This is a genomic window from Paraburkholderia sp. BL6665CI2N2 (assembly GCF_004366535.1).
Classification (GTDB): Bacteria; Pseudomonadota; Gammaproteobacteria; order Burkholderiales; family Burkholderiaceae; genus Paraburkholderia.
Genome location: NZ_SORC01000001.1, coordinates 6,716,678 through 6,773,477 on the forward strand (window position 1 = coordinate 6,716,678; position 56,800 = coordinate 6,773,477).

A 56,800-nucleotide genomic window follows, 5' to 3' on the forward strand; every position below is an offset into this window, starting at 1 on the left:
CGCGTCGATCGAATGCATCAATAAGGGATGCTGATTTAGTGCTGGACTCCGACATGGCGATGCTCCTCAAATGGTTCGCTGCCGATACCGCGGACTTGCGGCGCACACGCGGGGACAGCCGTTGCTCTCGCGCTGCAAAGACGCAAAATCGCGGACGCAAAGAGGCCTCCGTTCTTCTGAGAAGAACTAAATGATCAAGGGAGAAGAGCGAGCCCTCATTCGCCTTTACGGGGCGAATACTCGGCTAGATGCAAACGCCGCAAAAGATTTATGTTTGCGTGTGCAGCATGAAGTGCGCGGCATGTGAGGAGCCGGTCGAGCATGCCGCCCGACATCGCCGCGGATCGTTCCGTCCGGCAAGTTTGGCGCGGCTCGCGGAGGATCGGCGGCGATCCTCTGTACAATTGGCCGATCGATTGAACATCGACCTTCCATTCGACCCATATCGACCGAATTCATGGCTATTACCTACAAGACTCCCGACGACATCGCCAGGCTGCGCATTTCCGGCCGCCTCGCGGCCGATGTGCTGGCGATGATCGGCGAGCACGTCAAGGCCGGCGTCTCCACCGACGAGCTGGACGCACTGTGCAACGACTACATTGTCAATACGCAAAAGTCGATTCCGGCAAATGTCGGCTATCTGGGTTTTCCGAAGACGGTCTGCACCTCGGTCAACTCGGTGGTGTGCCACGGCATCCCGAATCGCGCCGAGATCCTGAAAGACGGCGACATCATCAATATCGACGTCGCGATCATCAAGGACGGCTACTTCGGCGATACGAGCCGCATGTATTGCGTCGGCCAGCCGAGCACGGTGGCGCGCGAGCTGGTCGACACGACCTATGAAGCGATGCTCGCCGGCATCCGCGAAGTAAAGCCGGGCGCCACGCTCGGCGACGTGGGCCATGCGATTCAGAAGGTGGCGCAGCGCGACGGCTTCTCGATCGTGCGCGACTATTGCGGCCACGGCATCGGCAAGGTCTACCACGAAGATCCTCAAGTCCTGCACTATGGCCAGCCGGGGCAGGGCGTGCGTCTGAAGCCGGGCATGGTCTTCACGATCGAGCCGATGATCAACGCCGGCCGCGCCGGCACCGCGGTGCAGCGCGACGGCTGGACCGTGGTCACCAAGGACCGTTCGCTGTCGGCGCAATGGGAACACATGATCGCCGTCACCGACGACGGCTATGAACTCCTGACACCGTGGCCGGACGGCACCGGTAGCTACGAAGCGCCATGACCCCGCGTGGCGCGTACCGCGTCCGGCCACTTGCGCCGGAGCTGGGCGCGCAACGTGCTGCTGAGTCGGGATACGCTCCGTATGTCGCTTCCCGAGGGGAGTTCCTGCGGCGCATACCCTGTTCCGGTAAAGAATGATTTGACTCTCGCGCCGGTTCGGTTAAAGCTACGCCTTAGGGTTTCAAGGGGTTTTCGTCTGCATGAGTCCGTCATTGACCGTTCGCCGTATCGCCGCTGATCAGGGCGCTGTTTTCCGCGAACTCCGTACTGCGTCGCTGCGGGAGGCACCGTATGCCTTCGGCGCCACGCTTGAGGACGCGTTGTCGGCCGACGCCGCCAGTTTCGACGCCACCGCCGCGGATCATGCGGTTTCCTTCACCTCCACCACCTTCATTCTCTACACCGAGGGCCATCCGGCGGGACTGATCGAAGCGTACTTCGACGATACCGCGGCGCGCCGCGCATTCGTTTGCGAACTGTGGGTGGCGCCGGCCGTGCGTCATCTGCGCGGCGGCGAGCTGCTGGTCGACTCGGCCGCCGCCTGGCTCGCGAACGAAGGCGCCACGGAAATCTACGCGTGGGTCGCCGACGCCAACCGCAATGCCATGCGCTTTTACGAGGCGCTCGGCTTCGGCCCGACCGGCGAGCACCGTCGCGTCACGCGTGCGCCGGACCAGGCGGAAAGCCTGCTGGTGCGCCACGTGCCGACCACGTCCCAGGTGTTTCAGCAGTGATCTCGCGAGCGGCGCGACAGTCTGCCGCTCGATTCCCTTCCGCGTCTCTTCAGCGTCGGTCGCCAGCTTATCGGCGCGATGCGCGGCCTGAACGTCCGCTGCGAGGCCGTCGCGTTGCCGGTGCGGGAGCGCGTCGTGATGGCGGCGGCCCGTTCTCCCGGCGAAAAAGCTGGCCGCGCGCGTCGACGCCTGTAAAATACGCAAAATTTTTTGCCGAACGCTATGTCGCCCAAGAAATCGCCCTTTTTCGAACTTCGCAGCGGCTCTGTCGACACGCTCCTGTTCGTGGTCAAGACAACCGACCTCGACGCCATGCGTGCCGAACTGACCCGGCGCTTCGAGGCGACCCCCGAATTTTTCGCTAACGACGTCGTCGCGATCGACGTGCGCCGTCTCGCCGAGAACGAACGTGTGCCGCTCGCCGACATCGCGCAACTGCTCGACAGCGTACGCATGCGCCCCGTTGGCGTGGTCGCCAACGCGCAGCAGGCGTGGGCGGCGGAGTCGCAGCTGCCGCTGCTCGAAGCGCGCGACCGCCGCGGCGCCGCTACCGCTCCCAAATCCGCAGACGAAGACAGCGCTGCCGCAGCCGCGCCGGCTGTCACCGCCGCGACGGCCACGCCGCCTTCCGATCTGTTCGAACTCGCCGCCGCCGCGCCGGAGAACGGCACGCCGGCCACGGCCGCTGCCGTTGAGCCTGCTCCCGCCGCGGAGCCGGTGCGTCTCGCCACGTCGTCGCAAACCATGGTGGTCGACAAGCCGCTGCGCTCCGGTCAGCGCATTTACGCCAAGGGCGACCTGGTCGTGCTCGGCCTCGTGAGCTACGGCGCGGAAGTGATCGCGGAAGGCAACATCCATATTTACGCGCCGCTGCGCGGCCGGGCTTTGGCCGGCGTGCAGGGCAATCACGACGCGCGCATTTTCTGCACGTGTCTCGAGCCGGAACTCATCTCGATCGCAGGCATCTATCGAACGACTGAGAACCCTTTACCGGCTGACGTACTCGGCAAGCCGGTGCAGATCTGGCTCGAAGAAGAAAAGTTGATGATCGAACCGCTGCGGCTCACCTAGAAGACGTGAAGCGCGCTGCGTCGGTCAAGCTGATGCACGCGGCGTTTCACGGCAAATATGGCCGCACATAATTGACGAATTTGACGAACACAAGGTAAGGGTAATGGCAAAAATCATTGTGGTGACTTCGGGCAAGGGTGGCGTGGGCAAGACGACCACGAGCGCGAGTTTTGCATCAGCCCTCGCTCTGCGTGGCAGCAAAACCGCCGTGATCGACTTCGACGTCGGCCTGCGTAACCTCGACCTCATCATGGGTTGTGAACGCCGCGTGGTGTACGACCTGATCAACGTGATCCAGGGCGAAGCCAATCTGAACCAGGCGCTCATCAAGGACAAGAAGTGCGAGAACCTGTTCATCCTGCCGGCCTCGCAAACGCGTGACAAAGACGCGCTGACCATGGAAGGCGTCGAGAAGGTCATCAACGACCTGATCGCGATGGACTTCGAATTCATCGTGTGCGATTCGCCGGCCGGTATCGAATCGGGTGCGCTGCTCGCCATGCATTTCGCCGACGAAGCACTGATCGTGACGAATCCGGAAGTCTCGTCGGTGCGCGACTCGGACCGCATCCTCGGCATTCTGTCGTCGAAGACCAAGCGCGCGATCGAAGGCAAGGAGCCGATCAAGGAACACCTGCTGATCACCCGCTACAACCCGAAGCGCGTCAGCGAAGGCGAAATGCTGTCGCTGACCGATATCCAGGAAATTCTGCGCATCGACCTGATCGGCGTGATTCCGGAATCGGAAGCGGTGCTGCACGCATCGAACCAGGGCTTGCCTGCAGTGCATCTGGACGGTACGGATGTAGCCGAAGCCTATAAAGACGTCGTGTCGCGTTTCCTCGGCGAGCAGAAGTCGCTTCGCTTTACCGATTACCAGAAGCCCGGGCTGCTGCAGCGCCTCTTCGGCACCAAGTAAGGGGAGCGCACGTAATGTCGATTCTTTCGTTTTTGCTGGGCGAGAAGAAGAAGTCCGCGTCGGTAGCGAAGGAACGCCTGCAGTTGATCATCGCGCATGAGCGCGCCGGCGGCCATGCGCCTGCCGATTACCTGCCTGCGTTGCAACGCGAACTGGTGGCCGTGATCTCGAAGTACGTGAAGATTTCCCATGACGATATTCGCGTGAGCCTCGAACGTCAGGACGATCTCGAAGTGCTCGAGGTCAAGATCGAAATACCGCAGGCTTGATCGTTTAAAAGGTCTGTTTCGTCTCGCGGCCGGTTTCTTATGACGTGCTGCGCGCTTCGCTGCGTTGCGTCGAGATGACGTGATGCAGGGCGGCGCGCGAGTGCGCCGCTCCGTTGTGCCTCTTCGTTTTTTCGTTGCTCCCACTTTCTTCTGTGTTCGCGCGCATGGGCATGCATGGGCGTTCTCGCGCGCGTCAGCGGTGCGTCGAAATAATCCGTTGCACTTCGGCGTGTGGCGTTACACGCCCACGGTCAGCCGCTGCGTGCCCTCGCGCATTAAATGGATAACGCCGCCTTCGGCGCCTATCTACAGAGGGATAACATGAACAAGACCTTTCGTTTGCTGCTTGCCAACACCGTATTGATCGCCGCCGGCGCAGCCGCCGTGGCATCGGCTTCGGCCGCGGAAGTCGTCGTGATCGCACCGTCCGCGCCGCCGCCGGTGCGCTACGAAGCAGTGCCCGCGTCGCGGGTCGGCTATGTGTGGGATCACGGTCATTGGCGTTGGGATCACGGCCGCTATGTGTGGATCGGCGGTCACTGGCAAGCCGAGCGTGTCGGCTATCACTGGGTGCCGGGCCACTGGGTCGCGCACGGCCCGAATTATCACTGGGTTGAAGGCCACTGGGCGTAACGCCATGTGCTTCGGCATGCACGGCGCGGCGAGTGCCGCGCATGCCGTCCCTTCCGTTTCGACAAGCACGGACAAATGCATGCACCGCGCCGCGCGTTCGGCGTAGCGCTCGCCAGCGCGCGCTTCAGGAAACCCTGTGATGAAAAAGAATCTGCTTCTGATCGCCGTGCTGGCGGTCATGCCGGCCGGCTGCGTCGTCGTGCCGGCGCGGCCGATGTATCTGCGCGCCCCGGCCGTCGTCGTCTACTGACGCGGTGCGCCGCCGTTGGCGTCGTCAACCGGCGGCTCACCGTCGACTTGCGCAACGGGCCGGCCGGGCGCTTCGACCTCGGGCACTTCCGGCGTCGGCGCGGGCACGGGTTGCGGCAACGGCGTCATATAGCGCGCGGCCAGCGACTCATACAGAGGCGGCGCAAAGAGACGCGACACGCGGCTCGAAATCAACGCGGTGGCCATCAGCGAGATCACCAAAGCGTGGCCGTTGATCATCTCCATCACAATCACGAACGACGTAATCGGCGACTGCGTGACGGCGGCCAGGTAGCCGACCATGCCGAGCGCGATCAGCATCGGCAGATCCATCGAGTCGAACACCCGGTGCAGCAGATCGCCGAAGCCCGCGCCGATCGACAGCGACGGCGCGAAGATGCCGCCTGGAATGCCCGGCAAATAGGAGCCGACCATCGAAATCATCTTCATGAACGGATAAAACACCGACAACTGCGCGTGGCCGTCGAGCAAACCGCGCGCTTCGGCGTAGCCGCTGCCGAAAGTCGTGCCGCCCGAAATCAGGCCGACCACCGCGATCACGAAACCGCACACCGCGGCGAACGCGACCGGCCGCTCGCTGTGCAACTGCCGCAGCGGCGCCGGAATCCAGCGCGCGGTATTCAGCAGGAGCCAGCCGAACAAACCGCCCGCAAGGCCCGTGACGATCGCCGTAAGCAACACCGCGAGCGCCAGCACATTGGGAAAGTGCGCGCCGATCTGGATGGTGCCGAAATAAGTGTAGTTGCCATTCAAGCCGAGCGCGATCACGCCGGCGATGATGATCGCGGTAATCAGCACGCCGCTCGCGCGCGCCTCGAAACTGCGCGTCAATTCCTCGATCGCGAACACGATACCGGCGAGCGGCGTGTTGAACGCCGCGGACAAGCCCGCCGCCGCGCCGGCCAGCACGAGTTGCCGTTCGATCAGCGCATTCGAGCGGGGATACAGCCGCCGCAGATTGAACATCAAGGCGGCGCCGACCTGCACGGTCGGCCCCTCGCGGCCGATCGTGAGGCCGCCGAGAATCGCCAGAAACGACACGACGATCTTGCCGAACAGAATCCGGAAGGTCAGCAGCCGCGACCCGTATTCGCTCGTCCGGGAGTGAAGGGTGGCGATGACCTGCGGAATGCCGCTGCCTTCGGCGCCGCGGAAGAACTTGCGCGTGAGCCAGACGGCCAGCGCCGCGACCGCGGGAGTGATGATCAGCGGCGCCCACACATGCCGTTGCTGCACGGAGCGAAACTCGTTGTAGCCCCAGTCGATCAGCCTTGCGTACAGCACCGCGGTCAGCCCGACTGCGATCGCACCGAGCCAGAAGACGCCGTATTGGCGCCACAGTCGTCTCGCGCGTCGAACGATGGCGGAAGATCGGATCGGGATGGGCCGGGACATGAGCGTGTGTGGCGCAAAAGGGTGCAGTATAAGTCGCGCCGCGCCCATCACCTGTGTGAAAGTATTCTGAAATGATGTAAAAGGGCAGCGTGTCAGCCGCTGAACGTAACCCCGCTGTAGCAATGACCGAAAGGCGCGATGCCTGATTCGGCAAAGGTTATCGGATTCGTCGGCTAAAATACTGTGATGTCCGAACAACTCACAGGTCCTCAATGAAGCGCGTTCTTATCGTCAAGGTCACTTCGCTCGGCGATATCGTGCAAGCCTTGCCCGTGGTCGCCGATATCAAGCGCGCGTTTCCCGGCGTTCAGGTGGATTGGGCCGCGGACGAAGCATTCGCCGAAGTCGTGCACTGGAGCGAGAATGTAGACCGCGTGTTGTGCGCGCCCTTGCGCCGCTTCAAGAAAGCGCGCCGCTGGGCCGATTTCAAATCGATCTGGGCGTCCATCGCCGAGTTGCGCGCCTATCGCTACGATTTCATCCTCGACATTCAGGGCGTGTACAAGAGCGCGATCATTGCGTTTCTGGCGCGCTCGTCGCGACGCATCGGCTACCGGGCGCCGGATCTCGGCGAGCAGGGCGCGGCGTTCGCTTATACCGGCCGATTCGGCCCGCGTCCGAAATGCAATGCGTGGCATGGCATGCGCATCAGCGCGGGCGAGGCACTGGGCTACGAGATAGAAGGCCCGGCGGTCTTCAATCTGCGCTTGCCGGAACCGGCCACGCTTCCGTTCGAGGCGAACGGCGCGCCGGTCGCGGCGTTCTTTCACGCCACCTCGAAAGACGACAAAAAATGGCCGGTGAGCCATTGGGTGGCGATCGGCCGCGAACTCGCGCAGCGCGGTTTTCAACTGGTGCTGCCGTGGGGCTCAGAAGGCGAGCGGCTCGAAGCGGAGCAGATCGCATCGCAACTGCCGGGCGCGACCGTCCTGCCGAAAATGAGCGTGACGGAAATCGCGCAGATGATCGACGCGTGCTCGCTCGTGATCGGCACCGACACGGGCTTCGTCCACCTTGCGCACGCGCTGCAGAAGCGCACGGTGATGATCTTCGTGGCGACACCGCCGTCGCATTACGGCATTGAATCGCCATATCGCTCCGTCTCCATCGGCGACGGCCAGTCGGTGCCGCCCATCAGCGCCGCGCTCGAGGCGATCGACTACGTTCACACCGAGGCGCACGACGTGACGGTGCAGCACGGGTCCGCAGCCGTCTGAACGCGGCGTCCCGACGTCTTGCGCAATCGTTTGCTCGAAAAGAAAAGAGGCGCGACGCGCAGTCCGCTCAAACAACCGAGCGCCGCCTCGTAACGCCTCCGAAAACGCCCGTGTCGGGGAACAGCGGGCGGAGAGGAATCGCTGCAATCAATACATTCGGCTACGCATTGAACGGTGCCATCGCGTACGCGCCTGGTGTCGACGCGATGACCGCCGCCTGGCGACCGGCCGGGATGCATCTCCGGTTCATCTGCGGTATAGGGTGCGAATGTCCACACGGTTTCGTGCAGCACCTCGACTTCCCGCAGCCGCGAATTCAAAAGGCGCCGCGCATTACACGCCTGTTAAATCTGTCGCTTTTCGTTGAGCGCCGACTTGGCCATTGACGCATTATTCGCGTGACCAAAGGCGACGGCGCGCTGCATGCCTTCGTGGGCACCTTGTCCGGCAGATTCACCTTGCGCCGCGTATGCGCCGCCAGCAAGGCACGCGCCGTACCGGCACATTCAAACCAGTATAGGCGGTGATTTCCTCCGATGTGAATTCGACGTGATCGCGCCTCGAGCGCAGTGCGTTACGCGCGTCGATCATGTAACACCTTGGTGATTTTCCCTTACAAATCGCAACGCTCGCGCAGCGCGCCGTCGTGTTCAATCGAGTCATTCGGGGTTTCGGCTCGAATGACTCTGACACGATGGAGAACAACAATGAAACGCTTGATCCTCAGCCTGATCGCAGGCACGTTGCTCGCAACGGCACTTGGTGGTTGCATCGTCGCACCCGCGCCGGGCTACTACGGCGGCGGTGGCTACTATCATCACGGCGGCTATTACTACCGGTGATCCAACTGGCCGAGGCCGCGGCGCCTGCGATGGCGCCGCGGCACCCGTCCGCGTCAGGCCAGCAGCATTTCGAACGCAATGACCGCGGCGATGGCCGCAGCATTCGCAGCCAGCGCTTCCACCACGATGCCTTTCCATGTCGCCGGACGAAAGCGCAATGCAAGCAATAGCGAACATAGCAACGCCAGTGCAATGATCATCACGACGTCCGCGTTGTGAAGGTGAACGTTCATCCCTGCCTCCCTGCTGCCTGAAGGGTTATTGGAGTCGAGTATAGGCATGTCAAAAAGACGCGCAAGGCAGGGAATTTACTCAGCAAATGCTCGGCTAGCGAAGGGCGCTCCTCGCGTTACATCAGCCGTGTGTCGCGTGTTTCGCGCATGCACAGCACGCCGATCATGCTGACGGCCGCGGCGATCGACACATACGCGCCCACCCATGGCAACCCGCCGCGCGCGGCGAGCATCTGCGCGATATACGGCGCGACGGACGCGCCGAGAATCCCACCGAGGTTGTACGACACACCGGCGCCGGTATAGCGCACATTGGTGGGAAACAACTCCGGCAGGAGCGCACCCATCGGCGCGAACGTCACGCCCATCAAAAACAGTTCGATCACGAGAAACAGCAGCACCAGCGACGTCTGTCCGCTGCCAAGCAACGGCGCCATCGTGAAGCCAGACAGAATCGCTGCGATGATGCCGACGATCAGCACCGGCTTGCGTCCATAGCGGTCGGCGGCCCAGGCCGACAGCGGCGTGGCGAGCGCCATGAACACCACCGCGATGCACAGCAGACCGAGGAACGTCGGCCGCGGAATATGCAACACGGAGACGCCGTACGACAGCGAAAACGTGGTGGCGTTGTAGAACAACGTGTAGCAGACCACCATCGCGAGCGCGCCGAGCAGGGTCGGCACCCAGTGTTGCGACAGCAGCGTGGCGATCGGCACCTTCACGCGTTCTTGACGTTCGATCGCCGCCTGGAACGCCGGCGTCTCGGCGATTTTCAGGCGCACGTATAAACCGAGCGCGACCAGCACCGCGCTCACAAGGAACGGCACGCGCCAGCCCCAGCTGCGGAACTGTTCGTCGCTCAGGGACAGCGCCAGCGCGAAGAACAGTCCATTGGACGCCAGAAAGCCGATCGACGGCCCGAGTTGCGGGAACATGCCGAACCAGCCGCGTTTGCCGGGCGGCGCATTCTCCGTGGCGAGCAATGCCGCGCCGCCCCATTCGCCGCCGAGGCCGATGCCCTGGCCGAAGCGCAAGATGCACAACAGGATCGGCGCGAGGCTGCCGATCGAGTCGTAGCCGGGTACGAAACCGATCAGCGTGGTGGACACGCCCATCACCAGCAGCGACGCCACCAGCGTCGATTTACGGCCGATCCGGTCGCCGAAATGGCCGAACAGGAACGAGCCGATCGGCCGCGCCACGAAGGCGATGCCGAACGTGACGAAGGCCGACAAGGCCTGCGCCGTCGCCGAGCCATGCGGAAAAAACACCGGTCCGATGACGAGCGCCGCGGCGGTCGCATAGACGTAGAAATCGTAGAACTCGATCGCGGTGCCGATAAAGCTCGCGAAGATGATCCGCGAACTCTTGTTTTGCCCGGCCGCATTGGGCTGGGCCGCGGAAATCGGCGAAGTGGACATGCAGGGTCTCCCTATGTCGTGATGCCGCCGGACGCCCGGTTCGTGAGCCGGTGGCGCGTGTGGAGACGGCATCTTTGTTCAAATTCGTGGGCCTCGCTTTGTCCGCGGGCCGATGGGCGGATCGTGTAACGCAGGCGACGCAAACAACGAAGCAACAGCTTACAACGGCAGCCGGCGAAGTTCGCCCGCGAAAGCGGCCATACCAGGGCAATAACCAGGCGGGAGGCGTGCGGCGGGCGAGGTAAGGCGGGGCGGCCGGTGCGGCGCGAAACCGGGATGTTTTGGGGTCCGGGCAACGGCGGGCCGCATCGTGCATCAAGCAGGCGGCGCTCGCGGATGGCGCGGCGGCGCTGCAATCGGGCTCACGCCGCGCCGGCGGGTGAGCGGGCGGGGTGAGCCATGCCGGAAGGCTCCGGCGCGGGGAATCGGAAAATTATAGCGAGCGCGGCCGCGCCGCAGCAAGGCAGCGCCGGTTTTGCCGCACGCTTTGCACGACACGAACCGTGTTCAATCGATGGTCTGCGCTTGCGGCGAGGCGAGCTCGCGGAGCTGGAATTTGCCGTTGTCGTTGAACAGCCAGTCTTCGAATAGCTCGAGCTGGCCTCGACCGTTCAGCAATTTGCCGGGCGGTTGCGGCAGCGGCGCGGCGCGCCGCAAGCTGGCGAGCGCGGTGCTCTCGGCTTCGTCGTCGCCGTTGGTGCGATACACCGCCGACTCCAGCACATGGCCATTGCCATCCACTGTGAACGACACGACCACCAGCGAGCGCAGCATCGCTTGCGGCGTGCCGCGCAGCACGTAAGACGGATTGCGTTCGATGATGCGTCTGGCCACGGCCTCGCGGTACTGGTCGAGCGTCGCACTGTTGATAGCGGCCGCGGGCGTCGGCACACTGGCGCGCGGCGGTGGTGTGATGGTGCAGCCCGCCATGCCGATAACCAGGCCGGCGACGAGGAGCATGCCGCGCACATGCGCGGGCCGTACGCCGACGCTGCAAACGCAGCGTCCGTTGCAATGGCGAAGATGACGCGTGCGAGTGAACATGATCAGGGAACCACAAAGACAGAGCCTGATTTGATGGTAGTCAAAATCCGCCAGGAAGCAATTGGCGTTCGCCCGCTCTATGTGGTCCAACCGACTGTAATAGGTGGAAATATGAGCGAATTGGTTGGCGGCGAAAACACGCCTACACTTCGATGGCCTCTTTCGAGAGGCATCGGTGGAAGTCTTTCATTTAGCCCGCTTCGCGCGGGCTCTTTCTTTTTTGCGGCGCGGTTCGCGGGAGCGCGTGCGGCGCGAAAACAAAAGGCGAACCCGATAGCGAGTTCGCCTTTCTATCCGCAAGCTGCGTGCAGGAGCCAAATAGGAACCAAGCAGAACCCAAGCACGAGACGAGCGCAGAATGCACGCTCACCGCATGCCGCGCGTCCGCTTACTTCAGCGCTTCACGTGCAGCCTTCACCGCCGCGAGCACCTGTTCCGGCGCCGTGCCGCCCGGATGATTGCGGCTCGCCACCGAGCCTTCCAGCGTCAGATACGAGAACACGTCTTCGCCGATCAGATGCGCGACGTTCGGCAGTTCCTTGCGCATTTCTTCGAGCGTCAGATCCGCCAGATCGCAGCCGCGATCCGCGCAGACGCGCACGGCCAGCGCCACCGCTTCGTGTGCGTCGCGGAACGGCAGGCCGCGCTTGACCAGATAGTCGGCCAGATCGGTTGCCGTGGAGAAGCCTTGCAGCGCGGCGTCGCGCATGGCTTGCGGCTTCACCGAAATACCGGCGACCATTTCAGCGAAGATGCGCAGCGTATCCGCGACCGTATCGACGGTGTCGAACAGCGGCTCCTTGTCTTCCTGATTGTCCTTGTTGTATGCGAGCGGCTGGCCTTTCATCAGCGTGAGCAGCGCGATCAGATGGCCGTTCACGCGGCCGGTCTTGCCGCGCGCGAGTTCGGGCACGTCTGGGTTCTTCTTCTGCGGCATGATCGACGAGCCGGTGCAGAACCGATCCGCCAGATCGATGAAGCCGACGCGCGGGCTCATCCACAGCACGAGCTCTTCGGAGAAGCGCGAGACGTGCGTCATGACGAGCGCCGACGCCGCCGTGAATTCGATCGCGAAGTCGCGGTCCGACACCGCGTCCAGCGAGTTCGCGCAGATGCCGTCGAAGCCCAAAGTCTTCGCCACCGCATGACGATCGATCGGATAGCTGGTGCCGGCGAGCGCGGCCGCGCCCAGCGGCAGGCGGTTCACGCGCTTGCGGCAGTCGATCATACGTTCGGCGTCGCGCGAAAACATTTCGACGTAAGCGAGCAGGTGGTGGCCGAACGTGACCGGCTGCGCCACTTGCAAGTGCGTGAAGCCCGGCATGATGGTCGAGGCGTTCTTCTCCGCCATGTCGAGCAGCGCGGTGCGCAACTCCGTCAGCAAACCGCCGATCCGGTCGATCTCGCCGCGCAGCCACAAGCGGATATCCGTCGCCACCTGGTCGTTGCGCGAGCGGCCGGTGTGCAGGCGCTTGCCGGCGTCGCCGATCAGCGCGGTCAGGCGCGCTTCGATATTCAGATGGACGTCTTCCAGATCGAGTTGCCACTCGAACTCGCCGCGCTCGATTTCGCCCTTGATCTGCGCCATGCCGCGTTGGATCGCGGCGAGGTCGTCGGCGGCGATGATCTTTTGCGCGGCCAGCATCGAGGCGTGCGCGAGCGACCCTTCGATGTCGACGAGCGCCAGACGCTTGTCGAAGAAAACCGACGACGTGTAGCGTTTGACGAGTTCCGACATCGGCTCCGAGAAGCGAGCCGACCAGGCTTCGCCTTTTTTGTGCAGTTGGGACGTCATGGTGTTGGGCAGTTAAGCGGCAGTTGAGCGAGCGGTGAAGAGGCTGGCGACGCGAATGCACATGCCGTGCAAAGTGACGCCGAAGCGAGGAAAGACAGGGATTTTAACACTCGCCGGGAGGCTTAAAGACGCCGTGCGCCGCGGCTGTGTCCCATCACCTATTCGCGCACCAGCACTACCAGCTTCAGATCTTCGCGATGCGCGGGTTTGAACGTGATCTGGTCGTAGACGATACGGCCGTCGCGCGGATGGTTGAACTCGCGCCGTCCGCCTTCGCGGCCGCCCACGTCCTGCGAGGCCCAGAAGCGCGCGAACGCATCGCTCGCGGCGGTGAGCGAGTCGATCAGCGCGCGGGTGGGCGCGTCGTTCAGATGGCGGATCGAATCGGCGCGGAATTCGGCGGCGAGCCGCCGCGCGCGCGTTTCCCAATCGACGATCAACTCACGCGCGGCCGCTTCCGTGAAGGTATAGCGCAGCAGATTGCGGTCGTGCGCGCCGTCCAGCCAGCCGACGAACAGGTCCGTGGCGCGCTCGTTCCACGCGAGCGCATTCCACTGGCGGTCGAGCACATAGGCCGGCGCACTGACAAGCTGCACGGTTTGCAGCAAGGTGGCTGGCGCGTCGGCGGCGGCCGGATCGGGCTCAGCCGGGTCGCGCTGGGCGGCCAGTTCGAACAGATACGCCCGTTCGGCCCGCGACAGTTGCAACGCGACGGCGATGCGCGCGAGCGCGTCGGCGGACGCGGAGACCGGGCGCCCCTGTTCGATCCATGTGTACCAGGTCGGACTCACGCCGCACAGTTGCGCGACTTCCTCGCGCCGCAATCCGGGTGTGCGGCGGCGCGGCCCAGGCGGCAGGCCGACCGCTTGCGGCGAGAGCCGCTCACGGTGAGCGCGGATGAAGTCGCCGAGCGCGCGGGCCGGGGTGGCGTCGAGCGGCGGCGGGTTGTCGGCGGAAGACGGCGTGGTCATGCTGAGCGGGCGATAGGGCGACGAAGGCAGGGAGGTAATGGCGATACCAGAATAATCGCTTAACTTGTACCGGTACACAGCGGGCTCTATTGTAACGGCTGGAATCGCACAACGCGCTTCCAGCGCTGCCCCAAATACCTAACCGGAGCCTCCCATGAAGCATCACGATCAGGTCGCCGACGCCTTTGGCTCGACCGCCGCCGCCTATTTGACGAGCCCGACCCATGCCACCGGCGCCGATCTGCGGACGCTGGCCGAATCGATCGCGGCGACGCCGGATGCGACGGTGCTCGACATGGGTTGCGGCGCGGGCCATGCGAGCTTCGCGGTCGCGCCGCACGCGCGAGCCGTGGTCGCCTACGACATCGCGCCGCAAATGCTGGCGACCGTGGAAGGCGCCGCGAAGGAGCGCGGTCTCGCCAATATCCGCACGCAGCAGGGCGCGGCCGAAGTGCTGCCGTTCGCCGATCATTCGTTCGACTGGGTGATCAGCCGGATGAGCGCGCATCACTGGCACGACGTGCCGCTCGCACTCGCCGAAGTACGGCGCGTGTTGAAGCCGGGCGGCAAGGTGCTGTTCATCGATATCGCCGGCAGCGATCATCCGCTGCTCGACACGCATATCCAGGCCATCGAGTTGTTGCGCGACGGCTCGCATATTCGCGATTACCGCGCCGACGAGTGGCTCGCGTTATTTGCCACGGCCGGGTTCAGGGCGTCGATTCGCGAGCGCTGGCGCATCGACATCGAGTTCAGCTCGTGGGTGGCGCGCATGCGCACGCCGGAAGCGCGTGTGGTGGCGATTCGTTCCCTGTGGGCGAATTCGCCGGACGAAGTCCGCCAATATTTCGACGTGCAGGAAGACGGCTCTTTCAAGCTCGACGCGTTGATGATCGAGGCACAATAAAAAGCCGGGCGCGACGAACAGCGTCGCGCCCGGCTTGTGTGCTCAAAGGCGTGCAATCAACCGCGTGCGTGCTTAGCCCGTGTTGCGCAAGCCCGCCGCAATCCCGTTGATGCTCAAATGAATTCCGCGCCGCACGCGCGCGTTGGTGTCGCCGGCGCGGTGACGCTTGAGCAACTCCACCTGCAAGTGATTCAGCGGGTCCAGATACGGGAAGCGATTCTTGATGGAACGCGCGAGCAGCGGGTTCTCCGCGAGCCGTTCGCTCTTGCCCGTGATCTCCGACAACACCTTCGACGTGCGCTCCCATTCCGCGACGATCCGCTCGAACACGTGCTTGCGCAGCTTCTTGTCGGACACCAGCGCGGCGTAGCGCGAGGCGACCGCGAGGTCGGTCTTTGCCAGCACCATGTCCATGTTCGACAACAGGTTGGCGAAGAACGGCCACGTCTTGTGCATTTTCTTCAGCAGCGCGAGACGGGTCTTGCGCTCAGCGTCGGTCGGCGCGCTGTCCAGATGCGCGGCCACCGCGCTGCCGAAACCGTACCAGCCGGTCAGCAGCAACCGGCATTGGCCCCATGAGAAACCCCACGGAATCGCGCGCAAATCTTCGATCTTGCGTTGCTTCGGATCTTGCAGTTTGCGCGAGGCCGGCCGGCTGCCAATGTTCAACTCGGCGATCTCCGCGATCGGCGTGGACTCGAAGAAATACTCCTTGAAGCCCGGCGTTTCGTAGACCAGCGCGCGGTAGGACGCCATCGCCGCGTCGGACAACTGCTGCATCGTTTCCTCGAACGCGGGCAGTTGCGCCGGTGCAATGCCGTGCGGCAGCAACGACGCTTCGAGCGTGGCGGCGACCACCGTTTCCAGGTTGCGCCGGCCGATTTCCGGATTGCCGAACTTGCTGGCGATCACTTCGCCTTGCTCGGTCAAACGGATCTGGCCGTCGACGGTGCCCGGCGGCTGCGACAGAATCGCCTGATAGGTCGGACCACCGCCACGGCCCACGGTGCCTCCGCGTCCATGGAACAGACGCAGCGTCACGCCGCGTTCGTTGAAGAGCGACACCAGCGCGAGTTCGGCGCGGTACAACTCCCAGTTCGACGTGAGGAAGCCGCCGTCCTTGTTGCTGTCCGAATAGCCGAGCATCACTTCCTGCTCGTTGCCCTGATGTTCGATCAGCGCGTCGACGCCCGGCAGCGCGATCAGGTCGCGCATGATGTGCGGCGCGTTGCGCAAGTCGGGGATCGTCTCGAACAACGGGATCACCATCAGGCCCGCTTGCGCCGGATCGTTCGCGTCGCCCAGACGGCCGTGCAGCAGGCCGGTTTCCTTTTGCAGCAACATCACTTCCACCAGATCGCTCACGGTTTCCGTGTGCGAGATGATGTAGTTGCGCACCGCGCGCGCGCCGAATTTCTCGCGTGTGATGCGCGCTTCCTCGAGCACGCCGAGCTCGCTCTTCACGAGGTCGGAGTAGTCCGCGTACGGCAGGCGCAACGGACGCGGCTGCGCCAGTTCGGCGAGCAGCACCTTGAGCTTGTCTTCTTCCGTGAGCGCCGCGTAGTCGTCCTCGACGCCGGCGCGCTTGAGCAGTTCGGCGATCACCGCTTCGTGAATGTCGGAGCTCTGGCGCAAGTCGATGCTCGCCAGATGGAAGCCGAACACTTCGGCGGCGCGCGCGAGCGGCGACAGACGCGGTGCGGCGAGCGGCGCGCCATGATGCTCGGCGAGGGAATCGATCAGCACGTGCAGGTCGCGCACGAATTCGGCCGAGTCGCCGTACGGCGTGGCGCGGATCGGCGCTGCGCCGCGGCCCGCGCTGCGCACCGGCACGCTGCCTTCGCCGAGGCGCACGCGCGCGCTCGCGGCGAGCCGCGTGTACATGCCGATCAAGGCCCGGCGATACGGCTCGTCGGTACGATGCGGCGACTGGTCGGGCGAGGCGGCGGCGAGTTCCTTCAGGGCGTCGCTGGCGCCGGCCAGCAGGTTCGATACCGACAACTCCGCGCCGAGCTTGTGCACCTGCTCCATGTAGTGCTCGAAGATCACCGCGGCCTGGCGGGTGATCGCGTTTTCGAGCGTTTCGGCCGTGACGTTCGGATTGCCGTCGCGGTCGCCGCCGATCCAGCTGCCCATCTGGAAGAACGGCGGCAGGCGCGCGTCGATGCCGTGCTCGACGAGCGCTTCTTCGATATCGGCGTAGAGCGCCGGGATTTCAGAGAGGAAAGTGGCGCGGTAGTAGGACAGCGCGTTCTCGATTTCGTCGGCCACGGAGAGGCGCGAATCGCGCAACATGCGCGTTTGCCATAGCGACGTGACGCGGGCGCGCAGCATCGCTTCGTTGTGCGCGCGCTCGCGGTCGGTCAACTGCTGATCGCGTTCGGCGAGCAGGCGCGCGACGTCGTGCTGCGCGTCGAGAATGCTCTTGCGCTGCACTTCGGTCGGGTGCGCGGTGAGCACCGGCACGATCAGCGCGTCGTTGAAGAACTGTTGCAGGACCGGCGTGGCGGCCGCGTTGGCTTCGACCAGCCGTTCGAGCGCATGGGCAATCGTGCCCGGTTGCGAGGTCGAACCGGCCAGTTCGTGAATCCGGTGACGGCGATTGCGGTGGCGGTCTTCAGCAATGTTCGCGAGATGCGAAAAGTAGCTGAACGCGCGCACCACGCTGACCGTTTGCTCCGGGCTCAGCGAGCGCAGTTTCTTGTCGAGCGTTTGCGCGGCGGCGCTGTCGTCTTCGCGGCGAAAGCGCACGGCGGTCTGGCGGATCGTTTCGACGACATCGAACACCGCGTCGCCTTCCTGTTCGCGCAGCACGTCGCCGAGCAGGCGTCCGAGATAGCGGATGTCCTGGAACAGCGGATGGTCTTTGTCCTCGCGCGTGCGGCCATTGTTCTTCGGCGCGGAAGCGGAAGCCGGCGAAGACGATTCCTCCGGCACGGCCTGCAGCGCGGGCACTTGCGGCGCCTCGGCAACGACCTTGATCTTCACGGAGCCGCCCTTGGCGGCTTTTTGCGCCTTGGCGGCGGACGCGGCTTGCGTCGTCTTATCCGTTTTGACTGCCTTCACGGGCTTGTCCGTCTTGAGGGGCGCGGAGGTCTTGGCGGCCTTGCCGGCTTTGGCGGCGTGAGCAGCCTGAGCGGGTTTGCCGGCGCGTTTGGCCGATGTGGACTCAGCAGTGGTTGTGGCCGAGGCGGCGGCAGAAGCGGCGGGCTGGGCGGCGTCGGCCGCGCGAGCGTTGGGCGATGCAGTGTTGCGGCGGGCAGGGCGCGCCGATCCGGAAGACGTCACGATGGGTTTCCTCAGGGAAGCCAGGGTCTGTTGAGTGATGAACTGCTACTGCGGAACTGCACTATGAACTGCAACGTGAACTGCAAAGGGAACTGCGCGAAACGGTATGCGCCGATGGCGATACGCCTGAGAGGAGACTGTGCGCCAGAACGGTGCCGCGCGTTTGCACGACACTCGTTCGAGGCACCTGCGGCACCTGAGCGATGTCAGGCCGCATCGCATCATCCCGCATGCGGCGGCCCGGTGCGCGAACGACCGTGCGTGAACATGCCGGGATGGGGCAGGCGCGCACCGCGCGAAGCCCGTCTCCTCTATCGATACCGCTTCAGCACGGCGCCTGGCTGCGTCTTGGGACGCAAGGCCGCGTGCTAACATTGTTTGTTATTACATCCCGTCATTCGATCAGCAAGCTAATGAACACCGAGACGTTTTCCACGCCACCCCACACGCTTGTGATTGCGTCGCGAGAAAGCCGCCTGGCCATGTGGCAAGCGGAGCATGTGCGATGTGCGCTGCACAAATTATATCCATCTTGTGACGTAAAAATCCTCGGAATGACAACACGTGGCGATCAAATTCTCGATCGCACTTTGTCGAAGGTTGGTGGTAAGGGCCTCTTCGTGAAGGAACTGGAAGCCGCGCTCGCCGACGGCCGCGCCGACCTCGCCGTGCACTCGCTCAAAGACGTGCCGATGGAATTGCCCGCAGGCTTTGCGCTGTCCACCATCATGGAGCGCGAAGATCCGCGCGACGCGCTGGTCTCCAATGATTACGACTCGCTCGCGGCGCTGCCGGCCGGCGCCGTGGTCGGCACCTCCAGCCTGCGCCGCGAGGCCATGCTGCGCATGCGTTACCCGCATCTCGAAGTGCGGCCGTTGCGCGGCAATCTGGACACGCGTCTGTCGAAACTCGATCGCGGCGATTACGCGGCGATCATTCTGGCCGCAGCCGGTTTGAAGCGTCTGGGTCTGGGCGAGCGCATCCGCGCGCTGCTCGATCCTGAAGACAGCCTGCCCGCAGCGGGCCAGGGCGCGCTCGGCATCGAGATTCGCGCCGATCGCGCCGACCTTGCTGCATGGCTCGCACCGTTGCATCACGACCACACGGCAGCGGCCGTCGAAGCGGAGCGCATGGTCTCGCGCGCGCTCGGCGGCAGTTGCGAAGTGCCGCTCGCCGCGTATGCCATGTGGCGCGACGGCGCGCTGCATCTGCGCGGCATCGTCGCCACGCCGGACGGGCAACGCGTGCTGAGCGCGCAGGCGTCGGCGCCGGCGCCCAGCGTCGAACGCGCCATTGCGCTCGGCCAGGAAGTGGCGAACGCGCTTGAACAGCAGGGCGCAATGGACATCGTGCGCGCGCTCAGCACCGCCAGCGGTCCCGCCGCGGCGAAGCAGGGCGCGGCGGACAGCGCGGCGACCGGCGAGTGATGGCGGCCGATATCCCAGGCAACACTCCTTCACCCGTCGGCAAGGCGGCGTTCACGGTCGTGATTACGCGACCGGCCGGTCAGTCGAACGAATTGATCGCGCGGCTCGCCGCCGCAGGCATCCTCACGCTCGACTTTCCGCTGATCGACATCGCGCCCGTCACCGACGACGCGCCCTTGCGCGCCGCCTTGGCGTCGCTCGAACGCTATGCGCTCGTCGTGTTCGTGTCGCCGAATGCCGTCGATCAGGCGTTCGCCCACAGCGACGCGATCTGGCCGCATGCGCTGCCGATCGGCGTCGTCGGGCCGGGCAGCGTGCACGCGCTCGCGCGCCATGGCGTCGCGGCGCCGGCGTACAACGTGATCAGCCCGCCGTCCGGTTCGGATGAAGACACCGCGCGGTTCGATTCCGAAGGTCTGTTCGCCGCGATCGATACGGCGCTTGGCGCAGCCAGTCTCGAAGGCAAACGCGTGCTGATCGTGCGCGGCGACGGCGGCCGCGAATGGCTCGCCGAACGGCTGCGCGAAGCCGGCGCCGAAGTGGACACGGTCGCGGCATACCGGCGCCTCGTGCCGGAACCGTCGATCGGCGCCTGGGCGCGCGTGCACGAGTTGCTCGCAGGCGAGCCGCACGCGTGGCTGCTCACCAGCTCCGAAGGCGTGCGCAATCTGCACGAACTGGCGCAAGACCACCTCACCGCCGACGAGATCGCGCAACTCAAACGCGCCGCGCTTGTCACGCCACATCCCCGTATCGCGCAGACCGCGCGGGCATTGGGTTTTGATAGCATGACGGTGTCCGGCGCGGGAGATGACCGCATTGCCCGCGCCTTGATTGCCGCCGTCCCGCCCGTCGTCCAACCGGTATCGTCCAATCCGGCTCATTCACCGGCTAAATCACGCATGACTGAAACGAACGCATCCACGAACGCTTCACCCCAGCCGGCCGCGACCACTGCGTTGCCGCCGAATCAACCCTTCACGCCCTACGAAGCGCAAAAGCGCCATAGCGCGAGCGGACCGCTGCTGTGGTTTGTCGTCGTGATCATGGCTTGCGCCGCGGGCGTGGGCGGCTATGCGCTCAATCGCAAGGTCGAGCGCACGGAGCAGCAGATCGTGCAGCGCCAGCAAGCCAACGACACGCAGACCAACGAACTGCGCATCAAGACCGAGCAGGCGCTCGCCACGGTGCATCAGTCGGAGTCGCAGGTTGCGCAACTCGAAGGCAAGCTCGCCGATGCGCAAACCTCGCAGCAGGCGCTGCAACAGCAATACGCGGACCTCGCGCGCAATCGCGACGACTGGACCCTCGCCGAAGTCGGCCAGATGCTCTCCGCCGCCAGCCAGCAGTTGCAGCTCACCGGCAACACGCAGCTCGCGCTGTTCGCGCTGCAAAGCGCCGACACGCGTCTCGCCGCATCGGACAGTCCGCAAGCGGTCGCCGTGCGCAAGGCCATCGCGCAGGACATCGACAAGCTGAAGGCCGCGCCTTCCACCGATCTCACGGGCATGGCCATCAAGCTCGACAACGCGATCGACCAGGTCGACAACCTGCCGCTTTCGGGCGAAGCGCCGATCGCGCACGCCACGCCGCGAGCCGCGACATGGGCCGACACGGCCAAGGTGGCCGCGGCCACCGGCGAGCCGCGCTGGAAGGTGTGGTGGCGTGAAGTGAGCACCGGCATCGGCCAGCAGTTGACTAGCCTCGTGCAGGTGCGCCGGATCGACAACGCCGACGCGATGCTGGTCACGCCCGATCAGGGCTACTTCGTGCGCGAAAATCTCAAGCTGCGTCTGCTGTCGGCGCGTCTCGCCTTGCTGTCGCGCAATGAAACCACGCTGAAGTCCGATCTGCAGGCGGCGCAGAATGCGCTCACGCGTTACTTCGACAACTCGTCGAAGAAAACGCAGACCGTGACCGATCTCGTCAAGCAGGTGGAAGCGGGCTCGGCCGCCGTTGAATTGCCGAATCTGAACACGAGTCTGCAGGCCGTCAATCAATACCGGAGCCGAGGTTAATCATGGCAATCCGGGGACTTCTATGGCTGGCATTGCTGTTCGTTGTCGCGGTGGTGCTGGCGGTGGTCGGGCGCTTCGACATGGGCCAGGTGCTGCTGATCTATCCGCCGTACCGCGTCGATATATCGTTGAATCTGTTCGTGGTCGGGCTGGTGGTGCTGTTCATCCTGATCTATGCACTGCTGCGCATCTTCCGCAATATCTGGCGCATGCCACAGCGCGTGGCCGCTTATCGCGCGCGCTCGCGTGTCGCGAAAGCGCATGCCGCGTTGCGTGACGCGATCGGCAATCTGTATGCCGGGCGCTTTTCGCGTGCGGAGAAAGCCGCCAAAGACGCGCTCGCGAATGGCGATAACAAGGGCGCGGCCGGGTTGATCGCGGCCACCGCGGCGCATCGCATGCATGAATATGCGCGGCGCGACGAGTGGCTCGCGCAGATCAACGAGGCCGACTGGCAGGATGCACGCCTCATGGCCACCGCCGACATGCGCGCCGACGGCCGTGACGCGGACGGCGCATTGACCGCGCTGACGCAAATGCAATCACAGGGCGGGCGGCGCATCCACGCGCAGCAGATCATGTTGCGCGCGCAGCAGCAATTGAAGAACTGGGGCGAAGTGCTCAAGCTCGTCAAGACGCTGGAAAAGCGTGAGGCGATTCATCCGGCGGTGGCGGTGCGTTTGCGCCAGCTCGCGGCGGAAAACCTGCTGCGTGACCGGCGTCACAATGCCGATGCGCTGCTGGAGTTGTGGAATTCGTTGTCGGCTACTGAGCGTCATTCGCCGCGTCTCGCGGATCTTGCTGCCGAACTGCTGGTGGCGCTGAATCGTCCGCAGGAAGCACGCAAGATCGTCGAGGAAGCGCTCGCGCAAAACTGGGATGCGCGCCTGCTGCGCCGCTATCCGGATACGGCGGGCGGCGACGCGTTACCGCTGATTCAGAAGGCCGAAGCGTGGCAGAAGGACCGTCCGGAAGATGCGGACTTGATGTTCGCGCTGGGGCGCTTGTGTCTGCATCAGCAGTTGTGGGGTAAGGCGCAATCGTTCCTTGAACGCGCGCTGAAACTCGCGGACAACGAGACGCTGAAGATTCGCTCGCATCGTGCGTTGGCGCGTTTGCACGAGCAACTCGGCGATGCGGATAAGGCGAGCCAGCATTATCGTGAAAGTGCGCTGGCGATGAATATCGTTTGAGGTTTTTTGAGCGGCGCGTCTGTTCCTGGTGCGTGGCTTTGAAAGCGTGAAATTGCGGGTTGATGAGTGGATGGCCGCAGCGGATGCTGCGGCCATTTTCATTGATGCTCAGCCGCCCTTGTCCTGGCCAACTCACGCGATACTAACTTTTACTCGAAAACAAATCGGCCACAACGGACCGCAACCAGCGATTGCCGGCCTCGTGATGGTACTTCGCGTGCCAATGCTGCCGCACCGCGAATTTATCGACCGGAAAAGGACAGGAATGAACCGCGAGGCCGTTCACTCTTGCCAGCGTTTCCCCGATGTTCCGCGGCAACGTGGCAATAAGATCCGTCGACTTTATGATTGACCCCAACCCGAGCATGCCCGGAAGTTCGAGCACCACATCGCGTTCTATGTTCTCGCGCAACAGCGCCTGCTCCAGCAATTGCGCGCCTGTGCCAGCGGCGATGATCACGTGTCCCTCGCTGCAGTAGTGCTTCATGCTCAGTCTCGAGCGCACGCGCGGGTGATTCGGATTGGCGAGGCACACCCAATCCTGCATATAAAGCTGTTGCTGATACATCCCGCTGCCAAGCCACGGTACATGCCCGATCGCCAGATCGGCCTCGCCGGATTCCAGCGCGCGCTCCGTATTTCCATCGATTCTCGCGGCTTCCAGCCGAATGCCCGGTGCATGCGCGCGCACGTGCGCCAGCATGCGCGGAAGCAGGGTGATGTGGCTCGCATCGGTCATGCAAATGCGAAAGCGGCGCTTTGCCGTTGTCGGATCGAATGAGATTTCCCACGCGGAAAATCGGCGAAGCGACTCCAGGATCTCCCTGCACGGTCCGATCAGCGCGTCCGCCTGAGGCGTCGGAGTCATGCCGCCCGGCGTCCGGACGAACAGCGGGTCCTGCAGATGTTCGCGCAAACGCCCCAACCAGATACTGACCGTGGGCTGACTCTGTCCGAGTTGATCCGCGGCCCGCGTGACACTGCGCACGTCGTACAGCAGGTCGAATAGCTGGAGCAGCTTGAGATCGGGTAGCTCGGATGTGCTCATGGCAGTATTGTCCAACGCAATGCCGTCATTGTATCCATTGCATTGCGCCGGCGGATGCATCCCAGTATCTTGATTTTGGGCACGAATGCGCGCCGTCGCGTGCGACTGGCCACATTCCAGCCGCCAGAGAAGCAGCCGACGATGCTGCTCCAGTCAACTCAGAATCAGGAGACGTTCATGGACAAAGGAATGCTGCGGCAAGGCGGCGCAATAGACGGGCACCAGGATGAAAGAGCGCGCAAACAGGCACGGAAAGCGAGAGCGAGCGGCTGGATAGGTTCCGCGCTCGAGTACTACGACTTCTTTATATACGCGCAAGCTGCGGCGTTGATTTTTCCTCAGATCTTCTTTCCCAAAGGCGATCCAAAAATCGCGATCGTGGCCTCGCTGGCGACGTATGGCGTGGGCTATGTGGCGCGGCCCATCGGCGCGTTCGTGCTCGGACATTGGGGCGACACCCACGGGCGCAAGACCGTGCTCCTGATTTGCATGTTCCTGATGGGCTTTTCCACGATGGCCGTCGGCTTGTTGCCCACGTATCAATCGGTCGGCATGCTGGCGCCGGCGCTGCTGGTGATTTTGCGCCTGGTTCAAGGCTTTGCCGTCGCGGGCGAGATCTCAGGCGCCAGTTCGATGATCATGGAACAGGCTCCGTTTGGCCGGCGCGGCTACTTCGCGAGCTTCACGTTGCAAGGTGTGCAAGCCGGTCAGATTCTGGCCGCCGCCGTCTTCCTGCCGCTTGCGTACTACATGCCGGAAGATGCCTTCGTCGCATGGGGCTGGCGCATTCCGTTCCTGCTCAGCGCCGTCGTCCTGATTGCCGGCTTTATCATTCGACGTGAAGTCGACGAAACGGCCGCGTTCGCCAAGGAAGATGCGAGCGGCCGGGTCGCGCGCGCGCCGATCCTCGAAGCGTTCAAGTACAGCTGGCCTGACATGTTTCGCGTCCTGTGCATGGCGTTCATGAACGTGATACCGGTCGTCACCACGATCTTCGGCGCTGCGTATGCGGTGCAGCCCTCCTACGGCATCAACTTCCATGCGAGCGTGTATTTGTGGATTCCGGTGGTCGGCAATATCGTGGCGGTGCTCGTCATTCCGTATGTCGGCAATCTCTCGGACCGCATCGGACGGCGGACGCCGATGATCTTCGGCGCGCTCTCTTCCGGTCTTCTTTCGTACGCGTATCTGTATGCGATCAGCGTTCACAACCTGCCGGTCGCCTTTGTGATGTCGATACTGATGTGGGGCGTGGTGTACCAAGGTTATAACGCGGTCTTCCCCGGTTACTATCCGGAACTGTTCCCGACGCGCTTTCGCGTCTCCGCTATGGCGATTGCCCAAAACATCGGAACGACCATTACCGCGCTGCTTCCCGCGCTGTTCGCGGCTGTCGCGCCGCCGGGATCGCACAATGTGCCGCTGATGATCGGCTCGATCACGCTGGGCGCCACGATTATCTCGGCGCTGGCCGCATGGAGCGCGCGAGAGACATACCGCGTGCGTCTCAGCGACCTTGGTATGAAAGACGCCGCGCCGATGCCTAAAGAACAATACGACGAGCTTCGCGAGGAAGCATTGGGCGAAGCAAGACTCGCGAAAGCGGCCATGCAGACGCGTTGATTCGAAATGAACGGGCGCATCTGCGATGTGCCCGTTCTTGCCCTGTCGATATTCGCCGTGCTTCTGCGCCGCGCATGGGCCGACGCATGAAATGTCAGGCGGCTGCCGACACCGCTGCGCGCAGTCCGAGCGAATAGCTGTCGATACCGAAGCCGCAGATTTGCCCCTTCACGATTTCGGCGAACACCGAATGATGGCGGAAGGCTTCCCGCGCGTGGATGTTCGACATATGAATCTCGACGATGGGCACCGTCAGTATGGCGAGCGCGTCGCGGATGCCATAGCTATAGTGCGTCCACGCGCCGGCATTGATGAGCACGCCATCCACATTATCGACGAAGGCTTGATGGATTCGCGAACACATGTCGCCTTCGCTGTTGGTCTGATAGCTCTCGACCGTCACGCCAAGCTCCTTGGCTAGCGCCTGGAGCTGAGCATCGATGTCGGCGAGCGTGGCCGTGCCGTATTGCGCGGGATCGCGCTTGCCGAACATGTTGTGGTTGATGCCGTGCAGCATGAGGAAAGATTTCATCAGTTATCGGTATCGAGGTTTAGAGGGGCGTTGTCTCGACGACCGCGCCGGTTTTCGCGGCTTTGCCGATGACGACCGCGAGCTTGTAAGCCACGGCCGAGCCGCGACAACGGAATGCCGTCGGAAAAGCCTCGGCGGAATAGGCGGGCTGTCGTCAATCGAGCGGCACGGTGAGACGGTCGATGATCGCGCGCGTGCACGGACGCGCGCCCCGCCACCATGCGAATGCTTCGGCGGCCTGTTCGACCAGCATGCCGACGCCATCGGCAATACCTTGCGCACCCGCGTTGCGCGCGAGCCGCAGGAACGGCGTGAGGCCCTTGCCGTACGCGAGTTCATAGGCGGTGCCGCCCCCGCTGAAGACGCTCGGTGGAACAGGCGGCAGTTGCCCGGTCAGGCTTGCAGACGTTGCGTTGACAACGAGGTCGAACTGTTCCATCGATTCGAGTTCCGCGTAGCCGCACGCGGTGAGCGTTGCGTCCGCCGCGACCTGTTCGACTAGCGCCTGCGCTTTCTCCACATGCCGGTTAGCGATGACCAGTCGCGCGGGCCGCGCCGCAATGAAGGGGAGCAACGCGCCGCGCACCGCACCGCCCGCGCCCAGCACGAGCACGCGCTTGCCCGCAATCGGCTGATGCAGGTTGATTTCGATGTCACGCACAAGGCCCACGCCGTCGAAGTTCTCCGCCACGATGCGGCCGTTCTCGAACTTCATCGCATTGACGGCGCCCGCGAGCGTAGCCCTTTCGCTGCGCTCGTCTGCTATGGCGAACGCCTGCAGCTTGAACGGCGCAGTGACGTTCATGCCCTTGCCGCCCGCGGCGATGAAGGTTCTCACCGTCTCTTCGAAGGCGTTGGCCGGTTCCAGCGGCGCTTCGATGGCGCCGTACGTCATGTCCTGTCCGGTCTCCTCTGCGAAAAGACCATGGATCAGGGGCGATTTCGTATGCCCGATCGGATTGCCGATTACCGCGTATCGATCGCTCATCACGCCCCCGGTTTCGAAAACAGCACGCCATCGGTCTGCATTGCGTCGATTTCCGCTGCGCTAAAGCCCAGCGATTGCGCGACCTCCGCGTTGTGCTGACCGAGATCGGGGCCGACCTCGTGGATGGACGTGTCGCAGTCAGAGAAGCGGAACGGCAGGTTCGGAAGCCGCAGTTTTCCGAAGCGCGGATGCTCCTGCTCGATCACCATGCCGCGCGCGACGATCTGGGGATCGGCGACGACCTCGTCGATGCGCTGAACCTTCGCGCTCGGGACATCGACGCTGTCGAGCAGCGCCAGCACCTCCGCAACGGCGCGCGCGGCCACCCACGCTTTCACGACCGTGAGAATCTCCTCGCGATTGGCGTTGCGGCCGTTCAGGCTATGAAACCGCGCATCGGCGCCAAACCCGGCCGGACCGCCGTGCTGTTCGACGACCGTTGCGAATCGCTTCCAGGAATCATCCACCTGGGCGGCGATGACGAGATCGCCGTCGGCCGCGCGAAACACGCCGTACAGCGTCGATGTCGGCATGTCGTGGCCGGTTTGCTCCGGCACCACGCCTTGCATCGTGTAGCACTGGACCGCATATTCATGCATCGAGAAGAGTGTGTCATACAGCGCCATGTCGATATGCTGACCGCGTCCGCTCTTCACGCGGCCGAGCAGCGCGGCGTTGATGGCGGCGACCGCGTGAATGCCGGTGTACATGTCGCCGAGCGAAATGCGCATGAGCGGCGGCGGCTCGCCGGGATTGCCGATCATCTGCATGATGCCGCTCTTCGCCTCGGCGATGAGACCAAAGCCCGCGCGATGCGCGTCCGGTCCGGTGTGTCCGTAAGCCGAGATTGAGCAGTAGACGAGGCCCGGATTGCGCCCGGACAATGCGGCATAACCGAGGCCGAGCTTATCGAGCGCACCCGGCCGATAGTTCTCGATGAACACATCCGCTGAATCGCACAGACGCTCCATGAACGCCTTGCCGCGTGGATCTTTCATGTTGACGCTGACGCCGCGCTTGCCCATGTTGAGCTGCAGGAAATAGGCGCTTTGCTGATCGTCGAGAATCGTGGCGTGCTGACGGCCGGCGTCGCCGCTGCCGGGACGCTCGACCTTGATGACTTCCGCGCCGAGTGCCGCGAGGCAGCGTCCGACATAAGGGCCGGCAAGAAAGTGGCTGTAATCGACGACGCGAATACCTTCGAGGGGACGGGCTTGCATCAGTTCGCTCCCGGACGGCGCGGGATCATCAGCCGATGCTCGCCACGTTGAACGACTTCGCCGTTCTGATTGATCAACTCGGAGGGCAACACGACGATGCCCCAATCCGGCTTGCTCTTGCTCGCACGCATGGAGCCGACGCGGAACTTCACATGCAGCACGTCGTTGACCTTGATCGGCAGCAGAAAGTCCCAGGTCCAGCCGAGCGACATGCCGGGCAGAAAGCGATAAGCGCTCTGCGTCTTCAGACCATCGGCGATCGACAAGCCAAACAAACCGTGCGCGACGATGCAGCCGAAATGGCTCGCGTTCGCGTATTCCTCATCGACGTGGACAGGCGTGTGATCGCCCGTCAGATCCGCGTACGCGAGGATGCGTTCTTTCGTGACGGTGTAGGGGGGGCTTACGCACTCGTCGCCTTCGCGCGCATCGTCCCAGTATTTTTCGGTGATGTTGATGGTGCTCATGCTTACGCCTCCGCGCGTGGGTTAATCGCCAGCGCCTGCGTGACGCATACGGCAGGTTTGGCCTGAATGAGCTCGACGGCGAGGCCATCGGGCAGACGCAGCCAGTTGCGACCCTGCGGCATTTCGGTAACGCCGAACGCTTGCGCGGCGGCCAGTGCGGCCTCCAGGTCCTCACACATCACGCCGAGATGCGCGAGCCGGCCTTCGGGGCCTTCATGCTGCGGCGCGCTGACCAACTGCAGACCGCCCAGCGTCCAGTACTGACGCGGCTCCTCGCGCGTGCCGTCGACTTCTCGCATCGTCATGCCGAGCACGTGTTCGAAGAAGCGGATATGCCAGTGGATGTCCTTCACCCGGATGGCGACGTGCTCGAGATAGGCTTTCGTTGCGCTCATGCTGCGGCTCCTTCGTTCTGGCGGTCCGTCATCGCGCGTTCGATACCCTTGATGCAGGCGACGAGCGTCGAATTCACCGGCGTCGGCACGCCAAGGCGTTCGCCACAACGCACAACCGCGCCGTTGATGAAGTCGATTTCGGTAATCGAGGACTTCTCGAGGCTTTGCAGCATCGAAGTCTTGAATGCGGGCGAAAGGCCTTCGGCGGCCATATTCCAGGCGTCTTCGGCATTGGAAATGGAAAGCGTGACGCCGGCGGCTTTAGCGGCAGCCATCGCTTCTTCGATCGCCGCGAGCGACGTCGCTTTCAGAACGGGCTCGTCGTAGAGCTGTCCGTAGGTGAGACGCGTGATACCCGTGATCGCGCCCGTCGCGACGTTTATGAGCAGCTTGTCCCACATGGTGCCGAGAATGTTGTCGCTGACCGTCGTGGTCAGGCCGGCGCGGTTGAATGCCTCCGCGATCGCTTGCGCGCGCGGCGTGATGCGGCCGTCGAGTTCGCCGATGATCGTGAGCTTGCCCGTCACGCCGGACTGGATATGGCCCGGCGCGCGCAGCACGCCGCCGACATACGTCTTGCCTGCGAGCACGCGCTCACGTCCGACGATTTCGCTCAGGACGTCTTCGTGACCGAGGCCGTTCTGCAGCGACAGCACGAGCGTTTCGGGACCGACGAGATCGAGCGCGCCGCGCATTGCCTGATCGGTATGAAAGGACTTGACCAGCACGATCACGAGGTCGACGGGGCCGACTTCCGCCGGATTCATCGTGGCGCGAACCTTGACGCGCCGCGTGCCGCGCTCGTCGTCGACCTGGAGGCCGTCGCGGGACATCGCTTCGACATGTGCGGCGAACCGGTCGACGAGCCATGTCTCATGGCCGCCTTCGGTCAGCGCGGCACCGATGGCGCAGCCTAGCGCGCCGGCGCCCAGAAATGCGATCTTCATATGCGTCTCCTTGAATGGAAACGAAGATACGGCTCCGCGGTACATGTTGGCAATGCAATGGGTTTAATAGCGGCATTGCATTTCGCAATATCGCGCAGAGTCCGGAGCCTGACATCGCTGGACTGAACATTGAGCTTTTGCGGCTAGGGATCGGTTAAAAAACAGAACTGTTTCGAGTCCTCGCCCGTGCGTGCGCTGCCTGTCTGCGTGTCCGGTAGCGGCACGCGTTACGCCCTGCGTTACGCACGGATTGCACGAGCGCATTGAATGGCGCCAATGCGCCGCGATTCTCGATGAGGTGATCTGTGTCGATGGAACGGTCGGCGCCGTGTGCGGCGAATCTTTGCGGCACGCATGGCCAAAAGTCGGGAGCCGGGCTCTGAGCGACCCGTGATGGGCAGCCGGCCAACACGCGTTAACAGCCTATTCAGCAGTGGATTAGTTGCTCCTTCGCACACCAAGGCAAAGCCTCAGCGGTCAATCACCGCCAAGGCCCGAAACTCAATCCCTCACTTATTCACCATCTTCGCCGGCACGCTGATCGCCAGCAAACCGCCGAGCACCATGAACGCCGCCAGCATATACATGCCGGAGTCGTTCGCGGCCGTGGCCTGCTTGAGCCAGCCCACCGCATAAGGGCTAAGAAACCCAGCCAGATTCCCGATCGAATTGATCATGGCGATGCCGGCAGCCGCTCCCGTCCCCGCCAGAATCGCCGTAGGCAAACTCCAAAACAGCGGCAAGGTAGTAAGAATGCCCATCGTCGCAAGCGTCAGCGACGCCATCGCCAGCACGGTGTTATGCGCCCAAACCACGGAAAGCACGAGCCCGATCGCCCCCGCAAACGCAGGCAGCGCAATGTGCCAGCGCCGTTCGCGCTTACGGTCGGCGCTACGCGACACGAACACCATCGCAACCACAGCACCCGCGAACGGAATCGCCGAAAGCAATCCGATCATGAACGCATCCGTCACACCGGTCGCCTTAATGATGGTAGGCAACCAGAAGCTCACGCCGTACAAGCCCATCACAAACGAAAAGTACGTAAGACTGAGCATCAACACACGCCCACTCGTGAACACCTGGCGAATCGGCATGTCATGTTTGGTCGCTTCCTCCGCGGAAACGTGCCGCTCAAGCAACTGCTGCTCTTCCTTGGTTAGCCACTTCGCCTTGGAGATGCGATCGTCCAGCATGACGAACACCATGATCCCGACGATCACCGAAGGAATCCCTTCGAGCAGAAACAGCCACTGCCAGCCATGCCAGCCGTTCAAGCCGTTGAAAGTCTTCAGGATATAACCCGACACCGGCCCGCCGATCACACCCGACAACGCGATTGCCGTCATGAACCACGTTGTCATGCGGCCGCGCCTATGCGCCGGATACCAGTAGGTGAGATACAGAATGATGCCAGGGAAGAACCCCGCCTCGGCAAGACCAAGCAAAAACCGCATCACATAGAACATGGTCGGCGTAGTAACGAACATGGTCAGCATGGAGATCACGCCCCACGACACCATGATCCGCGCAATCCACACTCGCGCGCCGACCTTATGCAAAATCACGTTGCTCGGAATCTCGAAGATGAAATAGCCGACAAAGAAAATCCCCGCGCCGAAACCGTACACCGCATCGCTCAGCCCGAGGTCGCTGGTCATTTGCAGTTTGGCGAAGCCGACGTTGACGCGATCCAGATACGCGACCACGTAACAGAGCATGAGAAGCGGCGCGAGCCGCCAACTGACCTTGCGGTAGGTGGCCTCTTCGAAAGTCGAAGGCGGCGCACCCGCGCCGGGATGGTGGAGCGGATTTGCGGGACTAGCCATGGTGTCTCCTCTTTTCTTGTGGAATTGAAGTACCGCCGTCGATCGATTCTATCCGCGCTGCGTGGTCTGCATGACGAATCGATACCCGGGGAAAACACTGACTGCGGCGAGGGCCGCTGCACACGAAACCCTCGCGGGCCAGATGCGGCCCGGCGCTACACGCAGCGCCCGCCGTCCACTTCCAGACACACGCCCGTGATGAACTCCGCCTCGTCCGAAGCCAGGTAAAGTGCGGCGTTGGCAATGTCCTGCGGCGTCGAGAAACGCCCGAGCGGAATGCCGGCGAGAAAGCGCTGGCGGTTTTCCGGCGTATCTTCGACGCCCATGAATTCGGACAGCAGCGCCGTTTCTCCGATCACTGGGTTCACGCAGTTCACGCGTATCCGGTCCGGACCGAGTTCGACCGCCAGCGACTTGCTCGCGATAATCACCGCGCCTTTGCTGCCGTTGTACCAGACGAGCCCAGGCCGCGGCCGCACACCCGCCGTGGACGCAATATTGATGAAGCAGCCGCCGCCTTGCTCGCGGAAATACGGCACGAATTCCTGCACGCTCCAGTAGATACTTTTGACGTTCACCGCATAGACGCGGTCGAATTCGGCTTCCGTCACATCCATCACCGGCTTGTTGCGGTGCGTGGTGCCGGCGTTGTTGACGACGATCTGCACGCTGCCGAAGTCTTCGAGCGCGGCTTCGCGCAGCTTTTGCCAGTCCTCACGCTGGGCGACGTTGCCCGCCACCGCGATCGCCTTGCCGCCGGCCAACGCGATTTCGCTCGCCACGCGCTCGGCGGCCGGGCCGTTCAGATCGTTGACCACCACGTTCGCGCCTTCGCGCGCGTAGGTCTTCGCAATGCCTTCGCCGAAACCCGAGCCGCCACCCGTGACGATGGCTGTTTTACCTGTCAACCGCATAATGTCTCCGCTGTTTGTTGTGGATGGTGATGCGTGTGCCTGCTAACCATGTTTGATCGCGATGGTCTTGAGCGCCGTGAAGCCGTACAGCGCCTCGAAGCCCTTTTCGCGTCCGTGCCCGGAATGCTTGACGCCGCCGAACGGCAGTTCGACGCCGCCGCCCGCGCCATAGTTGTTGATGAACACCTGGCCGGAGCGCAAACGTCGGGCGAGCCGCATCTGCCGTGCACCGTCGCGTGTCCAGATGCCGGCGACGAGGCCGAACGGCGTGCCATTGGCGAGCTTCAACGCTTCGTCTTCGTCGCTGAACGACATGGCGGCGAGTACGGGGCCGAACACTTCGTCGCGAGCGAGGCGGTGGCTCGCCGGCACATCGCGCAGCAGCGTGGGCGCCTGATAGAAGCCGCTTTCCGGCGCGTCCGGAATCACCTCGCCGTGCGCCGCCATGGCGATGCCGTCGTGTTGCGCATCCGAGAGGAAATCCCACACGCGCCGCTGCTGTTTCGCGTTGATCAGCGGCCCGCAGTCGAGGTCGGCCTGCGAAGGGCCGACGCGCAAGGCGTGAAACGCGCCGCTCAGCCGGTCGAGCAAGGGTTCGTAAATGGCCCGGTCGATCAGCACGCGGCTACCCGCCGAGCAGGTCTGCCCGGCGTTTTGCACGATCGCCGACACCAGCACGGGCAGCGCCGCGTCGAGGTCCGCGTCGGCGAAAACGATTTGCGGCGACTTGCCGCCGAGTTCCAGCGTGACCGGCACGTGATTCTCGGCGGCCATTTGCGTGACGAGCTTGCCGGTATCCGGCGAGCCGGTGAACGAAATGTGATCGATGCCCGGATGACGAGCGAGCGCCGCGCCCGCTTCATGGCCGAAGCCGGTGACGACATTCAGCGCGCCGGCAGGCAAGCCCGCTTCAGCAGCCAGTTCGGCGACGCGCAACACGGTCAGGCACGCATCTTCGGCCGGTTTGACGACGCATGCGTTGCCCGCGGCAAGCGCCGCGCCCACGCTGCGCCCGAAAATCTGCATGGGGTAATTCCACGGCACGATATGGCCGGTCACGCCGTGCGGCTCGCGGATGGTCAGCACCGTATAGCCGGCCTGGTAGGGCAGCGTTTCGCCGTGCAACTTGTCCGCCGCACCGGCGTAAAACTCGAAATAACGGGCGAGGGCGGCCGAATCGCCGCGCGCCTGTTTGAGCGGCTTGCCGGTGTCGCGCGCTTCGAGTTGGGCGAGTTCTTCCTGGCGCGCGGCGACCAGCATGGACAGCCGGTACAGGATGCGGCCGCGTTCGGCGGCGCTGGCTTGACCCCAGGGGCCTTCGAACGCGCGGCGCGCGGCGTGCACCGCGGCGTCGATATCCGCCGCGGTGCCGCGCGCGAGTTGGGTGAAGGGCTGGCCGTCCGAGGGATCGAGTACGGCGATCGTCTCGCCGCCTGATGCGGCGGACCATTCGCCGCCGATGAAATGCCGGGCTTCTTCCATGCATGCTCCTTGAGGTGTCACGAGCACCGCGCTGCGGTGACGTGGTGTTCACAAACGAGAGGCACAATCGAGAGACGCCAGACGATTATCGCCCCGATCCAACGAGGGATGCCATCGGCCGATTGGCTATAATGGCGTATTCCGCACTGTCCGGCCGCAGCGCCGCTGCTCGAGGCGAGTTTCACGTTGCATCCCGTTCGAGCGAGCGCGCCGCACGCCGTGTTCCGAATTCCATCCCGACCAGAGAGCGCTCATGAGCTTCAATAACGTCCCCGCAGGCAAAGACCTTCCGCAAGATTTCAACGTCATCATCGAAATCCCGGCGCAAAGCGATCCGGTGAAGTACGAGGCGGATAAGGAAACGGGCCTGCTCCACGTCGATCGTTTCATCAGCACGGGCATGCGCTATCCGGCGAACTACGGCTACATTCCGCAAACGCTGTCGGGCGACGGCGACCCGGTCGACGTGCTGGTGATCACGCCGTTCCCGCTGCTGGCCGGCTCGGTGGTGCGTGCCCGCGCACTCGGCATGCTGCAAATGACCGACGAATCCGGCGTGGACGCGAAGCTGGTCGCCGTCCCGCACGACAAGGTCTGCCCGATGACCGCCAACCTGAAGTCGATCGAGGACGTCCCGGCGTACCTGAAAGACCAGATCAAGCACTTCTTCGAGCAATACAAGGCGCTCGAGAAGGGCAAGTGGGTGAAGGTCGAGGGCTGGGCGGACATCGAAGCCGCCCACAAGGAAATCACCGAAGGCGCCGCGAACTACAAGAAGTAAGCTGCGTCGCCCTAGTGAATAGAAAAAACCGCGCGAGCCTGCAAAGGCCGCGCGGTTTTTTTCATGGCTAGTCGAAACACGTGGCCGGCGCGCGCCGCGTAGGCCTGAATTACTGGCACATAGACGCAGTGCATCGACAGGATGAACCGAAGCCATTTTTATATCTACGTGTAAACCCGTATTATTGGCCGCCTGCATGCGCGTGCCTGGCGCCAGCCCTCACGCTGCGCTGACGCAGCGTCAATCCGCGTTTCCTGGAGCCCATCTTTCGGATGCTGAATCGCAAGTCCAACCCGTCGTCTTCGTCGCAACGCTGGTCGAACTGGCTGTATGCCGTCGCCAGCGCGATCTACCGCAAGCGGCCGGTATGGATGGTGTCGTTTTCGACCAGCGAAGCCAGCCTCTCCGAAGGCTTGCGAGCGGCCTGTGCGTCGACGGCGATGCTCGCGCTCGGCAACGTGCTGCACGAACCGTTATTCGCGTGGGCGGCGATCGGCGCGTTCTGGACCTGCCTTGCCGATGCGGGCGGCTCGAACCGCGCCCGCTTTGCATCGATGATGGGCTTCGCGGTGCTGTCCACGCTGTGCGGCGGCCTGACGGCTTACGCTTCCGGAGCGGGGGCTGTGTTCGCCGCGCTCGCGGTGCTGGTGTTCACGACACTCGGCGCGTTCGGCAGGATCTGGGGCGCGGCCACGTCACAGGTGACGTTTCTCGCGGCCACCGCATGCGTCGTGATGGTCGACCGGCCGATGCATGGCGTTCGGCAAGGCATGGCGTTTCTCGGCATCTATCTGGTCGGATGTCTGTTTGCCGTGGCGCTCAGTCTGACGGTCTGGCGCATCCATCCCTTCGGCACGAGCCGCTCCTCGCTGCGCGCCGTGTACCTGCGTCTCGCCGATATCGCGGTGGACAGCGCGCGGCTGCTCGAACGGCGCGCGGCACGCGGCGAGTGGGCCACGCATGCCGCGAAATTTCGCGCCGATGCGCGCGCCGCGCTGGAGCGCTCGCGCAAGGTGCTGGCGCGCGTACCCGCGTCGAGAACGGGCGGCCGCGAAACCTACGACACGCTGCTCGGCTTGCTGACCGACAGCGAGGCGTTGTTCGCGTATCTGATCGCCGTCTCCGGCGCATGTGAACGAGTCCCGGACCACGCATGGCGCGCGCAACGCGCGGCCCGGCTGCTGACGGTCATGGGCGACGTGCTGCGCGGCATCGGCGCGGCCGCCAACGACGCACAGTGGGCGCGTCTCGCCGATTTGCAATTGCGCTTGCGGCGTTTTGCGCGGCGGCTCGAAACCGCCTTGATGGAACCGGTGACGCTGAAGTCCGATTTCGAACTGGTCGACTTCGCGCCGGTGCACGCGCAGCCCGAAGGCTGGCGCGACAGCGCCGCGCGGCTTTTCACGCGCGTCTGGTCCACCTTCAAGGCCAACCTGTCCGTCGAGTCCGTGGGCTTGCGGCATGCGGCCCGCGTCGGCGTGACGACCACCACCGGCTTTCTCGTGATCCGCGCGCTCGGTCTGCCGTTCGGCTACTGGGCCACCATGGCGACGCTCCTGATCCTGCAACCGTCGATCGCCGCGACCTGGCCGCGCAGTATCGAGCGTGCGGCGGGCAGCATTGTCGGCGGCGTGCTGGCGGCGGCGATCGGTTACGCGATCCATTCGCCGCTCGGCATTTCGCTCGCGGTGTTTCCGCTGGTGATGGCGACCATGGCGCTGCGTCCGGTGAGCTACAGCCTCTTCGTGCTGTTCCTCACGCCGACCTTCGTGCTGGTCGCCGACTTCGCGACGCCGGGCGCCAGCGAGTTCGCGTATGCGCTCACGCGGCTCGGCAACAACGTGCTCGGTTGCGTATTGGCGCTGCTGGCCACGTTCTATCTCTGGCCGACGCGCGAAAAGATCGACTATCGCGCGTATCTGGGCGAGGCGGTGCGCGCCAATCTCGCCTATCTGAGAGGCGCGCTGGATTCGCCTCGCCGCAGCGAGAAAGAGATGGAGCGCTTGCGACGTGCCGCGGGCCTGGGCAGCAATAACGCGGAGGAAGCCATCGGGCGCATGCGCCTCGAAAAACTCGAGGACACGATGGTCGACACGGTCACACTGACCGTGTTGAGCCTCTTGCGAAGAATGGCCGGCACCGCGACGCAACTGCGCCTGAGTACAAACCGGCGCGACATGCACGATGAACTCGGCGCGTGGATCGCGACCGTGAGCGCGGACATCGACGCCGCGTTGAGTCGCACCTTGCGGCCGGTGCGTCTTGGACTCCCCGCGCGAGAAGGGCTGACTTCACTGGAAGCCGATGCGGTGGGCGAGCTTGCGCTGATGCATCGGTTGCTCAACGAGCGGATGCGCGAGGCGAGGGGATAGCACGCGGCGGCGCGAGGAAGAAGGACGAACCTGAAGCGTTTTCAGGACGCGCCGGTTTTTTCCTCAGCTTGTTCTTCGTCGACAACCGGCTCGGGTTCGGGCAACGGCATCACCGATTCGAGCGTGCGCAGTCCGGCTGCAAGCGCCCGCTTCTCGGAAGGCGACAGCCGCTTGACCCAATACTCCGCGCGCGACGCGGCAGACCGATCCGTCAATTCGAACGACGCCAGCACCTGCACCGGCTTGCGCGAACGCGTATAACGCGCGCCTTCGCCACTCACGTGTTTGTCGAAGCGCGCCTGCACATCGACGGCGATGCCGGTATAGACGCTGCCGTCCGAGCATTCGAGCAGATAAAGAAACCAGGCCATGAATGCGCTTCAGCCTTTGAACGGATTGTGTTCGCGCAGCTCGTCCACATACGCGTGGATGCTGTTCTTTTCGTTGTCGAGAAAGTGGCCGACCGCATCGGCGAAAGCGGGATGCGCGAGCCAGTGCGCCGAACGCGTCACCGTGGGCAGGAAGCCGCGGGCCATCTTGTGCTCGCCCTGGGCGCCGCCTTCGAACGCGCCGAGCTTTTCCTCGATGCAGAATTCGAGCGGCTGGTAATACGCGGTTTCGAAGTGCAGGCACGGCACGTGTTCGAGCGCGCCCCAGTAGCGGCCATACAACGTGCCGCCGGTTTTTGCGTCGCGCTGATACACCACCAGCGAACTCGCGATCGGCTTGCCTTCGTATTCGGCGATCACAAGCAGCAGATTCTCCGGCATCGACGCGCCGATCATGCGGAAGAAATCGAGGTTCAGATACGGACTCGAGAAGTGCTCGCGGTACGTCTGCCGATAGCACTTGCTGAAGAAGCGCCAGTCCGCGTCCTGGATGTCCTCGCCGCGAATCCGGCGCATCGTCACGCCGGCCTCGTGCACTTTACGACGCTCGGCGCGAATGTTCTTGCGCTTCTTCTGTTCGAGCGTGGAGAGGAAATCGTCGAAGTCGCGATAGCCGTCATTGAGCCAATGAAACTGCACGCCTTCGCGTTGCATCATGCCCATGTCGGTCAGCGCTGTCGCCTCCGTTTCGGTGGGAAACAGCACGTGCAGCGACGACACGTCGGCCTGCTCGGCGAACGCCATCAGCGTCGCGGCCAGGTGCCTGAGCGCATGCGTATCCGCCGACAACAGCCGGTTGCCTTGCACCGGCGTGAACGGCACCGCGCACAACAGCTTCGGGTAATACGGCAAACCGTTGCGCTTGTAGGCGTCGGCCCAGGCCCAGTCGAACACGTACTCCCCGTACGAGTGACCTTTCAGATACACCGGCGCGGCGGCCACGAGCTTGTCCGTGCGCGGGTCCGTCAGCGTGACGAATTGCGGCGCCCAGCCGGTATCGGCGACCGCGCAACGGGTCGCATGCAAGGCGCTCAAAAACTCATGCCGCAGAAACGGCGTGGGCTGCGACTGCTGCGCGAGCAGGGCATTCCATTCGGCGGCGTCCACCTCGGAGGGCGACGCCAGAATGCCCGTGCGATAATCAAAGCGTTCCTGGTTCAATCTGTGTGACTGTTCCTAATGAGCGGCGGGGCGCGCTAGTGGTAAATCAGGCGCCACGCCGTTCGTTTATCCGATTTGTCCATTCCGTCGAGCTAACCAGCCGCGGTACTCGCAAGCCACGTCGGCTTGCCTGTCGATCCTGCCATGAAGACCCGAATCGCTCTTGCTCAAATCAATGTCACCGTCGGCGACTTCGCCGGCAACGTCGCGAAAATCGTCGCTGCCGCGCGTGCCGCGCACAACGATGGTGCGAAGCTGCTGATCGCGCCTGAACTCGCGCTGTCCGGCTATCCGCCCGAAGATCTGCTGCTGCGTCCCGCGTTCTATGCGGCGAGCGCGGCGGCGCTGGCCGACCTCGCCGCACAACTGAAGCCGTTCGCCGGCCTGCATGTGATCGTCGGCCATCCGCTGCGCGACATCACGCATAACGCGGCGCACGGCCATGGTAATGCAAACGCGCCGATCGAGCGCGGCGTGCCGCCGGTCGATACGTTCAACGCGGCCTCGCTGATCGTCGACGGAGAAGTGCGCGGCACGTATCGCAAGCAGGATTTGCCGAACACCGAGGTGTTCGACGAGAAACGCTACTTCGCGTCGGATCCGCAGCCGTTCGTGTTCGAACTCGATGGCGTGAAGTACGGCGTGGTGATCTGCGAGGACGCGTGGCATGCGTCGGCTGCGCAAATGGCGAAGGCGGCGGGCGCGCAAGTGGTGCTGATTCCGAACGGCTCGCCGTATCACCTGAACAAGGAAGCAGTGCGCTTCGACATTCTGCGCGCGCGGATTCGCGAGACCGGACTGCCGATGGTCTACGTGAACATGGTCGGCGCGCAGGACGAACTGGTATTCGACGGCGGCTCGTTCGTGCTCGACGCGCAGGGCGAACTGGTCGCGAAGATGGCGCAGTTCGAGGAAGCGACCGCGATCGTCGAATTCGAAGACGGCAAGCCGCTGCGCGCGCCGATCGCGCCGGAGCAGTCGATCGAAGCGCAGGTTTACGCCGCGCTCGTGATGGGCGTGCGCGACTACATCAACAAGAACGGTTTCCCGGGCGCGCTGATCGGCCTGTCGGGCGGCGTGGATTCGGCGCTGGTGCTGGCCGTCGCATGCGACGCGCTCGGCGCGGACCGCGTGCGCGCGGTGATGATGCCGTCGCGCTACACGGCGGACATTTCCACCACGGACGCCGCCGAAATGGCGCGCCGCGTCGGCGTGCGCTACGACGAAATCGCGATCGCGCCGATGTTCGACGCCTTCCGCAGCTCGCTCGCCGAAGAGTTCGCCGGCCGCGCCGAAGACGCCACCGAAGAAAACATTCAGGCGCGCATTCGCGGCACCTTGCTGATGGCGCTGTCGAACAAGTTCGGCTCGATCGTGCTGACCACCGGCAACAAGAGCGAAATGGCGGTGGGCTACTGCACGTTATACGGCGACATGGCCGGCGGCTTTGCGGTCATCAAGGACATTGCGAAAACGCTCGTTTACCGGCTGTGCCACTACCGCAATCAGGCGACCACTTTCGCCAAACAGGACGTCATTCCCGAGCGGATTCTGACGCGCGCGCCGTCGGCGGAACTGCGCGAGAACCAGACCGATCAGGACAGCTTGCCGGAATACGACGTACTCGACGCGATCATGCGCATGTACATGGAAGAGGACCGCTCGCTCGCCGAAATCGTCGCGGCGGGCTACGCGGTCGACGACGTCAAACGCGTCACGCGCCTCATCAAGATCAACGAATACAAGCGGCGTCAGGCGCCGATCGGCATTCGCGTCACGCATCGCGCGTTCGGGCGCGACTGGCGTTATCCGATCACGTCGCGCTACACCGAACCGGTGGAGTGAGCTTTAAGCGAACCTCTGCGGACTTACCCGTAGCACGCGCCGGATTGCCGCAACGCATCCGGCGCGGCGTAGAATAAAAATCATCCCTTTCCTTTTCACTCTTCCAGACACGAGACGAGGTTCGCCATGAAGCGCATCACTGCAGTCATCAAACCGTTCAAACTCGACGAAGTGCGCGAGGCGCTCGCTGAAGTCGGCCTCACCGGGCTGACCGTGACCGAGGTCAAAGGCTTCGGCCGCCAGAAAGGCCACACCGAGCTCTATCGTGGTGCAGAGTACGTGGTCGACTTTCTGCCGAAAGTGAAGATCGAAGTGGTGGTGGCGGACAACCAGTGCGACCAGGTGATCGATGCGATCATCGGCGCGGCACGCACCGGCAAGATCGGCGACGGCAAGATTTTCGTCGCGGACGTGGAGCGCGTGATCCGCATTCGTACCGGCGAAGAAAACGAAGCAGCGGTTTGACGCAGCTGAGTTTGTTGTCTTAAAGCAGGAACCGAGCGGCGGAATGTGCCAACCGTAGTCCGCTGTACGACATCAGCCATGAATGCACCGCGCCGGTGCGCTCAGGCCGTGGCGAAACCGCGCGCTCAAATAAAAAACGGTGCGATACCCTTTCGGACATCGCACCGATACGCGCCTCTCGCAGCAGCGTGAAAAAGATTCTCTTGAAGAACTCTTGACTACACCCCGAAGGAAATCCCTTCGGGGAACACCGTTCGATTAGAACGAGTGTTGAATACCTGCGTACACGCCAGTCTGGCTATGACCCGGCAGCGGGTTGTCCGTGCTGGTCGACGTACCTGCGTTGTTCGCATTCAGGCCGTAGTTAGCCGTCTTGCTGTTTTGCGTCGTTGCGACCTGGATGTCCAGCAGCGTGCGCTTCGACAGGTTGTACGAGCCGCCGACCGTGTAGATCGTCGCGTTGCCTGCGCCATTGTTGCCGTTCACGTGGTAGACCGCTGCAATCAGCGCCGCAGCCGGCGTTGCTTGCCACGTCACACCGCCCCATTCGTGATCCAGAGTTGTCGGCTGGCCCGGCAGAACGCCCTGGGCACCTGCCGAACGGACCGCTTGGTAAGCCGCCTGAATCTTGAACTGGCCGAGGAACACGTTCACGAGAGCCGAGTATTCACGCGAAGCCGCGAATACGCCGTTGCCGATGTTGCCCGGGTTGACCGTGCTTGCGTTCGGGCCGTACAGGACGCCGTTAGCCGGGTTGCGGATTTCGTCGTACAGACCGCGAATCTGGAACAGCGAGCTCGTGTAGGTGATCTGCGCGCCAGCTTCGCGACCTTGAGCGGTCGTGCCGTTGCCGTTCCAGCTCGTTGCGTTCGACAGCGCGTATTGACCGTAGAAGTCAAAGCCGGCGATCTTCGGCGACTGGTACGCGAAGTTGTTGCTCGATTGCGGCCAGTTGCGGCCACGCACCAGCGACGCCGACGACCAGTTCGATTGACCGAACGGGTCGAAGTCCCACACGCCGTTCGAGATGTACAGCATGCGGCCCATCGTGAACGTACCGTACTGGTCGTTCGACAGGCCAACAGTTGCCCAACGATTGAAGAGACCGCCGCCGCCAGGGCCTGCACCCGTCATGGTGTTGAAGGAGCCTTCCAACTGGAACAGGACCTTATTGCCACCACCAATGTCCTCAACGCCCTTCAAGCCCCACAGGCTGGTACCCCAGTCACCGCTTTCCGCGCGCCAACGGTTCGTGCTGCCCGTTGCCGAGCCAGCTGCGTTCGAGCCTTGCGGAACGCCCGTCATGTATTCGATACCGGCGTCAAGGCGGCCGTACAGCGTCACGCTGCTTTGGGCGTGCGCAACAACACCGGCTGTCATCAGCGCAGCGGCGAGCAAAGCTTTCTTCATCTTCTCCTCCATACCCTGTCAAAAAGTGAAACCCAGTACTGCGAATGGTGCTCGGCCGCGATTGCGCCGAACAGAAATCGGTACCAGGGAGATTAGCGGGTGGATTGGGTCTCCTGCCGTGACGTGTAGCCTTGGGGCTATCTGGTCGTCATGCCGATCCCTCGCCGACCGGTTCTCCTCTGTGCTTTGAAGTGAAACTACTTTTAATGAACTTTGTTTTGCTACTTTGGTTACTAATTTATCAAAAATACCCTGAACTGGGAGAAGAAATTAGTACCTGCCTTGATCGATGTCTCCAAATTGCAATAACAATGTGCGCGACGACCTGCTGCAAGCGCTTCGAAAAACGCGGAAACCCTTACGTGACAAGGGAATCACGGATCGGCGAGGGTAAGGTTAAGGATTGCCACTATTGACGCTTGAAATGCGGCAGAGTAGGGCGAAACAGCGGGGGCGGACGGCTCGCGGAGAGCGGTTTTGGCGGCGGAAATCGCCGGAATGCACAGGTGAGCGAAACAAAAAAGGCGCTAGAAAGCGCCTTGTAACACTACTTTGACTACAACCCAAATAGCGGGCTGCGTTTAAGTCACTATTTGAGCTTCTATTTAAGGCTGCCGGAAAGGAACTGCTTGAGCCGGTCGCTCTTCGTGTTCCTGAATACTTCGTCCGGGTGGCCTTCTTCTTCCACCCGGCCTTGATGCAGAAACATCACGTGATTCGACACGTTGCGCGCGAAGGCCATTTCGTGCGTGACGACGATCATCGTGCGGCCTTCTTCGGCGAGCGTCTGCATGACCTTGAGCACTTCGCCGACCAGCTCGGGGTCGAGCGCGGAAGTCGGTTCGTCGAACAGCATCACATCCGGATGCATGGCCAGCGCGCGGGCGATCGCCACGCGCTGCTGCTGGCCGCCCGACAGATGCGACGGATACTGTTTCTCCAGACGCGGCGCGAGCCCGACCTTTTCCAGATATTCGCGTGCGCGGTCTTCGGCTTCCTTGCGCTTCAGACCCAGCACGTTAACCGGCGCCTCGATGATGTTTTCGAGCACGTTCATGTGCGACCACAGGTTGAAGTGCTGGAACACCATCGACAGCCTCGTGCGCACCCGCTGCAGTTGCTTCGGGTCCGACACGCGCAGCGCGCCGTTCCTGCCGATCTGCGTGCGCACTTCTTCACCGTCGACGAAGATGCGTCCCGAGTTCGGCTGTTCGAGAAAGTTGATGCAGCGAAGCATCGTGCTCTTGCCCGAGCCGGACGAGCCGATCACGCTGATCACGTCGCCTGCGTTGGCCTTGAGCGACACGCCCTTGAGCACTTCGTTGTCGCCATACTGTTTGTGAAGCTCGTCGACGAATAGCTTCTGCTTCTTGGTGGTCATCAGGATCCTTGGGCGTGCTTACTTGCTGAGGGCGCGGTGCCTCGGGTTACTTGCCTTGCGGCCGCAGGTAAGCGAGCCAGCGGCGCTCGGCGCGGCGGAACAGCCACACGAGCGCGAATGAAATGCACAGATAGAGCAGTGCGGCAATGCCGAACGCGTTGAACGACTGATACGTCGCGGAGTTCACATCGCGCGCGATCTTGAGGATGTCCGGCACGGTCGCGGTGAACGCGACGGTGGTGGCGTGCAGCATCAGGATCACTTCATTGCTGTAGTAGGGCAATGCGCGGCGCAGGGCCGACGGCAGAATCACGCGCCGGTACAGCGTGAACGACGACATGCCGTACGCGCGCGCCGCTTCGATCTCGCCGTACGGCGTCGCCTTGATCGCGCCGGCGAAAATCTCGGTGGTGTAGGCGCAGGTGTTCAGCGTGAAAGCGAGCAGCGTGCAATGCATGCCGTCGCGGAAGAACGCATTGGTGAGTTCGTGATTGCGAATGATCTCGAGGCTGTACAAGCCGGTGTAGCAGAGCAGTAGTTGCACATACAACGGCGTGCCGCGGAAGATGTACGTATACAGCCACACCAGCGTGGAGAGCCACTTCTTCTTCGACACGCGGGCCACCGCGAGCGGAATCGACAGACAGAAGCCGAGCCCGATCGACACCACCAGCAGCCACAGCGTGATCGCGACGCCGGTGATGCGATAGCCGTCGGTGTACAGATAATTGCGCCAGTATTCCTGAATGATCTCGATCATAGATCCGCCTTTCGCACGCCGGTCGAGTAACGCTTTTCGAGGTACATCAGCACGAAGTTGGACACTGTGGTGATGACGAGATAGATCGCCCCCGCGAACAGGGTGAAGAAGAAGAACCGCAACGTGCCCTTGCCCGCGTCCTGCGAAGCCTTGACCACGTCGGCGAGGCCGATGATCGACACCAGCGCGGTGGCCTTGACCATCACCTGCCAGTTGTTGCCGATGCCGGGCAGCGCGAAGCGCATCATCTGCGGGAACATCACGCGGGAAAACACCTGCCAGCCGGTCATGCCGTAAGCGGCGCCGGCTTCGAGCTGGCCGCGCGGCACCGCGAGGAACGCGCCGCGGAAGGTCTCGGTGAAGTACGCGCCGTAAATGAAGCCGAGCACCGCGACGCCGGCCACGAAAGGATCGATGTCGATCTGGTCCCAGCCAAGCAGGTCGGTCAGGTTGTTCAGCCAGATCTGGATGCTGTAGAAGAGCAGCAGCATCAGCACCAGGTCGGGCACGCCGCGCACGAGTGTGGTGTAGACCGTGCCGACGCCGTAGGAGAAACGGTTTTTCGACAGCTTCGCCGCCGCGCCGAGCAGGCCCAGCACGAAAGCGAACGCCAGCGACAATACCGCCAGTTTGACGGTCTGCCAGGTGCCGTTGAGGAGCAGCGGGCCGTAGCCTTGAAGGAACATAGGGGGTCCTTGACGATGTGTTTGCGACACACCGCGAAAGACGCGGCCAACTCTGCGCCGCGTTTGCCGCGAGCTTGGGGCTCGCTGTGATCTGCGGCGCACAGCGCACCGCTGTGCAAATCATGACTGCATGACCGTTGCCGGTCTTGCAGCGCGCTTTTCGACTCTTGTTATGAAACTGCGGGTAAATCTACTGCCGACTGTATTACGAAGCCTCGCGAAAGCCCATGCGGGCGAGCCCCGAGTTTCGTGCGTACTGCGTGTGTTTCCTCGACTCGCGTGCGGACCCAATTGGCCGTCGCTATTCTAGGCGGTCAAAATTGTCGCGCCGCCCGGGCTTGCGGCTTCGGAGCGCGACGCGTCCATTCGACGCAACGACAGTCTGACGGGGGTCTGAAACCGGCAGCCGACCCCTCGCGGCCCGCCATGCCGGACCCGCGGGTGCTCGTTCGGCGCCAACGCGATCGCGAAAAGGGCGGTATTTTACCCGAACAGGGACGGGGCGCCAGTCCGGGACGCCGCCGGCGGCAAACTGGCGTGCGCGGCCGTTGTGCGAGCGCGACGTTATCGCGTTCCTTCACCACGCCTGATTGCGCGGATTTATGAAACGATCCGGTGCACCCGCGCGGATTGTTTAGTGCAGGCCATGCCCATACATTCCCGGCATCACTGTTACTCACCAGGAGTCCTTCCATGTTCGAGATTCGCCGCTCCGAAGAACGCGGTCACGCCAACCACGGCTGGCTCGACTCGTATCACAGCTTCTCGTTTGCCGACTATCGCGATCCTCAGCACGTGCATTTCGGCCCGCTGCGGGTCATCAACGAAGACCGTATCGCCGGCGGCGAGGGCTTCGGCACGCACGGCCATCGCGACATGGAAATCGTCACCTATGTGCTCGAAGGCGCGCTGGCCCACCGCGACAGCATGGGCAACGGCTCGACAATCCGTCCCGGCGACGTGCAGCGCATGAGCGCGGGGACCGGCGTGCAGCACAGCGAGTTCAACGCGTCGCAGGACGAGTCCGCGCATCTGCTGCAGATCTGGGTGATTCCGCAACGCGCGGGCGACCAGCCGAGCTACGAGGAAAAGCGTTTCGACGCCGCCGACAAGCGCGGCCGCCTGCGCGTGGTCGCTTCGCCCGACGGCCGCGACGGTTCGGTGACGATCCATGCGGACGCGTCGATTTACGCGGCGCTGATCGATGGCGAAGAAACGGCGACATTCGCGCTGCCCAAAGGACGCCTCGCCTATGTGCACGTGGCGCGCGGCGCGCTGACGGTGAATGGAAAAGTGCTCCATGCAGGGGACGCCGCCAAGCTCAGCGACACGGAGACGGTTACCTTGGAGAAGGGCGAGAACGCTGAAGTGCTGCTGTTCGATCTGGGGCAGCTCAACGGCTAAGCCGTTATCGCCCGGTGGGGCTTTCACTGAAGAAATAGTTGAAGGCGCAACGAGCACGCCTCACGCATGCCTCGCGGTAGTCCGCGCGCACCGTGCCGCGCCGTAGTAAAAAAACGCCACGGAGGGCAAGCCTCCGTGGCGTTTTTGCATTCAGCAGCACAGACGGCCGACGGCCACGCGAGCCGCCCGTGCATCTACACCGAGCCGCTTACTGATTGGCCGCCGGCGCCGAAGCCGCACCCTTACGCTGCTCCCAGTGCTCGCGCATCTTTTCATGACGCGACTCCATCTTCGCAAAGCGCTGTTTGAGCGCCGTGCTGACGGTGGTCTTTTGCTGGTCGTTCAGGCCGTTGTAGAACTTGAGCCACGCATCCGAAGTTTGCTGACGCAGTTGTGCGTCTTTCTGTTCGACCTGCTGGTGCGTGGCGGCCATGGCGTTCAGATCCAGGATCGGCTGCTGCTGCGCGGCCTTGAACTGGTTCTTGATCTGCTCATGGTTGGCGCGCATGGCTTCGTGGTTCTGCTTCATGGTGTCGAGCGCGGCCTGCCACTGCTTTTCCTGATCCGCGTTCAGCTTCAGCTGATCGTGGAGCTGCGTCAGTTCCTTCATGAAGTGGCCGTGCCAGCCGCCAGGGCCGCCATGGTCGGCGGTGGGTTGTGCGGCATAGGCAGCGCCCGCGCCGATGGCGAGAGCAGTGGCGGCGACGGCGAGAACGCGCGAGATCTTTTTGGTAGACATGTGAGACTCCCTGTAATGGAATAGCCGACGATGCAACCGGTTAAAGTGGACGGCGTGCATTCGGTAAGACAGAGCGTAGAGAACTGCGCAGGTCGCTGTGTTACGTGGCAGGATGCGGCTGTTACGGGGGATTACGCACAGCTTTCACCGTAACACCCGGTAACCCTTGGGGCCGGTTTGAAATCCAAAACCCTTTCTGCCGCGCGTTAAACTTCATCCCATGGCTACTCAAATACTTGTTGTCGACGACGACGTCGAATTGCGCGATCTGCTCCGCGACTATCTGGCCCGCCAGGGCATCGAGGTTTCGGTGCTGCACGACGCGGGCTCGCTCGAGCGCCGGCTCGAACGCGAGCGTCCGGATTTGATCGTGCTCGACCTGATGATGCCGGGCGTCGACGGGCTCACCGCCCTGCGCAAGCTGCGCGCGTCGGGCGACGACATCCCCGTGATCATGCTCACGGCGCGGGCGGACGACGTCGACCGGATCGTCGGGCTGGAACTCGGCGCCGACGACTACCTCGGCAAGCCGTTCAATCCGCGCGAGCTGCTGGCGCGCGTGCAGGCCGTGCTGCGCCGGCGCCGCACGCTGCCGTCGGCGGCGGCGCCGGAACAGCGCGAGCCGTTCAACTTCGGCCGCTTCAAGCTCGACTTCCAGTTGCGCACGCTGCATCTGGAAGACAAGCCGCTCACGTTGTCGGGCAGCGAGTTCGCGCTGCTGAAGATTTTCGTCAATCACCCCATGCGCACGCTCACGCGCGAGCGCCTGCTCGAACTGCTGCACGGTCCGGAATACGACGGCACCGACCGCGGTATCGACGTGCAGGTCTGGCGTCTGCGCCGCATTCTCGAAACCGACCCGTCCACGCCGCGCTTCATTCAAACGGTGCGCGGCCGCGGCTACGTGTTCGTGCCCGACGGCGAACAGAATGCGCCGGCCCATTGATTCGCTGTTCGGGCGGCTAGCGCTGCTGGTCGTCGCCGTGCTGCTGCTGTCGCATTTCGCGTGGTATGCGCTCATGCGCCTCGAACGCAGTCAGCTGCAAACACGCTACGCGGTCGAAGAAGCCACCTTTCTCGTCGACGCGGTGCGTCAGCACGTCGCCCGAACGCCGGATCAGCCCTTGCCGTCGCGCGTCAAACTGGTCGACCCGGCGAGCCCGGAAGTGCCGCCGGAGGTCGCGGACATGCCGCCGCCGCTCGAACGTTTCGTCGAAGACGTGCGCGATCGCATGCCGTCCGGCACGCAGGTGCGCATCGGCCAGCCGGGCCGCCCGCCCACGCTATGGGTGCGCGCCCCCTCCGACAAAAGCTGGATCGTCGTGCCGGTGCAGCCGTTGCGCACGCCGCGCTCGCTCGACCGCACGGTGCTGTGGCTTGCCATCATTTTCTCGTTCGCGGTGATGGCGGCGCTGTTCGCCGCCTGGGCGCTGCAGCAGCCGTTGCGCTCGCTCGCCCAGGCGGTCGCGCGTTTCGGCCGCGGTCAGCCGGTGCCGCCGGTGCCGGAGCGCGGGCCGCGCGAGTTGCGTCAACTCACGCACGGTTTTAATCAGATGGTCCAGGAAGTGGCGCGCACGGAGAACGACCGCGCGGTGATGCTGGCGGGCGTGGCGCACGATCTGAAAACGCCGCTCGCGCGTTTGCGGCTGCGCGCCGAAATGATGGACGAAGCGAAGATGCGCGACGGCGTGGTGCGCGATGTCGATTCCATGACGCATATCGTCGAGCAGTTTCTGGTGTTCGCCCACGACGGCGCCGATCGCAGCGAGGCGGTCGAAGTGGACGCGCAGTGCGAGCGGATCGTGCGCAGCTATCGGGCGGTGGCCTCCGGTACACCCACCGTGCAGACCGAACTCAACGCGGGGCCGGCGTTCCTGCTGCCGGCCGCCACACTCGACCGGATTCTGTCGAATCTGCTCGACAACGCGCATGCATACGGTGCGCCGCCGGTCGTCGTCGCCACGGCGCGTACTGCGGAAGGCTTCACTTTGTCGGTGAGCGACAACGGCAGCGGTATCGCGGCCCAAGATCTGATCAATGCGAGCCGGCCGTTCGTACGGCTCGATCCGGCGCGCGGCGGCAACGGCCATAGCGGTCTCGGGCTTGCCATTGTCGAACGGCTGGTGCGGCGTGCCGGTGGCGAGTGGGAGATCGGCAACCACGGCGGCCGTGGTTTGCGAGTCTTGATGAGCTTTCCGCTCGAAGTGCTGCCGCGGGCCGCGGCAACTACGGAGAATGCCTGGGGTTAATCGGTGCGCGGCGCGGGCTCGGCAGTCCGTGCCGCGTCTTGAGATCCGGGCGCAATATCCAGAAGGCGCCGCCGGAAACCGGCGTGCTAATCCGAGAACAACGTGTTCAGCGCATTCGCCGCGTCGCTATCCACCGTATTCCACGTGACCGTTTCCGCTTCGAAAATATAGTGGGTGGTGTATTTGCCCAGACGTGCCAAGATCTCCTCCTGAATCAGTTCCGGCGCGACGGCCAGTTTCAGATACCACGCGGTGGACGACAGGCGCGTCTGGAACGCGCCGTATTCAGCCAGCAGATGGTCGAACGCGTCAGCATCCTGATCGCGGCAGACGATGACCAAATTTCCCTTCATGCGAATCTCCCGTTAAAGCGGTAGCGGCAACCTCGATATCAGGGTCGATGATACCTGCTTCGTCAGAGATGCCCGAGGGCGCGTCTTGCCTTACGTCAGATGGCGGACTGATTGAGACGCCGGTGTCCGGCTTCTGCCGAACGCATCACCAGACGTTGGCCATTGTGCGGGCAGGCGGCGCGGTGTCGTCGGGCGGCAGGGCCTCGGTGCGGTCGCGGCCGCCCGATTTCGCCGCGTAAAGCGCCATGTCGGCGCGGCTCATGATCCGCTCGGGCAGATCGTCGGGCGAGAGTTCGGTAATGCCGATGCTCACGCTCAAGCCCACCGAAGGCGGCAACTTCGGCGAAGGCACCGCTTTCAGGCGCAGCCGCAAGCGTTCGACGACTTCGTGGCCGCCGGCCAGGTCCGTGGCCGGCAGCAGCAGACCGAACTCCTCGCCGCCCAGGCGGCCGATCGCGTCGGCGCCGCGCAGTTCGGCGCGGCAGGTATCGACGAAATGCTCGAGCGCGCGGTCGCCGGCGGCATGGCCGAAGCGGTCGTTGATCTGCTTGAAGTGGTCGAGGTCGGCGATCGCCATGCACAACGGTTCGTTGCCCGCATGCGCGCGTTCGATCTCGTGGCGCAGCAGGTCGAGAAAGTAGCGCCGCGACAGCGCGCCGGTCAGCGCGTCGTGGCGCGCCTCGGCCGACAGCAGCGTGTTGGCGGATTGCAATTGTTCAGCGAGATCGCGCGTGGCGCGATGGTGGCGCCGCTCGCGCACATACGACACCGTGATCACCCACGCCAGCGCGACCGTGCCGGCCAGCGTCAGAAATACCAGCAAATGATCGCGCTTGTGATTGCGCAGCAGTTCCGGCCAGGCCACGAGCGGATCGACCAGATGCGCCGACAGTCCCGAGTTCAGACCGCCGCGCGTCTGATAGAGCGACGGCATGGGTCGCTCGGGCATGCCGAATAGTTGCCCGGCCACGGCGGACGGCACCCACGGCGCCTGTTCGCGTACTTGCGAGTCCACGCTGATCTGGATGTCGGGAATCGTGTCGCGCAAATAAGTGATCTTGCGCTCGGCCGGCGTCATGTGCGTGACGCGCGAGTTCGGCAGTGCGCGGCCTTCGAGCTCGCTGTTGTGCGCCATGATGATGACGCCGTTGTCGTCGGCGACGAAGGTGCCGGCGTGCGCGACCCAGTGGCGCAGCCGCGCGATGCCGACCTTCGCGACGACCACGCCGACCAGCAGGCCGTCCGCGTATGCGGGCGCGGCAATGAAGATGCCGGGCTCGCCGCTCGAGCGGCCGACGCCATAGGCTTCGGAGAACGCGCCGAGCAGGGCGTTCGTCAGATAGCCGCGCACCCGCATGTCGGTGCCGACGAAAGAGCGTTCGGCCGCGAGCGGATTGTCGATGGAGTTGCTCGAGGCGACGCAGACGCCGTTGGCGTTGACGAGCCAGATCTGGTCGAGCCCGGAGAAGCCTTGCGCGTCGTGCAGGAAGTTGCTCACGGCGCTCATCTGCGCGTCTTTGAGCAAGGCGGCGCGCAGGACGGGTTCCGTCACTCCACTCTTCACGGCATAATTCTGGGATTGCACCAGAGCGCGCTGGACCACGTCCATTTCGGCCATGGTGGCGGGGATGGCGCGAGACATCGCAAGGTCGCTGGCGATCACCTCCGCCATGTTGTCCACGATCGAGGTGGACATCTGCCGCTGCGCACGCAGGGCTGCGTCCAGCTCTTGCTGTACCATCCGGTCCGCAACCATGCCGGCCACGAACCAGCAAACCAGGACGATCAGCATGAAGCTGACCGGTCCGGCTGCCTGGCGCAAGGTTGTCCTGTTCATCGACCCTCTGATCCGTCTGGCTGTGGCATGCAACTAGCTCATTCGTGGCAGCGCGCTCGCGCAGTTTCACCGCTGTGGAAGCGGTCGGCAATACGCCGTCGCTGTGGCCCGGGATAAACCGATAACAGGCGTCGTCTTCTGATTTTAACCGTCATGGGGCCAGACGCCACCGTTATTGCGGGAATGCGAAGTGCGTCCACCGCGTCCATCGGGTTCTTAACGGCAGCCCGGCCGGATTCTTGACGGTTGTTCGGGTTTGTCCGGTGAGGTCCAGGCCATCGAGGCAGCCCCGCGTTGGTCGACGATGTGGCCGGTGCACCACGATAAAAGATCGGCAGCAGGGTCGGCGCATGCTGACTTAAAGGGCGGTGAAAGCAGGTTCTCCGCTATTTATCGCTATTTGCCGCGAAAGGTTGTGCCTGAAACATAGGATGGTGTAGTGTCGTGCCGTCCAAAACAAGGAAAGCTCGCCAGCCCTTACGGGCGGCGCCTGCGGCGACAGGAGTCTGGCTTGACGGTTGAGGTCCTGGGCGGTCCGTCCACGACCCATTCGTCACCGGTTCACGTGTCTCCAACGCTAACGATTTACCGCGCATACGCGTTTTGCCATGCCTGATTTCCGCTTTCCGGACCGACCTTCAGATCGCCGCGCCGAAGCCGCGTCCTCCTTGCTGGGCTTGAACGCCTGGTTCGTCGGGGAGGGTCTCTGATGGACTTCAGCTTCGATCTGAAGCGCACCGCCAATGCATCGGCATGGCGGGTGCTGCCCAATCGCTGGGACTTCGTCGCCTTCCCGCTGATCATCTGTCTGATCGCCATGGCGGCGATCGGCTTTCACGAGACCTTGGCGCCCATGTCGACGCTCAAGACTCAAGCCATCTCGCTCGATCCTGCGAACCTGCCTGAATATGCGATGCGCACCACGCTGCGCATGCTCGCGGCCATGGTCGCCTCGCTGATCTTTACGCTGGTGTATGGCACGCTGGCCGCCAAAAGCCGCCGCGCCGGCCTCGTGCTGGTGCCGATTCTCGACATCCTGCAGTCGGTGCCGGTGCTGGGCTACATTTCGTTTACGGTCACCTTCTTCCTGGCGCTGTTTCCAGGCCGGGTGCTCGGTGCCGAACTCGCGGCGATCTTCGCGATCTTCACGAGCCAGGCGTGGAACATGACGTTCAGTTTCTATCAGTCGCTGCGCACGGTGCCGCGCGATCTGGACGAAGTCTCGCGCGGTTTTCACCTGACTTCATGGCAGCGCTTCTGGAAGCTGGAAGTCCCGTTCTCGATGCCGGGCCTCATCTGGAACATGATGATGTCGATGTCGGGCGGCTGGTTCTTCGTGGTCGCCTCGGAGGCGATCACGGTCGGCAACAGAACGATCATCCTGCCGGGCATCGGCGCCTATCTCGCGCAAGCGATCTCGGATAAGAACCTGCACGCGATCGGCTGGGTGATCCTTGCCATGACGGTCGTGATTCTCGCCTACGACCAGTTGCTGTTCCGCCCGCTCGTCGCGTGGGCCGACAAGTTCCGCATGGAAAACACCAGTTCGGGCGACGCGCCGGAATCGTGGCTGCTCGATCTGATCCGCCGCACCCGCCTGATCCACCGCTTGCTGGTGCCGCTCGGCTGGATGTTCGCCAAGGCCGCGCGCGTGCCGTTCCGGCTGCCGGCGTTCCAGGGGCCGCGCTTCCAGATTCCGCAGATGCAGAAGAGTTCGCGCGTCGGCGATATTGTGTGGGCGGCGCTGGTGCTGCTCACGACCGTCTACGTGGTGTATCGCGTCGTGATCTATGTGCGCACCGGCGTGTCGCTGGACGAAGTCTGGCACGTGTTCGTGCTCGGGCTGATCACGCTGCTGCGGGTGGTGGTGCTGATCGCGATCGCCTCCGTGATCTGGGTGCCGGTGGGTGTGCTGATCGGCTTGCGCCCGGCGCTTGCCGAGAAGATCCAGCCGCTCGCGCAGTTCCTCGCCGCGTTCCCGGCCAATCTGCTGTTCCCGGTGTTCGTGATCGCGATCGTGCGCTTCCATCTGAACCCGGACATCTGGTTGTCGCCGCTGATCGTGCTCGGCACGCAGTGGTATATCCTGTTCAACGTGATTGCCGGCGCGACCTCGTATCCGAACGACTATCGCGAAGCGGCCAAGAACTTCCACATTCGCGGCTGGCAATGGTGGCGCCAGGCGATTCTGCCGGGCATTTTCCCATACTACGTCACGGGCGCGATCACTGCGTCGGGCGGCGCGTGGAATGCGAGCATCGTTGCGGAATTCGTGCAGTGGGGCGACACCAAGGTGGCCGCGCACGGACTCGGCGCCTATATCGCGCAGTCCACCGCCGCGGGCGATTATCCGAAGATCATCGTGGGTATCGCCGTGATGTCCCTGTTCGTGACGCTGTTCAACCGCCTGCTGTGGCGTCCGATGTACGCCTACGCCGAAGCCAAGCTCCGGCTCGATTGAAGAAATAAAGGCAAAACGCGATGCAAAATCCTAAAGCTGCTATGACCGCCGCGCCGATCCAGATTCCGCCGAAGCCGCCGCGCCTCGGCGAAGAGATCCTGCGCGTCAAGGACGTGTGCCGCGGGTTCAACAAGTCGCAGGGCGAACTGCTCGTCCTCGACGACGCAAACCTGTCGCTGCGCGAAGGCGAGATCGTGGGATTGCTGGGCCGTTCGGGCTCGGGCAAGTCGACACTGTTGCGCATCATCGCCGGTCTGATCGAGCCGACCGACGGCGAAGTCACCTATATGGGCAAGCCGCTCGACGGCCCCGCCAAGGGTGTCGCGATGGTGTTCCAGACGTTCGCGCTGTTCCCCTGGCTGACCGTGCTGCAAAACGTGGAAGCAGGTCTCGAAGCGCAAGGCGTCGGCGCGAGCGAACGGCGTACGCGCGCGCTGGCGGCGATCGACCTGATCGGTCTGGACGGTTTCGAAAACGCCTATCCGCGCGAGCTGTCGGGCGGCATGCGCCAGCGCGTCGGTTTTGCGCGCGCACTGGTGGTCGATCCCACGCTGCTGTTGATGGACGAGCCGTTTTCCGCGCTCGACGTGCTGACCGCCGAAACCCTGCGTACCGACCTGCTCGATCTGTGGACGCAAGGCCGCATGCCGATCAAGGCCGTGCTGATCGTCACGCACAACATCGAGGAAGCGGTGTTCATGTGCGACCGCATTCTGGTGTTGTCGTCGAATCCGGGCCGCGTGATCGCCGAGATCAAGGTGCCGTTCAAGCATCCGCGCAACCGCCTCGATCCGGCGTTCCGCAAGCTGGTGGACGACATCTACGCGAAGATGACCGCGCGTCAGACCGACGAAAAGACCCGGAAGGGGCTCGAGCTGCACAGCTGGCTGCCGCACGTGTCGACTAACCTGATGGCCGGTCTGATCGAAACACTGGCCGCCGCGCCGTACCACGGCCGTGCGGACATGCCGGAAATCGCGCGCTCGCTGCACCTCGAGGTCGACGATCTGTTCCCGGTCGCTGAAGTGCTGCAGCATCTCGGTTTCGCGGATATCCGCGAAGGCGACATTTTCCTGACGCCGCCCGCGCGCGTGTTCTCCGAGTTCGGCACTCAGGAACGCAAGATGATGTTCGCCGAACATCTGCTGCGTCACGTGCCGCTCGCCGCTCGAATCAAGACGGTGCTCAACGAACGGCCGGGGCATCGCGCGCCGCGCGTGCGCTTCGAGCAGGAGCTGGAGGATTTTCTGTCGGACAGCGCCGCGGAGGAGACGCTCGACGCGGTCATCAACTGGGGCCGTTATGGCGAGATCTTCTCGTACAACGACCAGACCGAAATCTTCAGTCTGGAAGACGTGGAGTCTTGAGCGCCTCCGCGTTGCGCGTTTGAGTCGATCAAGACGCGTGAGGCCGGTTCGAAGCAAAAACGGCAGGGGCGACCCTGCCGTTTTTTCATTGCCGTGCGGTTATTGCAGACTGCCCCAGCGCGTGACGGCCGGTTCCGCGGACGCCCACTTCCAGCCCTTTTCCTGCTGACACGCGCTCGCCGTATACCAGTCCTCATGCGCGCTCGGTCCGTCGCCGTCCTGTACCGAGAAGACGAATTCCTTGCAGAGCGCGAGGGCCGAGCCGAACGCGCGCGTCACGCGCACCTGGCCGTGGCCATTCTCGATCGGCAACGTGTGCTTGACCGCCCACGGCCGTGTCTCGCCGACCGGCATGGCACCCGCCAACGCGGCGATCATGTTCTGCTGATCGGTGTGCATGACGCGCATGTAGTGGCCGACAGCCTCGTCGGTCGCAGCCTGCACGGCAATGCCGACACCGATGGCAATGGCCGGATTGGATGTCACCAGCCCGGACGCGACGCCCGCCGCCGCGCCGCTCGCCGCGCCGACCGACGAGCAGCCGCTCGTCAGCACACTTGCGCCGACGCACAGCGCGCCGGCCAGCACCAGCCGCAGCCGGCTGCCGGACCAGGCGGCGAGGCGAGGGCGGCGCGCCGTGAAGGCAGCCGTATGCGAACGCGCCGTCATTGCAACGCGCCCCAACGTTCGGTAGCGGGTTCGGCCGACGCCCATTTCCAGTTGTCGCCGTCGCGGCAAATCGATGCCACGTAAAACGCGCTGCTTGCCGGCACGTTCTTGGTGGCGGTCTGATCGACTGAGAA

Annotated in this window: 51 protein-coding genes (2 of these 51 cut by a window edge); 22 read left to right on the forward strand and 29 right to left on the reverse strand. The window is 63.6% G+C overall.

All coding sequences use genetic code 11. From position 1 onward, the window contains the following. A protein-coding gene (locus tag B0G81_RS30120; protein WP_134140412.1) for a ferritin-like domain-containing protein crosses the window boundary here: on the reverse strand, positions 1–55 show its beginning. It extends 926 nt beyond the left edge of the window; only the first 55 of its 981 coding nucleotides appear in the window; its start codon is at positions 53–55; the stop codon falls past the left edge of the window. A gap of 402 nt (positions 56–457) precedes the next feature. On the opposite strand from B0G81_RS30120, the gene map reads away from it, so the two are divergent. The 6 genes from map (at position 458) to B0G81_RS30150 (ending at position 4,868) form a co-directional block, all read left to right on the forward strand. Beyond that, positions 458–1,243, forward strand: coding sequence for a type I methionyl aminopeptidase (map, locus tag B0G81_RS30125; RefSeq protein ID WP_116119264.1), 786 nt, complete (start codon positions 458–460; stop codon positions 1,241–1,243). 199 nt (positions 1,244–1,442) lie between these two features. After that, a complete protein-coding gene (locus B0G81_RS30130; RefSeq protein ID WP_106279978.1) occupies positions 1,443–1,976 on the forward strand; it encodes a GNAT family N-acetyltransferase in 534 nt (177 codons plus the stop codon). 222 nt (positions 1,977–2,198) lie between these two features. Continuing rightward, positions 2,199–3,047 carry a septum site-determining protein MinC gene (gene minC, locus B0G81_RS30135; RefSeq protein ID WP_134140414.1) on the forward strand — a complete coding sequence of 283 codons (849 nt, stop codon included), beginning with the start codon at positions 2,199–2,201 and terminating at the stop codon, positions 3,045–3,047. 103 nt (positions 3,048–3,150) lie between these two features. Further along, positions 3,151–3,966 carry a septum site-determining protein MinD gene (minD, locus tag B0G81_RS30140; protein WP_006048490.1) on the forward strand — a complete coding sequence of 272 codons (816 nt, stop codon included), beginning with the start codon at positions 3,151–3,153 and terminating at the stop codon, positions 3,964–3,966. A 14-nt stretch (positions 3,967–3,980) separates the two neighbouring features. Further along, positions 3,981–4,235: a cell division topological specificity factor MinE gene (minE, locus tag B0G81_RS30145; RefSeq protein ID WP_012432104.1), complete on the forward strand. Its 255-nt coding sequence runs from the start codon at positions 3,981–3,983 to the stop codon at positions 4,233–4,235. Positions 4,236–4,556: 321 nt separating this feature from the next. Further along, complete coding sequence (locus B0G81_RS30150; protein WP_106280436.1) at positions 4,557–4,868, forward strand: YXWGXW repeat-containing protein; 312 nt, start codon at positions 4,557–4,559, stop codon at positions 4,866–4,868. A 243-nt stretch (positions 4,869–5,111) separates the two neighbouring features. Here the strand turns inward: B0G81_RS30150 and B0G81_RS30155 are convergent, their stop codons facing one another. Further along, positions 5,112–6,533, reverse strand: coding sequence for a chloride channel protein (locus tag B0G81_RS30155; protein WP_134140415.1), 1,422 nt, complete (start codon positions 6,531–6,533; stop codon positions 5,112–5,114). A 212-nt stretch (positions 6,534–6,745) separates the two neighbouring features. Here B0G81_RS30155 and waaC point away from each other — a divergent pair, with 212 nt between their 5' ends. Beyond that, complete coding sequence (gene waaC / locus B0G81_RS30160; protein ID WP_134140417.1) at positions 6,746–7,750, forward strand: lipopolysaccharide heptosyltransferase I; 1,005 nt, start codon at positions 6,746–6,748, stop codon at positions 7,748–7,750. A 707-nt stretch (positions 7,751–8,457) separates the two neighbouring features. Beyond that, entirely contained in the window at positions 8,458–8,592 is a 135-nt protein-coding gene (locus tag B0G81_RS45440; protein WP_012432108.1) for a hypothetical protein, read from the forward strand. 53 nt (positions 8,593–8,645) lie between these two features. Here the strand turns inward: B0G81_RS45440 and B0G81_RS30165 are convergent, their stop codons facing one another. The 5 genes from B0G81_RS30165 to B0G81_RS30185 all read right to left on the reverse strand — a co-directional run bounded on the left by B0G81_RS30165 (position 8,646) and on the right by B0G81_RS30185 (position 14,059). Continuing rightward, positions 8,646–8,825, reverse strand: a complete 180-nt coding sequence (locus tag B0G81_RS30165) for a hypothetical protein (protein WP_106279985.1) — start codon at positions 8,823–8,825, stop codon at positions 8,646–8,648. A 116-nt stretch (positions 8,826–8,941) separates the two neighbouring features. Then, on the reverse strand, positions 8,942–10,249 hold the full coding sequence (locus B0G81_RS30170; protein ID WP_106279986.1) for an MFS transporter: 1,308 nt from the start codon (positions 10,247–10,249) through the stop codon (positions 8,942–8,944). A 507-nt stretch (positions 10,250–10,756) separates the two neighbouring features. After that, positions 10,757–11,209 (reverse strand): TonB family protein, encoded by a 453-nt coding sequence (locus B0G81_RS30175; RefSeq protein ID WP_241974646.1) that lies wholly within the window; start codon positions 11,207–11,209, stop codon positions 10,757–10,759. 472 nt (positions 11,210–11,681) lie between these two features. Continuing rightward, the gene (gene argH / locus B0G81_RS30180) at positions 11,682–13,088 is read right to left on the reverse strand and encodes an argininosuccinate lyase (protein WP_063497831.1); all 1,407 of its coding nucleotides are present in this window, start codon (positions 13,086–13,088) and stop codon (positions 11,682–11,684) included. A 158-nt stretch (positions 13,089–13,246) separates the two neighbouring features. Next, complete coding sequence (locus B0G81_RS30185; RefSeq protein WP_116119270.1) at positions 13,247–14,059, reverse strand: helix-turn-helix transcriptional regulator; 813 nt, start codon at positions 14,057–14,059, stop codon at positions 13,247–13,249. Positions 14,060–14,213: 154 nt separating this feature from the next. On the opposite strand from B0G81_RS30185, the gene B0G81_RS30190 reads away from it, so the two are divergent. After that, the gene (locus tag B0G81_RS30190; RefSeq protein WP_134140419.1) at positions 14,214–14,966 is read left to right on the forward strand and encodes a class I SAM-dependent methyltransferase; all 753 of its coding nucleotides are present in this window, start codon (positions 14,214–14,216) and stop codon (positions 14,964–14,966) included. A 72-nt stretch (positions 14,967–15,038) separates the two neighbouring features. Here B0G81_RS30190 and ppc read toward each other — a convergent pair whose 3' ends face one another. Beyond that, positions 15,039–18,254, reverse strand: coding sequence for a phosphoenolpyruvate carboxylase (gene ppc, locus B0G81_RS30195; protein WP_134140421.1), 3,216 nt, complete (start codon positions 18,252–18,254; stop codon positions 15,039–15,041). A 413-nt stretch (positions 18,255–18,667) separates the two neighbouring features. On the opposite strand from ppc, the gene hemC reads away from it, so the two are divergent. From hemC to B0G81_RS30210, 3 genes are read left to right on the forward strand one after another with little or no spacing between them, the layout of a single operon-like run. Further along, positions 18,668–19,681: a hydroxymethylbilane synthase gene (gene hemC / locus B0G81_RS30200; RefSeq protein WP_134140423.1), complete on the forward strand. Its 1,014-nt coding sequence runs from the start codon at positions 18,668–18,670 to the stop codon at positions 19,679–19,681. Then, the gene (hemDX, locus tag B0G81_RS30205; protein ID WP_134140424.1) at positions 19,681–21,699 is read left to right on the forward strand and encodes a fused uroporphyrinogen-III synthase HemD/membrane protein HemX; all 2,019 of its coding nucleotides are present in this window, start codon (positions 19,681–19,683) and stop codon (positions 21,697–21,699) included. The genes hemC and hemDX overlap by 1 nt, the downstream gene beginning before the upstream one ends. Before the next feature lie 2 nt (positions 21,700–21,701). Then, a complete protein-coding gene (locus B0G81_RS30210; RefSeq protein WP_116142570.1) occupies positions 21,702–22,892 on the forward strand; it encodes a heme biosynthesis protein HemY in 1,191 nt (396 codons plus the stop codon). 142 nt (positions 22,893–23,034) lie between these two features. Here the strand turns inward: B0G81_RS30210 and B0G81_RS30215 are convergent, their stop codons facing one another. Next, entirely contained in the window at positions 23,035–23,940 is a 906-nt protein-coding gene (locus B0G81_RS30215) for a LysR family transcriptional regulator (RefSeq protein WP_106280438.1), read from the reverse strand. 189 nt (positions 23,941–24,129) lie between these two features. Here B0G81_RS30215 and B0G81_RS30220 point away from each other — a divergent pair, with 189 nt between their 5' ends. Then, on the forward strand, positions 24,130–25,563 hold the full coding sequence (locus B0G81_RS30220; protein WP_134143256.1) for an MFS transporter: 1,434 nt from the start codon (positions 24,130–24,132) through the stop codon (positions 25,561–25,563). Positions 25,564–25,657: 94 nt separating this feature from the next. On the opposite strand, the gene aroQ is transcribed toward B0G81_RS30220, so the two are convergent. The 9 genes from aroQ to B0G81_RS30265 all read right to left on the reverse strand — a co-directional run bounded on the left by aroQ (position 25,658) and on the right by B0G81_RS30265 (position 34,337). Further along, complete coding sequence (gene aroQ / locus B0G81_RS30225; RefSeq protein ID WP_134140426.1) at positions 25,658–26,095, reverse strand: type II 3-dehydroquinate dehydratase; 438 nt, start codon at positions 26,093–26,095, stop codon at positions 25,658–25,660. A gap of 154 nt (positions 26,096–26,249) precedes the next feature. Continuing rightward, positions 26,250–27,083 (reverse strand): shikimate dehydrogenase, encoded by an 834-nt coding sequence (aroE, locus tag B0G81_RS30230; RefSeq protein ID WP_116119275.1) that lies wholly within the window; start codon positions 27,081–27,083, stop codon positions 26,250–26,252. After that, positions 27,083–28,303 (reverse strand): CoA transferase, encoded by a 1,221-nt coding sequence (locus B0G81_RS30235; RefSeq protein ID WP_134140428.1) that lies wholly within the window; start codon positions 28,301–28,303, stop codon positions 27,083–27,085. Before B0G81_RS30235 ends, aroE begins: the two co-directional genes overlap by 1 nt. Beyond that, complete coding sequence (locus B0G81_RS30240; RefSeq protein ID WP_106280009.1) at positions 28,303–28,770, reverse strand: MaoC family dehydratase; 468 nt, start codon at positions 28,768–28,770, stop codon at positions 28,303–28,305. The genes B0G81_RS30235 and B0G81_RS30240 overlap by 1 nt, the downstream gene beginning before the upstream one ends. 2 nt (positions 28,771–28,772) lie before the next feature. Continuing rightward, entirely contained in the window at positions 28,773–29,165 is a 393-nt protein-coding gene (locus B0G81_RS30245) for a VOC family protein (RefSeq protein WP_116119277.1), read from the reverse strand. Next, entirely contained in the window at positions 29,162–30,112 is a 951-nt protein-coding gene (locus B0G81_RS30250; RefSeq protein ID WP_134140431.1) for a 2-dehydropantoate 2-reductase, read from the reverse strand. Before B0G81_RS30250 ends, B0G81_RS30245 begins: the two co-directional genes overlap by 4 nt. A gap of 509 nt (positions 30,113–30,621) precedes the next feature. Next, the gene (locus B0G81_RS30255) at positions 30,622–31,941 is read right to left on the reverse strand and encodes an MFS transporter (RefSeq protein WP_134140433.1); all 1,320 of its coding nucleotides are present in this window, start codon (positions 31,939–31,941) and stop codon (positions 30,622–30,624) included. A 155-nt stretch (positions 31,942–32,096) separates the two neighbouring features. After that, on the reverse strand, positions 32,097–32,855 hold the full coding sequence (locus tag B0G81_RS30260; protein WP_106280016.1) for an SDR family oxidoreductase: 759 nt from the start codon (positions 32,853–32,855) through the stop codon (positions 32,097–32,099). 42 nt (positions 32,856–32,897) lie between these two features. Further along, a complete protein-coding gene (locus B0G81_RS30265; RefSeq protein WP_134140435.1) occupies positions 32,898–34,337 on the reverse strand; it encodes an aldehyde dehydrogenase family protein in 1,440 nt (479 codons plus the stop codon). Between the two features lie 253 nt (positions 34,338–34,590). Here B0G81_RS30265 and ppa point away from each other — a divergent pair, with 253 nt between their 5' ends. Together ppa and B0G81_RS30275 are read left to right on the forward strand one after the other, a co-directional pair. After that, positions 34,591–35,118 (forward strand): inorganic diphosphatase, encoded by a 528-nt coding sequence (ppa, locus tag B0G81_RS30270; protein WP_106280020.1) that lies wholly within the window; start codon positions 34,591–34,593, stop codon positions 35,116–35,118. Between the two features lie 272 nt (positions 35,119–35,390). Then, the gene (locus B0G81_RS30275; RefSeq protein WP_134140437.1) at positions 35,391–37,490 is read left to right on the forward strand and encodes an FUSC family protein; all 2,100 of its coding nucleotides are present in this window, start codon (positions 35,391–35,393) and stop codon (positions 37,488–37,490) included. Positions 37,491–37,531: 41 nt separating this feature from the next. On the opposite strand, the gene B0G81_RS30280 is transcribed toward B0G81_RS30275, so the two are convergent. Both B0G81_RS30280 and B0G81_RS30285 read right to left on the reverse strand, forming a co-directional pair. Then, positions 37,532–37,861: a GIY-YIG nuclease family protein gene (locus B0G81_RS30280; RefSeq protein WP_121306417.1), complete on the reverse strand. Its 330-nt coding sequence runs from the start codon at positions 37,859–37,861 to the stop codon at positions 37,532–37,534. Positions 37,862–37,870: 9 nt separating this feature from the next. Then, entirely contained in the window at positions 37,871–39,040 is a 1,170-nt protein-coding gene (locus B0G81_RS30285) for a GNAT family N-acetyltransferase (RefSeq protein WP_106280026.1), read from the reverse strand. A 144-nt stretch (positions 39,041–39,184) separates the two neighbouring features. Between B0G81_RS30285 and B0G81_RS30290 the strand changes: the two genes are divergently transcribed. Together B0G81_RS30290 and glnK are read left to right on the forward strand one after the other, a co-directional pair. Continuing rightward, complete coding sequence (locus tag B0G81_RS30290) at positions 39,185–40,885, forward strand: NAD+ synthase (RefSeq protein ID WP_106280027.1); 1,701 nt, start codon at positions 39,185–39,187, stop codon at positions 40,883–40,885. 126 nt (positions 40,886–41,011) lie between these two features. After that, entirely contained in the window at positions 41,012–41,350 is a 339-nt protein-coding gene (gene glnK, locus B0G81_RS30295; RefSeq protein WP_006048444.1) for a P-II family nitrogen regulator, read from the forward strand. A gap of 258 nt (positions 41,351–41,608) precedes the next feature. Here the strand turns inward: glnK and B0G81_RS30300 are convergent, their stop codons facing one another. The 4 genes from B0G81_RS30300 to hisQ all read right to left on the reverse strand — a co-directional run bounded on the left by B0G81_RS30300 (position 41,609) and on the right by hisQ (position 45,587). After that, positions 41,609–42,760 carry a porin gene (locus B0G81_RS30300; RefSeq protein WP_116119285.1) on the reverse strand — a complete coding sequence of 384 codons (1,152 nt, stop codon included), beginning with the start codon at positions 42,758–42,760 and terminating at the stop codon, positions 41,609–41,611. Between the two features lie 601 nt (positions 42,761–43,361). Then, a complete protein-coding gene (locus tag B0G81_RS30305; RefSeq protein WP_134140438.1) occupies positions 43,362–44,141 on the reverse strand; it encodes an ATP-binding cassette domain-containing protein in 780 nt (259 codons plus the stop codon). 46 nt (positions 44,142–44,187) lie between these two features. Then, positions 44,188–44,901, reverse strand: a complete 714-nt coding sequence (locus tag B0G81_RS30310; RefSeq protein ID WP_106280033.1) for an ABC transporter permease — start codon at positions 44,899–44,901, stop codon at positions 44,188–44,190. Next, entirely contained in the window at positions 44,898–45,587 is a 690-nt protein-coding gene (hisQ, locus tag B0G81_RS30315; protein WP_106280035.1) for a histidine ABC transporter permease HisQ, read from the reverse strand. Before hisQ ends, B0G81_RS30310 begins: the two co-directional genes overlap by 4 nt. 693 nt (positions 45,588–46,280) lie before the next feature. On the opposite strand from hisQ, the gene B0G81_RS30320 reads away from it, so the two are divergent. Continuing rightward, entirely contained in the window at positions 46,281–46,991 is a 711-nt protein-coding gene (locus B0G81_RS30320) for a pirin family protein (protein WP_134140440.1), read from the forward strand. Positions 46,992–47,199: 208 nt separating this feature from the next. Here B0G81_RS30320 and B0G81_RS30325 read toward each other — a convergent pair whose 3' ends face one another. Next, complete coding sequence (locus tag B0G81_RS30325; RefSeq protein ID WP_106280038.1) at positions 47,200–47,730, reverse strand: periplasmic heavy metal sensor; 531 nt, start codon at positions 47,728–47,730, stop codon at positions 47,200–47,202. A gap of 220 nt (positions 47,731–47,950) precedes the next feature. Here B0G81_RS30325 and B0G81_RS30330 point away from each other — a divergent pair, with 220 nt between their 5' ends. Next, positions 47,951–48,676 carry a response regulator gene (locus tag B0G81_RS30330; RefSeq protein ID WP_116119288.1) on the forward strand — a complete coding sequence of 242 codons (726 nt, stop codon included), beginning with the start codon at positions 47,951–47,953 and terminating at the stop codon, positions 48,674–48,676. Next, positions 48,660–49,979, forward strand: a complete 1,320-nt coding sequence (locus tag B0G81_RS30335; protein WP_134140443.1) for an ATP-binding protein — start codon at positions 48,660–48,662, stop codon at positions 49,977–49,979. Before B0G81_RS30330 ends, B0G81_RS30335 begins: the two co-directional genes overlap by 17 nt. Before the next feature lie 86 nt (positions 49,980–50,065). Here the strand turns inward: B0G81_RS30335 and B0G81_RS30340 are convergent, their stop codons facing one another. Next, positions 50,066–50,332 (reverse strand): hypothetical protein, encoded by a 267-nt coding sequence (locus tag B0G81_RS30340; RefSeq protein WP_074763386.1) that lies wholly within the window; start codon positions 50,330–50,332, stop codon positions 50,066–50,068. A 145-nt stretch (positions 50,333–50,477) separates the two neighbouring features. Then, a complete protein-coding gene (locus tag B0G81_RS30345) occupies positions 50,478–52,169 on the reverse strand; it encodes a sensor domain-containing diguanylate cyclase (RefSeq protein WP_134140445.1) in 1,692 nt (563 codons plus the stop codon). Positions 52,170–52,878: 709 nt separating this feature from the next. Between B0G81_RS30345 and B0G81_RS30350 the strand changes: the two genes are divergently transcribed. Together B0G81_RS30350 and B0G81_RS30355 are read left to right on the forward strand one after the other, a co-directional pair. Further along, positions 52,879–54,630 (forward strand): ABC transporter permease subunit, encoded by a 1,752-nt coding sequence (locus B0G81_RS30350; protein ID WP_134140447.1) that lies wholly within the window; start codon positions 52,879–52,881, stop codon positions 54,628–54,630. A 20-nt stretch (positions 54,631–54,650) separates the two neighbouring features. Then, entirely contained in the window at positions 54,651–55,997 is a 1,347-nt protein-coding gene (locus tag B0G81_RS30355) for a nitrate/sulfonate/bicarbonate ABC transporter ATP-binding protein (protein WP_106280048.1), read from the forward strand. Between the two features lie 99 nt (positions 55,998–56,096). Here the strand turns inward: B0G81_RS30355 and B0G81_RS30360 are convergent, their stop codons facing one another. Then, positions 56,097–56,666 carry a hypothetical protein gene (locus tag B0G81_RS30360; RefSeq protein ID WP_243856647.1) on the reverse strand — a complete coding sequence of 190 codons (570 nt, stop codon included), beginning with the start codon at positions 56,664–56,666 and terminating at the stop codon, positions 56,097–56,099. Beyond that, on the reverse strand, positions 56,663–56,800 hold the end of the coding sequence (locus tag B0G81_RS30365) for a hypothetical protein (protein WP_106280051.1). Its footprint extends 441 nt past the window's final position; 138 of the gene's 579 nt are visible here — the last part of the coding sequence; the start codon falls outside the window, past its right edge; it ends in the stop codon at positions 56,663–56,665. The genes B0G81_RS30360 and B0G81_RS30365 overlap by 4 nt, the downstream gene beginning before the upstream one ends.

What these genes read in the sequence shown, in the direction of transcription:
- map (WP_116119264.1), top strand. Translation starts at nt 458, where the DNA reads ATGGCTATTACCTACAAGACTCCCGACGACATCGCCAGGCTGCGCATT.
- B0G81_RS30130 (WP_106279978.1), top strand. Translation starts at nt 1,443, where the DNA reads ATGAGTCCGTCATTGACCGTTCGCCGTATCGCCGCTGATCAGGGCGCT.
- minC (WP_134140414.1), top strand. Translation starts at nt 2,199, where the DNA reads ATGTCGCCCAAGAAATCGCCCTTTTTCGAACTTCGCAGCGGCTCTGTC.
- minD (WP_006048490.1), top strand. Translation starts at nt 3,151, where the DNA reads ATGGCAAAAATCATTGTGGTGACTTCGGGCAAGGGTGGCGTGGGCAAG.
- minE (WP_012432104.1), top strand. Translation starts at nt 3,981, where the DNA reads ATGTCGATTCTTTCGTTTTTGCTGGGCGAGAAGAAGAAGTCCGCGTCG.
- B0G81_RS30150 (WP_106280436.1), top strand. Translation starts at nt 4,557, where the DNA reads ATGAACAAGACCTTTCGTTTGCTGCTTGCCAACACCGTATTGATCGCC.
- B0G81_RS30155 (WP_134140415.1), bottom strand. Translation starts at nt 6,533, where the DNA reads ATGTCCCGGCCCATCCCGATCCGATCTTCCGCCATCGTTCGACGCGCG.
- waaC (WP_134140417.1), top strand. Translation starts at nt 6,746, where the DNA reads ATGAAGCGCGTTCTTATCGTCAAGGTCACTTCGCTCGGCGATATCGTG.
- B0G81_RS45440 (WP_012432108.1), top strand. Translation starts at nt 8,458, where the DNA reads ATGAAACGCTTGATCCTCAGCCTGATCGCAGGCACGTTGCTCGCAACG.
- B0G81_RS30165 (WP_106279985.1), bottom strand. Translation starts at nt 8,825, where the DNA reads ATGAACGTTCACCTTCACAACGCGGACGTCGTGATGATCATTGCACTG.
- B0G81_RS30170 (WP_106279986.1), bottom strand. Translation starts at nt 10,249, where the DNA reads ATGTCCACTTCGCCGATTTCCGCGGCCCAGCCCAATGCGGCCGGGCAA.
- B0G81_RS30175 (WP_241974646.1), bottom strand. Translation starts at nt 11,209, where the DNA reads ATGCTCCTCGTCGCCGGCCTGGTTATCGGCATGGCGGGCTGCACCATC.
- argH (WP_063497831.1), bottom strand. Translation starts at nt 13,088, where the DNA reads ATGACGTCCCAACTGCACAAAAAAGGCGAAGCCTGGTCGGCTCGCTTC.
- B0G81_RS30185 (WP_116119270.1), bottom strand. Translation starts at nt 14,059, where the DNA reads ATGACCACGCCGTCTTCCGCCGACAACCCGCCGCCGCTCGACGCCACC.
- B0G81_RS30190 (WP_134140419.1), top strand. Translation starts at nt 14,214, where the DNA reads ATGAAGCATCACGATCAGGTCGCCGACGCCTTTGGCTCGACCGCCGCC.
- hemC (WP_134140423.1), top strand. Translation starts at nt 18,668, where the DNA reads ATGAACACCGAGACGTTTTCCACGCCACCCCACACGCTTGTGATTGCG.
- hemDX (WP_134140424.1), top strand. Translation starts at nt 19,681, where the DNA reads ATGGCGGCCGATATCCCAGGCAACACTCCTTCACCCGTCGGCAAGGCG.
- B0G81_RS30210 (WP_116142570.1), top strand. Translation starts at nt 21,702, where the DNA reads ATGGCAATCCGGGGACTTCTATGGCTGGCATTGCTGTTCGTTGTCGCG.
- B0G81_RS30215 (WP_106280438.1), bottom strand. Translation starts at nt 23,940, where the DNA reads ATGAGCACATCCGAGCTACCCGATCTCAAGCTGCTCCAGCTATTCGAC.
- B0G81_RS30220 (WP_134143256.1), top strand. Translation starts at nt 24,130, where the DNA reads ATGCTGCGGCAAGGCGGCGCAATAGACGGGCACCAGGATGAAAGAGCG.
- aroQ (WP_134140426.1), bottom strand. Translation starts at nt 26,095, where the DNA reads ATGAAATCTTTCCTCATGCTGCACGGCATCAACCACAACATGTTCGGC.
- aroE (WP_116119275.1), bottom strand. Translation starts at nt 27,083, where the DNA reads ATGAGCGATCGATACGCGGTAATCGGCAATCCGATCGGGCATACGAAA.
- B0G81_RS30235 (WP_134140428.1), bottom strand. Translation starts at nt 28,303, where the DNA reads ATGCAAGCCCGTCCCCTCGAAGGTATTCGCGTCGTCGATTACAGCCAC.
- B0G81_RS30240 (WP_106280009.1), bottom strand. Translation starts at nt 28,770, where the DNA reads ATGAGCACCATCAACATCACCGAAAAATACTGGGACGATGCGCGCGAA.
- B0G81_RS30245 (WP_116119277.1), bottom strand. Translation starts at nt 29,165, where the DNA reads ATGAGCGCAACGAAAGCCTATCTCGAGCACGTCGCCATCCGGGTGAAG.
- B0G81_RS30250 (WP_134140431.1), bottom strand. Translation starts at nt 30,112, where the DNA reads ATGAAGATCGCATTTCTGGGCGCCGGCGCGCTAGGCTGCGCCATCGGT.
- B0G81_RS30255 (WP_134140433.1), bottom strand. Translation starts at nt 31,941, where the DNA reads ATGGCTAGTCCCGCAAATCCGCTCCACCATCCCGGCGCGGGTGCGCCG.
- B0G81_RS30260 (WP_106280016.1), bottom strand. Translation starts at nt 32,855, where the DNA reads ATGCGGTTGACAGGTAAAACAGCCATCGTCACGGGTGGCGGCTCGGGT.
- B0G81_RS30265 (WP_134140435.1), bottom strand. Translation starts at nt 34,337, where the DNA reads ATGGAAGAAGCCCGGCATTTCATCGGCGGCGAATGGTCCGCCGCATCA.
- ppa (WP_106280020.1), top strand. Translation starts at nt 34,591, where the DNA reads ATGAGCTTCAATAACGTCCCCGCAGGCAAAGACCTTCCGCAAGATTTC.
- B0G81_RS30275 (WP_134140437.1), top strand. Translation starts at nt 35,391, where the DNA reads ATGCTGAATCGCAAGTCCAACCCGTCGTCTTCGTCGCAACGCTGGTCG.
- B0G81_RS30280 (WP_121306417.1), bottom strand. Translation starts at nt 37,861, where the DNA reads ATGGCCTGGTTTCTTTATCTGCTCGAATGCTCGGACGGCAGCGTCTAT.
- B0G81_RS30290 (WP_106280027.1), top strand. Translation starts at nt 39,185, where the DNA reads ATGAAGACCCGAATCGCTCTTGCTCAAATCAATGTCACCGTCGGCGAC.
- glnK (WP_006048444.1), top strand. Translation starts at nt 41,012, where the DNA reads ATGAAGCGCATCACTGCAGTCATCAAACCGTTCAAACTCGACGAAGTG.
- B0G81_RS30300 (WP_116119285.1), bottom strand. Translation starts at nt 42,760, where the DNA reads ATGAAGAAAGCTTTGCTCGCCGCTGCGCTGATGACAGCCGGTGTTGTT.
- B0G81_RS30305 (WP_134140438.1), bottom strand. Translation starts at nt 44,141, where the DNA reads ATGACCACCAAGAAGCAGAAGCTATTCGTCGACGAGCTTCACAAACAG.
- B0G81_RS30310 (WP_106280033.1), bottom strand. Translation starts at nt 44,901, where the DNA reads ATGATCGAGATCATTCAGGAATACTGGCGCAATTATCTGTACACCGAC.
- hisQ (WP_106280035.1), bottom strand. Translation starts at nt 45,587, where the DNA reads ATGTTCCTTCAAGGCTACGGCCCGCTGCTCCTCAACGGCACCTGGCAG.
- B0G81_RS30320 (WP_134140440.1), top strand. Translation starts at nt 46,281, where the DNA reads ATGTTCGAGATTCGCCGCTCCGAAGAACGCGGTCACGCCAACCACGGC.
- B0G81_RS30325 (WP_106280038.1), bottom strand. Translation starts at nt 47,730, where the DNA reads ATGTCTACCAAAAAGATCTCGCGCGTTCTCGCCGTCGCCGCCACTGCT.
- B0G81_RS30330 (WP_116119288.1), top strand. Translation starts at nt 47,951, where the DNA reads ATGGCTACTCAAATACTTGTTGTCGACGACGACGTCGAATTGCGCGAT.
- B0G81_RS30335 (WP_134140443.1), top strand. Translation starts at nt 48,660, where the DNA reads ATGCGCCGGCCCATTGATTCGCTGTTCGGGCGGCTAGCGCTGCTGGTC.
- B0G81_RS30340 (WP_074763386.1), bottom strand. Translation starts at nt 50,332, where the DNA reads ATGAAGGGAAATTTGGTCATCGTCTGCCGCGATCAGGATGCTGACGCG.
- B0G81_RS30345 (WP_134140445.1), bottom strand. Translation starts at nt 52,169, where the DNA reads ATGAACAGGACAACCTTGCGCCAGGCAGCCGGACCGGTCAGCTTCATG.
- B0G81_RS30350 (WP_134140447.1), top strand. Translation starts at nt 52,879, where the DNA reads ATGGACTTCAGCTTCGATCTGAAGCGCACCGCCAATGCATCGGCATGG.
- B0G81_RS30355 (WP_106280048.1), top strand. Translation starts at nt 54,651, where the DNA reads ATGCAAAATCCTAAAGCTGCTATGACCGCCGCGCCGATCCAGATTCCG.
- B0G81_RS30360 (WP_243856647.1), bottom strand. Translation starts at nt 56,666, where the DNA reads ATGACGGCGCGTTCGCATACGGCTGCCTTCACGGCGCGCCGCCCTCGC.